Origin of the sequence: Exiguobacterium sp. K1, from assembly GCF_033721435.1 — a bacterium.
Classification (GTDB): domain Bacteria; phylum Bacillota; class Bacilli; order Exiguobacteriales; family Exiguobacteriaceae; genus Exiguobacterium_A; species Exiguobacterium_A artemiae.
In genome coordinates this window covers 1-56,979 of the sequence record NZ_JAOTIT010000003.1, presented here as the reverse complement: position 1 = coordinate 56,979, position 56,979 = coordinate 1, and the positions used below count along the sequence as shown (strand labels likewise).

At 46.0% G+C, this 56,979-nt stretch carries 55 protein-coding genes and 15 tRNA genes (1 of these 70 only partly in view); 23 read left to right on the top strand and 47 right to left on the bottom strand.

The annotated features are described in order from the left end of the window. From N7U64_RS07965 to N7U64_RS07945, 5 genes are all read right to left on the bottom strand, one after another. Positions 1-369, bottom strand: the 5' portion of a protein-coding gene (locus N7U64_RS07965; protein WP_318929237.1) for a DsbA family oxidoreductase. It extends 315 nt beyond the left edge of the window; 369 of the gene's 684 nt are visible here — the first part of the coding sequence; its start codon is at positions 367-369; its stop codon lies off the left edge, out of view. Between the two features lie 354 nt (positions 370-723). Then, a complete protein-coding gene (locus tag N7U64_RS07960) occupies positions 724-2,379 on the bottom strand; it encodes a glycerol-3-phosphate dehydrogenase/oxidase (protein ID WP_318929235.1) in 1,656 nt (551 codons plus the stop codon). A gap of 134 nt (positions 2,380-2,513) precedes the next feature. After that, positions 2,514-4,004, bottom strand: a complete 1,491-nt coding sequence (gene glpK / locus N7U64_RS07955; protein WP_318929234.1) for a glycerol kinase GlpK — start codon at positions 4,002-4,004, stop codon at positions 2,514-2,516. Between the two features lie 34 nt (positions 4,005-4,038). Next, positions 4,039-4,863, bottom strand: coding sequence for an MIP/aquaporin family protein (locus N7U64_RS07950; RefSeq protein ID WP_214765644.1), 825 nt, complete (start codon positions 4,861-4,863; stop codon positions 4,039-4,041). Between the two features lie 190 nt (positions 4,864-5,053). Beyond that, positions 5,054-5,617, bottom strand: a complete 564-nt coding sequence (locus N7U64_RS07945) for a glycerol-3-phosphate responsive antiterminator (RefSeq protein ID WP_214765647.1) — start codon at positions 5,615-5,617, stop codon at positions 5,054-5,056. A 171-nt stretch (positions 5,618-5,788) separates the two neighbouring features. Between N7U64_RS07945 and N7U64_RS07940 the strand changes: the two genes are divergently transcribed. After that, positions 5,789-6,415 (top strand): YczE/YyaS/YitT family protein, encoded by a 627-nt coding sequence (locus tag N7U64_RS07940; protein ID WP_318929666.1) that lies wholly within the window; start codon positions 5,789-5,791, stop codon positions 6,413-6,415. Between the two features lie 260 nt (positions 6,416-6,675). On the opposite strand, the gene N7U64_RS07935 is transcribed toward N7U64_RS07940, so the two are convergent. Further along, the gene (locus N7U64_RS07935) at positions 6,676-7,419 is read right to left on the bottom strand and encodes an ABC transporter permease (protein WP_318929229.1); all 744 of its coding nucleotides are present in this window, start codon (positions 7,417-7,419) and stop codon (positions 6,676-6,678) included. Continuing rightward, complete coding sequence (locus N7U64_RS07930) at positions 7,397-8,314, bottom strand: ABC transporter ATP-binding protein (protein ID WP_318929227.1); 918 nt, start codon at positions 8,312-8,314, stop codon at positions 7,397-7,399. Before N7U64_RS07930 ends, N7U64_RS07935 begins: the two co-directional genes overlap by 23 nt. A 148-nt stretch (positions 8,315-8,462) precedes the next feature. Between N7U64_RS07930 and N7U64_RS07925 the strand changes: the two genes are divergently transcribed. From N7U64_RS07925 to N7U64_RS07915, 3 genes are all read left to right on the top strand, one after another. Further along, positions 8,463-8,948 carry a GNAT family N-acetyltransferase gene (locus N7U64_RS07925; protein ID WP_318929226.1) on the top strand — a complete coding sequence of 162 codons (486 nt, stop codon included), beginning with the start codon at positions 8,463-8,465 and terminating at the stop codon, positions 8,946-8,948. A 46-nt stretch (positions 8,949-8,994) separates the two neighbouring features. Further along, positions 8,995-10,593 carry a diguanylate cyclase domain-containing protein gene (locus N7U64_RS07920; protein ID WP_318929224.1) on the top strand — a complete coding sequence of 533 codons (1,599 nt, stop codon included), beginning with the start codon at positions 8,995-8,997 and terminating at the stop codon, positions 10,591-10,593. Positions 10,594-10,682: 89 nt separating this feature from the next. Further along, positions 10,683-12,143 (top strand): sucrose-6-phosphate hydrolase, encoded by a 1,461-nt coding sequence (locus tag N7U64_RS07915; protein WP_318929223.1) that lies wholly within the window; start codon positions 10,683-10,685, stop codon positions 12,141-12,143. Between the two features lie 58 nt (positions 12,144-12,201). Here N7U64_RS07915 and N7U64_RS07910 read toward each other — a convergent pair whose 3' ends face one another. After that, positions 12,202-12,696 carry a GNAT family N-acetyltransferase gene (locus tag N7U64_RS07910; RefSeq protein ID WP_318929221.1) on the bottom strand — a complete coding sequence of 165 codons (495 nt, stop codon included), beginning with the start codon at positions 12,694-12,696 and terminating at the stop codon, positions 12,202-12,204. A gap of 225 nt (positions 12,697-12,921) precedes the next feature. On the opposite strand from N7U64_RS07910, the gene N7U64_RS07905 reads away from it, so the two are divergent. Beyond that, on the top strand, positions 12,922-15,096 hold the full coding sequence (locus N7U64_RS07905) for an ATP-dependent helicase (protein WP_318929219.1): 2,175 nt from the start codon (positions 12,922-12,924) through the stop codon (positions 15,094-15,096). Positions 15,097-15,153: 57 nt separating this feature from the next. Here the strand turns inward: N7U64_RS07905 and mscL are convergent, their stop codons facing one another. From mscL to N7U64_RS07870, 7 genes are all read right to left on the bottom strand, one after another. Beyond that, positions 15,154-15,543, bottom strand: a complete 390-nt coding sequence (gene mscL / locus N7U64_RS07900; protein WP_012369609.1) for a large-conductance mechanosensitive channel protein MscL — start codon at positions 15,541-15,543, stop codon at positions 15,154-15,156. A gap of 20 nt (positions 15,544-15,563) precedes the next feature. Further along, the gene (locus N7U64_RS07895) at positions 15,564-16,457 is read right to left on the bottom strand and encodes a Cof-type HAD-IIB family hydrolase (protein WP_234944569.1); all 894 of its coding nucleotides are present in this window, start codon (positions 16,455-16,457) and stop codon (positions 15,564-15,566) included. A 73-nt stretch (positions 16,458-16,530) separates the two neighbouring features. Continuing rightward, entirely contained in the window at positions 16,531-17,991 is a 1,461-nt protein-coding gene (gene cls, locus N7U64_RS07890; protein ID WP_318929215.1) for a cardiolipin synthase, read from the bottom strand. A gap of 136 nt (positions 17,992-18,127) precedes the next feature. Further along, the gene (hemG, locus tag N7U64_RS07885; protein ID WP_318929214.1) at positions 18,128-19,552 is read right to left on the bottom strand and encodes a protoporphyrinogen oxidase; all 1,425 of its coding nucleotides are present in this window, start codon (positions 19,550-19,552) and stop codon (positions 18,128-18,130) included. Then, entirely contained in the window at positions 19,542-20,474 is a 933-nt protein-coding gene (hemH, locus tag N7U64_RS07880) for a ferrochelatase (RefSeq protein WP_214765673.1), read from the bottom strand. Before hemH ends, hemG begins: the two co-directional genes overlap by 11 nt. Beyond that, positions 20,471-21,517: a uroporphyrinogen decarboxylase gene (gene hemE / locus N7U64_RS07875; RefSeq protein ID WP_012369604.1), complete on the bottom strand. Its 1,047-nt coding sequence runs from the start codon at positions 21,515-21,517 to the stop codon at positions 20,471-20,473. Before hemE ends, hemH begins: the two co-directional genes overlap by 4 nt. Positions 21,518-21,659: 142 nt before the next feature. Next, positions 21,660-21,962: a MerR family transcriptional regulator gene (locus N7U64_RS07870; protein WP_012369603.1), complete on the bottom strand. Its 303-nt coding sequence runs from the start codon at positions 21,960-21,962 to the stop codon at positions 21,660-21,662. A gap of 117 nt (positions 21,963-22,079) precedes the next feature. Between N7U64_RS07870 and N7U64_RS07865 the strand changes: the two genes are divergently transcribed. After that, on the top strand, positions 22,080-23,375 hold the full coding sequence (locus N7U64_RS07865; RefSeq protein ID WP_214765675.1) for an ammonium transporter: 1,296 nt from the start codon (positions 22,080-22,082) through the stop codon (positions 23,373-23,375). A gap of 63 nt (positions 23,376-23,438) precedes the next feature. On the opposite strand, the gene N7U64_RS07860 is transcribed toward N7U64_RS07865, so the two are convergent. Together N7U64_RS07860 and N7U64_RS07855 are read right to left on the bottom strand one after the other, a co-directional pair. Continuing rightward, on the bottom strand, positions 23,439-24,578 hold the full coding sequence (locus tag N7U64_RS07860; protein ID WP_214765681.1) for an ABC transporter permease: 1,140 nt from the start codon (positions 24,576-24,578) through the stop codon (positions 23,439-23,441). Continuing rightward, complete coding sequence (locus N7U64_RS07855) at positions 24,575-25,315, bottom strand: ABC transporter ATP-binding protein (protein ID WP_318929208.1); 741 nt, start codon at positions 25,313-25,315, stop codon at positions 24,575-24,577. Before N7U64_RS07855 ends, N7U64_RS07860 begins: the two co-directional genes overlap by 4 nt. Before the next feature lie 331 nt (positions 25,316-25,646). Between N7U64_RS07855 and N7U64_RS07850 the strand changes: the two genes are divergently transcribed. From N7U64_RS07850 to N7U64_RS07840, 3 genes are read left to right on the top strand one after another with little or no spacing between them, the layout of a single operon-like run. Then, positions 25,647-25,898, top strand: coding sequence for a GlsB/YeaQ/YmgE family stress response membrane protein (locus N7U64_RS07850; RefSeq protein ID WP_026833749.1), 252 nt, complete (start codon positions 25,647-25,649; stop codon positions 25,896-25,898). A gap of 51 nt (positions 25,899-25,949) precedes the next feature. After that, the gene (locus N7U64_RS07845; protein WP_026833749.1) at positions 25,950-26,201 is read left to right on the top strand and encodes a GlsB/YeaQ/YmgE family stress response membrane protein; all 252 of its coding nucleotides are present in this window, start codon (positions 25,950-25,952) and stop codon (positions 26,199-26,201) included. Positions 26,202-26,234: 33 nt separating this feature from the next. Beyond that, positions 26,235-26,486 carry a GlsB/YeaQ/YmgE family stress response membrane protein gene (locus N7U64_RS07840; protein WP_012369597.1) on the top strand — a complete coding sequence of 84 codons (252 nt, stop codon included), beginning with the start codon at positions 26,235-26,237 and terminating at the stop codon, positions 26,484-26,486. Between the two features lie 69 nt (positions 26,487-26,555). Here N7U64_RS07840 and N7U64_RS07835 read toward each other — a convergent pair whose 3' ends face one another. Next, entirely contained in the window at positions 26,556-27,626 is a 1,071-nt protein-coding gene (locus N7U64_RS07835) for a TcaA second domain-containing protein (RefSeq protein ID WP_318929204.1), read from the bottom strand. 130 nt (positions 27,627-27,756) lie between these two features. Here N7U64_RS07835 and N7U64_RS07830 point away from each other — a divergent pair, with 130 nt between their 5' ends. The 4 genes from N7U64_RS07830 (at position 27,757) to N7U64_RS07815 (ending at position 30,484) form a co-directional block, all read left to right on the top strand. After that, positions 27,757-28,182, top strand: a complete 426-nt coding sequence (locus N7U64_RS07830; RefSeq protein WP_012369595.1) for an HIT family protein — start codon at positions 27,757-27,759, stop codon at positions 28,180-28,182. Positions 28,183-28,303: 121 nt separating this feature from the next. Further along, positions 28,304-28,645, top strand: a complete 342-nt coding sequence (locus N7U64_RS07825) for a hypothetical protein (protein ID WP_290829919.1) — start codon at positions 28,304-28,306, stop codon at positions 28,643-28,645. Positions 28,646-28,729: 84 nt separating this feature from the next. Then, positions 28,730-29,299 carry an HTH-type transcriptional regulator Hpr gene (locus N7U64_RS07820; protein ID WP_012369593.1) on the top strand — a complete coding sequence of 190 codons (570 nt, stop codon included), beginning with the start codon at positions 28,730-28,732 and terminating at the stop codon, positions 29,297-29,299. A 270-nt stretch (positions 29,300-29,569) separates the two neighbouring features. Continuing rightward, a complete protein-coding gene (locus N7U64_RS07815) occupies positions 29,570-30,484 on the top strand; it encodes a peptidylprolyl isomerase (RefSeq protein WP_318929201.1) in 915 nt (304 codons plus the stop codon). Between the two features lie 64 nt (positions 30,485-30,548). Here N7U64_RS07815 and namA read toward each other — a convergent pair whose 3' ends face one another. Both namA and N7U64_RS07805 read right to left on the bottom strand, forming a co-directional pair. Beyond that, on the bottom strand, positions 30,549-31,571 hold the full coding sequence (gene namA, locus N7U64_RS07810; RefSeq protein WP_012369591.1) for an NADPH dehydrogenase NamA: 1,023 nt from the start codon (positions 31,569-31,571) through the stop codon (positions 30,549-30,551). Between the two features lie 56 nt (positions 31,572-31,627). Then, positions 31,628-32,548: an HD domain-containing protein gene (locus tag N7U64_RS07805; protein ID WP_012369590.1), complete on the bottom strand. Its 921-nt coding sequence runs from the start codon at positions 32,546-32,548 to the stop codon at positions 31,628-31,630. Between the two features lie 111 nt (positions 32,549-32,659). Here N7U64_RS07805 and N7U64_RS07800 point away from each other — a divergent pair, with 111 nt between their 5' ends. From N7U64_RS07800 to N7U64_RS07790, 3 genes are all read left to right on the top strand, one after another. Continuing rightward, on the top strand, positions 32,660-33,571 hold the full coding sequence (locus N7U64_RS07800) for a magnesium transporter CorA family protein (protein ID WP_012369589.1): 912 nt from the start codon (positions 32,660-32,662) through the stop codon (positions 33,569-33,571). 66 nt (positions 33,572-33,637) lie between these two features. Beyond that, complete coding sequence (gene dinB / locus N7U64_RS07795) at positions 33,638-34,720, top strand: DNA polymerase IV (RefSeq protein ID WP_318929195.1); 1,083 nt, start codon at positions 33,638-33,640, stop codon at positions 34,718-34,720. Positions 34,721-34,777: 57 nt separating this feature from the next. After that, complete coding sequence (locus N7U64_RS07790) at positions 34,778-34,996, top strand: YhzD family protein (RefSeq protein ID WP_012369587.1); 219 nt, start codon at positions 34,778-34,780, stop codon at positions 34,994-34,996. 48 nt (positions 34,997-35,044) lie between these two features. Here N7U64_RS07790 and N7U64_RS07785 read toward each other — a convergent pair whose 3' ends face one another. Further along, positions 35,045-35,422, bottom strand: a complete 378-nt coding sequence (locus tag N7U64_RS07785; RefSeq protein WP_012369586.1) for a YlbF family regulator — start codon at positions 35,420-35,422, stop codon at positions 35,045-35,047. Between the two features lie 20 nt (positions 35,423-35,442). Continuing rightward, positions 35,443-36,579: a DUF445 domain-containing protein gene (locus tag N7U64_RS07780; protein WP_318929188.1), complete on the bottom strand. Its 1,137-nt coding sequence runs from the start codon at positions 36,577-36,579 to the stop codon at positions 35,443-35,445. A 70-nt stretch (positions 36,580-36,649) separates the two neighbouring features. Between N7U64_RS07780 and N7U64_RS07775 the strand changes: the two genes are divergently transcribed. From N7U64_RS07775 to N7U64_RS07755, 5 genes are all read left to right on the top strand, one after another. Then, positions 36,650-37,483 (top strand): PucR family transcriptional regulator, encoded by an 834-nt coding sequence (locus N7U64_RS07775; RefSeq protein ID WP_318929186.1) that lies wholly within the window; start codon positions 36,650-36,652, stop codon positions 37,481-37,483. Positions 37,484-37,605: 122 nt separating this feature from the next. After that, positions 37,606-38,712, top strand: coding sequence for an ABC transporter ATP-binding protein (locus N7U64_RS07770; RefSeq protein ID WP_290829901.1), 1,107 nt, complete (start codon positions 37,606-37,608; stop codon positions 38,710-38,712). A gap of 163 nt (positions 38,713-38,875) precedes the next feature. After that, the gene (locus tag N7U64_RS07765; protein ID WP_318094264.1) at positions 38,876-39,637 is read left to right on the top strand and encodes a transporter substrate-binding domain-containing protein; all 762 of its coding nucleotides are present in this window, start codon (positions 38,876-38,878) and stop codon (positions 39,635-39,637) included. Beyond that, positions 39,637-40,284 carry an amino acid ABC transporter permease gene (locus tag N7U64_RS07760; RefSeq protein WP_034770010.1) on the top strand — a complete coding sequence of 216 codons (648 nt, stop codon included), beginning with the start codon at positions 39,637-39,639 and terminating at the stop codon, positions 40,282-40,284. The genes N7U64_RS07765 and N7U64_RS07760 overlap by 1 nt, the downstream gene beginning before the upstream one ends. A gap of 141 nt (positions 40,285-40,425) precedes the next feature. Then, a complete protein-coding gene (locus N7U64_RS07755) occupies positions 40,426-40,614 on the top strand; it encodes a hypothetical protein (RefSeq protein ID WP_012369580.1) in 189 nt (62 codons plus the stop codon). 77 nt (positions 40,615-40,691) lie between these two features. On the opposite strand, the gene N7U64_RS07750 is transcribed toward N7U64_RS07755, so the two are convergent. After that, positions 40,692-41,588 carry an aldo/keto reductase gene (locus N7U64_RS07750; RefSeq protein WP_318929665.1) on the bottom strand — a complete coding sequence of 299 codons (897 nt, stop codon included), beginning with the start codon at positions 41,586-41,588 and terminating at the stop codon, positions 40,692-40,694. A gap of 157 nt (positions 41,589-41,745) precedes the next feature. Then, positions 41,746-43,482: a phospho-sugar mutase gene (locus N7U64_RS07745; RefSeq protein WP_318929179.1), complete on the bottom strand. Its 1,737-nt coding sequence runs from the start codon at positions 43,480-43,482 to the stop codon at positions 41,746-41,748. A gap of 99 nt (positions 43,483-43,581) precedes the next feature. Between N7U64_RS07745 and N7U64_RS07740 the strand changes: the two genes are divergently transcribed. Further along, positions 43,582-44,403: a sulfurtransferase gene (locus N7U64_RS07740; protein WP_318929177.1), complete on the top strand. Its 822-nt coding sequence runs from the start codon at positions 43,582-43,584 to the stop codon at positions 44,401-44,403. 34 nt (positions 44,404-44,437) lie between these two features. Here N7U64_RS07740 and N7U64_RS07735 read toward each other — a convergent pair whose 3' ends face one another. The 4 genes from N7U64_RS07735 to N7U64_RS07720 are packed head-to-tail and all read right to left on the bottom strand — an operon-like array spanning position 44,438 to position 50,632. Then, on the bottom strand, positions 44,438-46,864 hold the full coding sequence (locus N7U64_RS07735; RefSeq protein ID WP_318929176.1) for a glycogen/starch/alpha-glucan phosphorylase: 2,427 nt from the start codon (positions 46,862-46,864) through the stop codon (positions 44,438-44,440). Positions 46,865-46,892: 28 nt separating this feature from the next. Next, positions 46,893-48,344: a glycogen synthase GlgA gene (glgA, locus tag N7U64_RS07730; RefSeq protein WP_290829888.1), complete on the bottom strand. Its 1,452-nt coding sequence runs from the start codon at positions 48,342-48,344 to the stop codon at positions 46,893-46,895. A gap of 13 nt (positions 48,345-48,357) precedes the next feature. Beyond that, positions 48,358-49,458 carry a glucose-1-phosphate adenylyltransferase subunit GlgD gene (gene glgD, locus N7U64_RS07725; protein WP_318929173.1) on the bottom strand — a complete coding sequence of 367 codons (1,101 nt, stop codon included), beginning with the start codon at positions 49,456-49,458 and terminating at the stop codon, positions 48,358-48,360. 13 nt (positions 49,459-49,471) lie between these two features. Further along, entirely contained in the window at positions 49,472-50,632 is a 1,161-nt protein-coding gene (locus tag N7U64_RS07720; protein ID WP_012369573.1) for a glucose-1-phosphate adenylyltransferase, read from the bottom strand. Between the two features lie 205 nt (positions 50,633-50,837). Here N7U64_RS07720 and N7U64_RS07715 point away from each other — a divergent pair, with 205 nt between their 5' ends. After that, complete coding sequence (locus N7U64_RS07715; RefSeq protein ID WP_318929172.1) at positions 50,838-52,613, top strand: transglycosylase domain-containing protein; 1,776 nt, start codon at positions 50,838-50,840, stop codon at positions 52,611-52,613. A gap of 1 nt (position 52,614) precedes the next feature. Here N7U64_RS07715 and N7U64_RS07710 read toward each other — a convergent pair whose 3' ends face one another. The 19 genes from N7U64_RS07710 to N7U64_RS07620 all read right to left on the bottom strand — a co-directional run bounded on the left by N7U64_RS07710 (position 52,615) and on the right by N7U64_RS07620 (position 56,976). Beyond that, positions 52,615-53,181, bottom strand: a complete 567-nt coding sequence (locus N7U64_RS07710) for a DUF5366 family protein (RefSeq protein ID WP_012369571.1) — start codon at positions 53,179-53,181, stop codon at positions 52,615-52,617. 243 nt (positions 53,182-53,424) lie between these two features. Continuing rightward, a complete protein-coding gene (gene trmL, locus N7U64_RS07705) occupies positions 53,425-53,898 on the bottom strand; it encodes a tRNA (uridine(34)/cytosine(34)/5-carboxymethylaminomethyluridine(34)-2'-O)-methyltransferase TrmL (protein WP_012369569.1) in 474 nt (157 codons plus the stop codon). Between the two features lies 1 nt (position 53,899). Further along, the gene (locus N7U64_RS07700) at positions 53,900-54,385 is read right to left on the bottom strand and encodes a methylated-DNA--[protein]-cysteine S-methyltransferase (protein ID WP_318929170.1); all 486 of its coding nucleotides are present in this window, start codon (positions 54,383-54,385) and stop codon (positions 53,900-53,902) included. Beyond that, complete coding sequence (gene queG / locus N7U64_RS07695; RefSeq protein ID WP_012369567.1) at positions 54,375-55,520, bottom strand: tRNA epoxyqueuosine(34) reductase QueG; 1,146 nt, start codon at positions 55,518-55,520, stop codon at positions 54,375-54,377. The genes N7U64_RS07700 and queG overlap by 11 nt, the downstream gene beginning before the upstream one ends. 95 nt (positions 55,521-55,615) lie before the next feature. Further along, positions 55,616-55,686 (bottom strand) — tRNA-Gly (locus N7U64_RS07690). Positions 55,687-55,726: 40 nt separating this feature from the next. After that, positions 55,727-55,797, bottom strand: a tRNA-Gly gene (locus N7U64_RS07685). A gap of 4 nt (positions 55,798-55,801) precedes the next feature. After that, positions 55,802-55,882: transfer RNA gene (locus N7U64_RS07680), tRNA-Leu, on the bottom strand. 35 nt (positions 55,883-55,917) lie between these two features. Further along, positions 55,918-55,991, bottom strand: a tRNA-Cys gene (locus tag N7U64_RS07675). 6 nt (positions 55,992-55,997) lie between these two features. Continuing rightward, positions 55,998-56,072: transfer RNA gene (locus tag N7U64_RS07670), tRNA-Gly, on the bottom strand. 8 nt (positions 56,073-56,080) lie between these two features. Further along, positions 56,081-56,152, bottom strand: a tRNA-Gln gene (locus N7U64_RS07665). A gap of 10 nt (positions 56,153-56,162) precedes the next feature. Continuing rightward, positions 56,163-56,235: transfer RNA gene (locus N7U64_RS07660), tRNA-His, on the bottom strand. Between the two features lie 10 nt (positions 56,236-56,245). Then, positions 56,246-56,316: transfer RNA gene (locus N7U64_RS07655), tRNA-Trp, on the bottom strand. 4 nt (positions 56,317-56,320) lie between these two features. Further along, positions 56,321-56,404: transfer RNA gene (locus N7U64_RS07650), tRNA-Tyr, on the bottom strand. A gap of 28 nt (positions 56,405-56,432) precedes the next feature. Further along, positions 56,433-56,508: transfer RNA gene (locus N7U64_RS07645), tRNA-Phe, on the bottom strand. Positions 56,509-56,515: 7 nt separating this feature from the next. Further along, positions 56,516-56,591 (bottom strand) — tRNA-Asp (locus N7U64_RS07640). 11 nt (positions 56,592-56,602) lie between these two features. After that, positions 56,603-56,676: transfer RNA gene (locus N7U64_RS07635), tRNA-Met, on the bottom strand. An 11-nt stretch (positions 56,677-56,687) separates the two neighbouring features. Further along, positions 56,688-56,762 (bottom strand) — tRNA-Glu (locus tag N7U64_RS07630). Between the two features lie 22 nt (positions 56,763-56,784). Then, positions 56,785-56,875 (bottom strand) — tRNA-Ser (locus tag N7U64_RS07625). Positions 56,876-56,901: 26 nt separating this feature from the next. Then, positions 56,902-56,976: transfer RNA gene (locus N7U64_RS07620), tRNA-Asn, on the bottom strand. Positions 56,977-56,979: the final 3 nt, after the last annotated feature.

Sequence of the window (56,979 nt, the reverse complement as noted above, 5' to 3'; positions counted from 1 at the left end):
GGCTTGGAATAATTCTTCTGATACCTCGTCCATTTTATCATGCTTTTTCGCAAGTTGGGTCAGGCGGTGAGCTTTAAATGTGTTGGCAGGAACAACACGGTCCATCTCATAAAACAGACCATCCGTTTTCGCGGCATCCACGACGCCTTGCGACATTGATCGGGCTTGATCGACGGATGTCCCGTACTTGGATGCCAGGATGTCGTACAATCCCATTGTCGGTGTTTCCGGTGCTGACGGATCGAGTTCAAAACTTTTAAATTCCACCTCGACATTTGTCGCTCCATTCTCCTGAATGGCTTTTTCCAAACGTTTTTTACCGATATAACAAAACGGGCAGGCATAATCTGACCAGACTTCAACTTTCATTTCGTTCCATCTCCTTCATACTAGTTATCATGTACATTTAGCATAATCGTCCGGACAGTTGCTTGCAATGAATCTGATTCCAGACGACAGCAAAAAGGGGCTGACTCAAAAAAGAAACACTCATTCTTTTACACCCTTTCCTCAGGCGAGACACAAGCCAGTATTTCTGCCTCGTTCAGGCAAAAACCCGGGTCTTGTTTGTCTCTGACAGCGCAAAATTGCGCTTTTCCCTGTAGGAGTGGCGTGAAAAGAGTGTTTCTTTTTTAACGCAAAAAGGGTGGCAGATTCCAATTCTGCCACCCTTTTCTTTGTAGAATCTGACTTTTTAGTCAGCCCCTTTTGTCGAACCAAGATTTATTCTGTGACGAGTGCGTGCGCCGCATCTTCGATTTCAATCTCGAGTTCTTTTGTATACTCTGCTGTTTGTGCAGCTGTCCAGTTCAAGTGACGAGCCATCTCTTTGATGACGGCTTCTTTGTGCTGACGTGCCCATGCAATATCAAAGAAGACTGCGCCGGTCCGACGGATGAAGAAGTCAATTGGACGGGCTACCATCTCGTGGTTGATACCGTAATGGAGTTGTGCGTAAACATCACGCGGTAATTCTGTTTCCGCCGCATCATACTCTGCCGCATATTCCAAAACAACCGGTACGTTTGAACCGTAGCGTTTCGCAAGGAACAAGACTTCTTCCGATGTTAATCCATTTGCCGGTGCTTGTGATTTCAAGAACTTCGCGTATCCGGATGCTCCTCCGACATGACCGCCTGAAATCGGCATGTTTTTTGTTGCACAACGGGCATACGCGACATTTTCTTCTTTTTTGAGAAGTTTTGCGACGAGATCGACGACATGCTCGCCCATTTTACGGTAGCCGGTCAGTTTTCCGCCGGCGATTGTAATTAAACCGGATTCAGACTGCCAAACTTCGTCTTTCCGTGAAATTTCAGATGGATCTTTGCCTTGTTCGTAAATCAACGGACGAACACCGGCCCAGCTCGATTCTACGTCTTCTGCTGTCACTTTGACATTAGGGAACATGTAATGAATCGCGTCTAAGACATAATCCTGGTCTTCGACTGTAAACTTCGGATGCGATGTATCTTTGTCGAAGAACGTATCCGTTGTTCCGACGTATGCTTTTCCGTCACGCGGAATTGCGAAGATCATCCGACCGTCCGGTGTATCAAAGTAAACAGCTTGTTTTAACGGGAATTTTGACTGATCGATGACGACGTGAACCCCTTTTGTCAAACGGAGTTGCTTTCCGACTTTTGAACCGTCTTTTTCACGCAATTCATCGACCCAAGGACCAGTTGCATTAACGACTTTTTTCGCACGAATTTCATGAACGTCCCCTGTCGCGAGATCCGTCACGCGCATCCCGACGACTTTTCCGTTTTCATACAGAATTTCTTCCGCTTTCGTGTAGTTGATGACACGTGCTCCGTGCGCAACGGCTTCTTTCATGACTTCAATCGTCAAACGGGCATCATCTGTCCGGTACTCGACGTAATAACCGCCGCCTTTTAAACCGTCCTGTTTCACGAGCGGCTCTTTCGCCAATGTTTCTTTTGCCGACAACATCGAACGCCATTCCGAACGTTTGACGCCTGCTAAGAAATCATACACCCGTAATCCGATTGACGTACTGAACGGTCCGAATGTACCGCCTTTGTGCATCGGTAACAACATCCATTCCGGTGTCGTGACGTGTGGTCCGTTCTCATACACGATCGCCCGTTCTTTACCGACTTCAGCGACCATTTGAATTTCAAATTGTTTTAAATAACGTAAACCACCATGCACCAATTTCGTTGAACGGCTTGACGTTCCGGCTGCGAAGTCTTGCATTTCAACGAGTCCAATCTTCATGCCACGTGACGCGGCATCAAGAGCGATTCCTGCTCCCGTGATTCCTCCACCTACGACAAGTAGATCAAGTTCTTCACGCGTTAATCGATTGTAGACCTCTGCACGGTTTTTGCTTGAAAATGGTTGGTTTGCCATGAATAGTTCCTCCTGTTTTGGGTTCGAAAAAAAAGAGACCACAACAAACAGACTGACGGTGTCAACTGTTGCTGTGGTCTCTCCATATTCTCCGACCGGTTTATTAACTTGTCTTGACTATAACATATGTCACATCATTTAAACAACATTGCCGCTTGAACCGCTTTTTTCCATCCAGCGTAAAGATCTTCGCTTTCGGCTTCCGCCATGTTCATCTCAAAACGACGATCCATCTTCCAATGTGCTGCGATCTGCTCTTGATTTTCAAAGAATCCGACGGCAAGACCTGCAAGGTACGCTGCTCCGAGAGCCGTCGTCTCATTAATTTCCGGACGTTCGACCGGTGCCTGGATGATATCACTCTGGAATTGCATAAGGAAATCATTTTTGACAGCACCGCCGTCGACACGTAAAGCAGACATTTCGATTCCGGAATCCTGCTCCATCGCCGTAAGAACGTCACGCGTCTGATAAGCCAGTGATTCAAGTGTCGCCCGGATGAAGTGTTCTTTTTCCGTTCCGCGCGTCAGACCGAAGACTGCACCACGGACATCGCTGTCCCAGTAAGGTGTCCCTAGACCGACGAAAGCAGGCACGACGTAGACGCCGTCTGAAGATGTCACACGTGTCGCATAAGCTTCTGTTTCCTTCGCATCATTAATGAGACGAAGTCCGTCGCGTAACCATTGAATCGCTGAACCGGCGACAAAAATACTGCCTTCGAGCGCATACTGGACTTTCCCGTCGATGCCCCATGCGATGGTCGTCAGAAGACCGTGTTCCGATGTCACGGCTTTATCACTTGTGTTCAGCAACATGAAACATCCCGTTCCGTATGTGTTTTTCGCCATTCCTTTTTCGAAACAAGCTTGACCGAATAAAGCGGCCTGTTGATCTCCGGCAGCTCCAGCAATCGGAACCGATTCACCGAAGAAGTGATAGCCAGCTGTATGCGCATAAACTTCAGAAGACGGACGGACTTCAGGAAGCATCGCTTTCGGAACATCGAGGAGCTGAAGTAATTCGTCATCCCATTTCAGCTCGTGGATGTTGTACATCAACGTCCGGCTGGCATTGGAATAATCCGTGACATGGGCTTTGCCGCCTGACAACTTCCAAATCAGCCATGTGTCAATTGTTCCGAACAACAATTCGCCACGTTCTGCCCGTTCCCGGGAACCTTCAACGTGATCCAAAATCCATTTGACCTTTGTCCCGGAGAAATAGGCATCAATCAATAAACCTGTTTTTGCCCGGAATAATTCGGCATGACCGGCACTCCGCAACTCGTCACAAATCTCAGCTGTTTGTCTCGATTGCCAGACAACTGCATTATGAATCGGCTTTCCTGTCTCTTTTTCCCAGACGACCGCTGTTTCCCGTTGGTTCGTGATGCCGATCCCGGCGATTTGAGTCGCTTTAACGTTAGCTTCTGTTAAACAGGTTGCCACAACGGCAAGGACACTTCCCCAAATTTCATTGGCATTGTGTTCAACCCAACCTGGTTTTGGAAAGTATTGCGTAAACTCACGTTGTGCGGAATGAACGATTTCTCCGGCACGGTTGAACAAAATCGCCCGTGTACTCGTTGTTCCTTGATCTAATGACAAAATGTAGTTCTCCATCTCTTCCCCATCCTTTGTATCTAGTAAGTTAAGCTTAAGCTGACTTCGACTTCACTGACGTTGATTTATTCGGACGAACACCGAATTTATAGCATAAACCTAATATGACGATTGTCACAAGTCCGACAATCACAAATGCCGGTGTATCTTTTCCGGAAAAGACGGATCGGTAAAACAATCCACCGAGACTTCCGCCAAGAACCGGACCAAGAACCGGAATCCAGGCGTAACCCCAGTTGGAAGAACCTTTTCCTGCAATCGGCAGGATAAAGTGTGCAATCCGCGGACCTAAATCACGTGCCGGGTTCATGGCGTAGCCGGTCGTTCCCCCAAATGACATTCCGAGACCGACAATCAAGACACCGACAACCAATGGATTCAGACCGTCTGAAAACGTATTGGCTCCAATTGATAAAATCCCGATGACAAGTAAAAATGTCGCAATCAATTCACTCATGACATTGGCAAATGTATGGGGAATTGCAGGTGATGTCGCGAAAACACCCAGTTTTGCCGCCGGATCTTTTGTTTCTGCCCAGTGTGGCAGGTAATGAACGAAAACAATACTTGCTCCGGCAATTCCGCCTAATATTTGTGCCACGATGTATCCTGGAACGTCCGCCCAGGCAAATGATCCGTCAAAAGCAAGACCAAGTGTGACAGCCGGATTCAAGTGAGCGCCACTAAATTGACCGACTGCATAGGCAGAGAGCGCTACTGCAAATCCCCAGGCTAACGTAATGACAATCCAGCCGGCATCTTTTGCGTAGGATTTCGTTAATGTAACACCTGCTCCGACACCGTTCCCGAATGCGACGAGAAGCGCTGTCCCTAAAAATTCTGCTAGTACCGGTGACATATGATTTCCCCCTTTGTATGTGAAAAAAGCAACAAAAAAAAGAGATTCCCGCCTCGGCTTTTTGTATGTTCTCAAAAAGCGTGAAAGCGTGAATCTCCTGTTTCTCCGTCACTTCGTATCAACTTGTTTTCACTATAACAATCGATGAAAACGCTGTCAAACGATTTACGTGATCTTTGTCATAGCGTTTTCATTTGTTTGGTTCAAAGTATTTCCACAACTCTTTATTCGAGGTCGTAATACTAGAGGCTCCCGCTGCAATCGCCTGTTCCACTTCCTCAACAGTATCAATCAATCCACCGGCGAATACGAGTTTGCCGGTTTTCCGTTTCACCTCTTCGATGTATTTCGGCATCAATCCCGGTAATACTTCGATATAATCAGGCTGCGTCCGCTCCATCAGCTGATAACTTTTTTCGAGAGAGCTTGAGTCCAGCAAGAACATCCGTTGCATCGTTTTTACCTTTTTTTGACGGGCTTTTACGATGACACTGGCTTTCGTCGAAATAACACCATAGGGCTTTAATTCCTGGCAGACGTATTCGGTCGCATATTCATCATTTTTTAACCCTTGGACCAAATCCATGTGCAAAAACATTTTTTTGTCATACCGGTGTGCCAATTCATAGACGGCCTTTAAACGCGAAACATGCATCTCAAGCAGTACACCGTATTCATAAGGACTTTTTAACATTTTTTCAAAGTCTTCTAACTTTCTGACAGACGGCAGAATTTTTTGACCAAAGTATGTCATATCGCGTCCCCATTTCTTTGATTTGTCCTTAGTATGTCGTCTCGGCAATGTTTTTCGCAATCCTCTTTTTATGAAAACAAATGAAAAGAACGATTAAATTAGGGTATAGCTTAACGATACTGATTTGAAATGGAGGTGAGAAGCATAGGGGAAAGTTTCTCTGTGCCTCGCATGAGTCAACAAAAAAGAATCATCATTTATTTATTTTCAATTTTGATTAACGCCCTTGGTAACAGCTTCATGGTCACCGCGGCCATCGGGAGTGCCCCTTGGACATCTGCCAGTGAAGCGTTGGCCCGTATTTCGCCGTTGACCGTCGGACTCGCCATCGTCGTCCTGCATGTTTTTGCGCTCGCCAGTGCTCTGCTGCTTGGGAGCCGGTTCAGTTGGTGGACGATCTTACTTAGCTTTTCCCTCGTCGTTCTGTTCGGAACGGCGATTGATTTCTTTTTGTCAATCCACCAGCTCCTTTATACACCAGTCGCCTTGTGGGCGCGTATTTTGTATATGGTTATCGGGATGCCGTTGATTTCGCTTGGACTGGCGCTTTACTTGCAAATCGGCTTTGTTCTGATGCCGCCCGACTATTTGATGAAATCATTGATCAGCCGGTTCAAAAGTACATCCATTGGTGCAACGGTCAGCCTGGCGATTCCTTTTTTAATTGCCAGCATCTTATCGCTTGTCGAACACGAATTGATCGGGATTGGCGTCGGAACGTTTGTCTTCCTCCTCTTAAACGGTCCCCTGATTGAATTTTTCCAAAAAACATTTCCAATCACCCGTCGTGTTACTTGACGAAAAGGGGCTGACTCAATAGTCACTCTCTACAAAAATCAAGGTGGCAGAATAATCATCTGCCACCCTGATTTCGTAAAAAAAGAATCACTCGCTTCATGCCACTCCTACAGGAAAAAGCGCATTTTGCGCTGTCAGAGACAAACAAGACCCGTTTCCCCGCCTAAATGAGGCAGGGTAACTGGCTTGTGTCTCGCCTGAGGAAAGGGCGTGAAAGAACGAGTGATTCTTTTTTGAGTCAGCCTCTTTCAGATTTTAATTTAAAGATATGATTTTTTTTGAAAAATCAGGATTGATCCGCCGAATAACACCAAGATGTGTGCCAGAACGAAGAGGACGGAAAACGTCAGCGTCGTTCCCATAGGTTCTGCTGTTCCGTACGTCAACGCACCTTTGAAATACATGGACCAGTCCAAATGCATCAACACAATCCATTTTGCGATTTCCGGTTTAAAGGCAAGTAACACTGTTCCGGCAATCGACGTAAAGAACTGAGCCAGCACGGTAAAACCGATGATCATACCGACAGAGCGGAAGACCAGCGAGAAGAATAACGTCATGAAAATCGTAAAGACCGGGGTGACGAGTGAGAAGACGGTATCGCGCCACTGGATACCATCACCGGCTTCAGAAAATGCAAACGATGTGGCGTACGTAATGATAACGATGAAAATGAATTGACCGAGCATGATTAAAATCGAAAACAACAGTTTGGAGAAATAAATCGTCATCCGCGAATACGGACTCATCAGCAAATGTTTCATCGTATCATAACGGACTTCATTTCCGACGGTCTCTGCCGTGAAAACAATTGTGATGATACCAAGCAGATTGAACAGAATAATCGTCATGAGCATATAGTAGTCACTGCGTGTAAGGTCAGCATCATTCATTTTCGCGACAATGACGACTCCGACGGCGATCAGAACGTATAGCGCCAGGACGATTTTCGATTTTTTCATCGTCCACCATTTCATCCATTCATTTTGTATGAGCGAAAGCATGTGAATCCCCCTCTTTTTTCGTCACTTGCAAGAATTGTTCTTCGAGTGTCATTCGTTTCACTGTCAGTTCATGTAAATCAGCAATCGGGACGATTAATCGGGCGATGGCTGGTGTCTCGGTTTCAGGTGCTGTGATGACGATTTTATCGTTCAAGCGTTCGGCCGGATAGTTAGCGATCCGTAATGCTTCAATGACATCAAGTATATTAATTTCAGGAACACGAATCATGATTTTGGCTCCGGTTTCATTCCGGACAGACTCGACCGATTTAATGACACCTTGATCGATGATGGCATAGCGGTCACTGATCTGTTCCATTTCCCCTAACATATGACTGGAAATCAGAATCGCAATATTCTGCTCGCGAGCCATCGTCCGAAGATATTCACGCAGTTCCGCAATTCCTGCCGGATCAAGTCCGTTCGTCGGCTCATCTAAAATCAGCACCCGTGGATTATGTAACAAGGCGCGGGCAATTCCGAGACGCTGTTTCATTCCTAGTGAATATTCTCCGACTTTTTTAGACAGTTTTCCTTCAAGTCCAACGAGTTTCGCCAGTGCCTCATAATCGACCTGAGTCAAACCCGGAATCAGATTCTTTGCATGAACCAGATTTTGTTTGCCTGTCATGTATGTGTAGAAAGCCGGATTCTCAACGATTGCTCCGATTTGTGTCAAAGCTTTTGAGCGTTCATGGACGACGTCGAAGCCATTGACGGTGACCGTTCCCTCATCTTGCTCAAGTAATCCCGTTATGATTCGGATGGTCGTCGTCTTCCCGGCCCCGTTTGGTCCAAGAAATCCAAACACTTCTCCCGGCGCCACTTCAAAGCTGACATCCTTTAAAATCTGCTCTTTGCCTAGACGTTTTGATACGTGTTCGATTTTCAGCATCTTTTTTCCTCCTCTTGCTGTTCTTCTTACTTCAGTGTACGCGATATCAATTAAAAAAGTTCCTATCCTTACAATTATGTAATCCGTTTCCAGTTTAAACTTGTATACTAAAAGAGGTGCAGGACTCTAACTGACAGGAGGAAACCCGATGCCATTGCAGTTTGTTCCGGTGACAAAAAAAGATTTTCCGATCATTCAATCGATTTTTGCTGAAAATTCGCATTATGTGCAACTCGAAGACCGAATCTATCCTTTATCGGATGACGAATTAGAAGAAGAATTTTTAAATGCTGATACGATTAGTCTGCTCTGTATTGACGGTGACGATGTGCTTGCCCTCATTGATTATTTACCGGAACATCCAACCGACCACTCCACCTGGATCGGTTTATTCATCATGCCCGAACGACTTCATCGACAGGGTATCGGTTCGATGATCTATCGTATGTTTCACGAACAGTATCTACAGGATTGTCCTGTAATCCGGCTGGCTGTCCTGCCTGAAAATGTATCAGGACGTCGCTATTGGGAACATCTTGATTTCCGCTTCGAACGACAGGGTGTATCCGACCGCCATCAACCCGTCGAAGTTTTTCTCAAAATAAATTCATCAGATGATCGTATGTTAAAATAATTAGAAGCATTCTACTTATTGCACTAATTGAATTGGAGTTTATTACATGAAGAAATTTTCTATCCGTTTTGATGCCTTACTTGCTTTATTGATTGCCGGTCTTTTTTTCGTCATGACACTTTCTCTGACGTTTTTAATCAGTAATCGTGCAACAGACCGTCTAAAGGATGAGGTAGGAACAACCTTGTCCGCCACAGCTTATCAATTATCCGATAAACTCGATCACTACATGTGGTCCCGTACTGCCGAAGTCAATGTCTTACGGACTTTGCCAACGATTCGGGACGGGAAAAATCCGGCTGAAACACGGAATACGCTGGAGCAGTTGCAACAACAAATCCCTGACTTTTCCTGGATTGGTGTAATGAATCCCGATGGCCAAGTCATTGCTTCAACAGGGAAAATATTAGAGGGCCAATCGATCAAAGCACGTCCCGTCTTTCAGGAAGCTCAAAAAAAGCCATTCATCGGCGATGTACATGACGCTGTTCTACTGGCCAAACTGCTTCCTAACCCGAGCGGCGAACCGTTGCAATTCGTCGACATCAGCACACCGTTGTTCACGAACGGAAAAATGACTGGTGTTCTCGCCACTCACCTCAGCTTTGAGTGGGCCAAGGAAATCGAACAAAGTTTCCAAAGCTCTACGGCGCAGATTAAAGATGTCGAATTCCTCATCGTCAGCAAACAAAACCGGACCGTCCTACTCGGTCCGAAGCAGTGGCGCGGAAAAAATTTGCCGTCTGATTGGCTAGCCGGAAATCAAAAAGGATACCGGATCTCCAACTGGGAAAATGATCAAGAATACTTAATCGGCGTCGCCGAAAGTAAGGGCTACAAAAATTACAACGGACTCGGCTGGACGGTTCTCGTCCGCCAACCGAGCCAAATCGCCTTTTCGGACGCAAGCACTTTGAGAAACTACATCCTGATTGCCGGATTAATTGCTTCTTTGTTGACGGCCATCATCGGTTGGTTCGTAGCCAGACTGTTGACCCGCCCCTTAAAGAAAATCACACTGGCAGCAGAAGCTATGCAACATGATCGGTCCAAGTCGATTCCGGCACATACCGGGATTCGGGAGATCGAAGTCCTTTCCGTCGCCTTGCGTGAACTGACGACAAAATTAACCCATACCGAGCAAGAACGGACAACGTACGAGTCACTCGCCCTTCACGATGCTTTGACCGGTCTGCCGAACCGGAATGGTCTATCGGATTATTTGGATGGGCTGTCGCGTAAAACGCACGACCAGATTTATCTGTATCTTGATTTAGACGGCTTCAAAGCTGTCAATGACCAGTATGGTCATGCCATGGGTGATTTATTGTTAATCGAAGTCGCCGATCGTCTTCAAAAATCCTTACGTTACGAAGGTCTTGTGGCACGGCTCGGTGGCGATGAGTTTTTAATTATCTTGAACGAGCCGATTACGACAGAAGAAATCGACCGATACGGAAAAGACATCATTCATACACTTTCTTATCCTTATCTTTTGAATCAACAAACTATATTGATTGGAGCCAGTATGGGCGTCGCCATCCGTTCGGCGGAAGAATCGATCGAACAGGTGATTCACCGGGCAGATATTGCTTTGTACGATTCAAAACACCAGGGCAAAGGATGCTTGACCTTCCATTACTAAGAGACGTTATTGACAAGATCACCGCTACTCCGTAATGTGAACGCATAGAAGAAGCAATCCCCAACTACTTACAACAAGGAGCTGACAACATGAATCAGTGGACACGCGAAGCACGTTATCGCCCGCTTTCCGATCTTGCACCGGAAGTGTATCAACTCATGAAAGAAGAAGTACGGAACTCACCTTGGCGGTTTTCTTTCCACATCCAACCTCCGACCGGTTTATTGAATGATCCGAACGGATTTGTCTATCACAACGGGACGTACCACCTCTTTTATCAATGGTTCCCGCTCGGACCCGTCCACGGATTGAAGTATTGGTACCATATGACTTCAAAGGATTTAGTGCATTGGTTCGATGAGGGGGCAGCTCTTATTCCAAACGATGATCCTGATTCACATGGTGCTTACTCCGGAAGTGGTTTCGTCAAAAACGATCAGGTTCATGTTATGTATACAGGAAACAAGCGGGACGCCGAATGGAATCGCCATACGAGTCAAATTGTCGGTCACCTTCGTTCGGACGGTCGGATTGAAAAACATCTGCCTCCTGCCATTCCAGAGGTTCCGACCGGTTATACCGAGCATTTCCGAGATCCTAAAGTATTTCAGCATCACGATACATGGTATTGCATCATCGGAGCTCAACGCGATGATTTAAGCGGATGTACGGTCATGTACCAATCGCTGGATGCGGAAAACTGGACATTCATGGGTGAACTCAACACCGGATATGATCAATTCGGTTATATGTGGGAGTGCCCCGATTATTTTGAACTCGACGGAAAAGGATTCTTATTATTCAGTCCGCAAGGGATTTCTCCCGAGAACGACCGATATCAAAACATCTTCCAATCCGGATACTTGATGGGACAGCCGCTCGCCCTGCCGGAACTCACTTTCCAACATGAAGATTTTGTTGAACTGGATTTCGGATTTGATTTTTATGCGCCGCAAACAACACTGGCAGCAGACGGACGCCGGATTCTTGTCGGCTGGATGGGATTACCGGACATCTCGTATCCAAGTGACCGGTTTAACTGGGCACACGGTTTGACATTGCCCCGAGAACTGACACTCGAAAATCAGCAATTGCGCCAAAAACCGGTCCGGGAACTGATATCACTCCGTAAAGAAACGTTGTACGAACAGGAACTGGAATTGGTCGATCAACTCCTGCCTGCACAAGCAGAAATTTTCGAGCTCGAGTTGTCCCAGTTGCAACTTTCTTCTGATCAATTGGAAGTGAAGCTCCGCGTCAGTGACCAGGAACAGACGGTTCTGCGGTACGATCAACAAACGAGACGGTTTACAATGGACCGCGCGTCATCAGGTGCAGAAGTACCGGCACTCGACTACGGAACTACTCGTTCGGTCACGTTGACTGAACCATTGCATACGTTACGTGTGTTCGTCGATCGTTCGTCCGTCGAAGTCTTTCTCAATGACGGAGAAGCCGTGGCTTCCGCCCGGATTTTCCCGAAGACGACGAGCCAAGGCATCGTTCTGACCGGTGACGCGACGGCGCATTTGGCGATTTACAGCCTCTAATTTAGCTCAAGACAGAAAAACACATTCCTCACAGACAATCAACTGAGGAATGTGTTTTTTATTGCGGTGCCGTCTCTTTTTGAAGATCAAAGGCTAATATGTGTTGTTCGCCGATCGGCCCCATGACAGATTGTAAGGTATCCACGTAACCTGTTTTGAAGTACAAGGATTTTGCTGCGATATTCTTTTTATTGACCGCTAACGTAATCGCCGTCACTTCCGGAAAATATTCGTTTACGAAGGCAGGAAGTTGCATCATCGCTTCTTTGGCATATCCTTGCTGTTGGTGTCTGGCATCAATCGAAAAAGCCCGCAACAGGACACTGCGTTCATCCGTCCGGTGGGTTTTCGGAGGATTTAAATGCAGGATGAAAAATCCGACGACTTCCGTTTCTTTTTTAATGACGACCGGAAACTTGTCTGGATTACTTAATGCTTCCGACACGACCTCGGTCGGAAATGTCGTAAATTGGATTTGTTCCTCCGGAAGAATAAACGCATCACATTGTTCATAGTGTTCGTTGGTATACATAAACAGCTTTACTTGAGACATACTTTTTCCGCCTTCCATTAGTCAAGGAGACACAACACTCCCCTTACATCTATTTCCATTTTACATGTTCTAGATGTTTTAGCCAATGCTTCAGGAACGTTCGTGTAAAAGATTTTATCTTTACTTATATTCCACTTCTTGTGTAGACTTAATCAATTGTCCGACTGAAAATGCTAAACTAAGAAAAGAAAATTGAGTTTATAAAGGTAAGAGGTGAATAAACCGATGTCCCCAGACTTTTTCGAGCGGATGGAGATCGAAACCGGAACCAAATTAAATGCGGTCCAGCGCCAAGCGATTGAGCACGATCAAGGTCCGCTCTTATTACTCGCTTCCCCGGGTTCAGGAAAAACGACAACATTAAATTTTAAAATTGCCTATTTGATCCTTGAGAAAAAGGTGAATCCCCGGTCCATCTTGGGATTAACTTTCAGTAAAGCCGCTGCTCATGAGATGGCAGAACGTTTTTATGACTGGTTTCATCATTTAATCGGAACAACGGCTTCTTTCTCGACCATCCACAGTTTTGCTTTCCAAGTCGTCCGTGACTATGCGTCAACACACCGCCTTCAGTATACGATCATCGAAGGCGCCATTGAAAAAACGGCAACACACCGTCCGGAGCAGCCGTTGCATAAACGGATGATTCTTCGCCGGATTTTCCAGGAAATCAACCGGAGTGTCATTACGGAAGATCAGATGGATGAATTGCTGCGTATGATTTCCTTCGTGAAAAACCGCTTACTGGTTACGAAGGACATTGAAACATTAAAGACGACCATTAAACATTTTCCGGAGATTTACTCCGCCTATGAGCAATTTAAGTTGCGGGATTCGCTCCATCCACTGATGGACTTCGATGATATGCTGACATATGCCAATACGATTCTTTCGCAGGATGCGGCACTACTTGCCTCGTATCAACGCCGCTTTGAATATATTTTAACGGACGAAAGTCAGGATACTTCTTTGGTGCAGCATCAACTTGTCGAAAAACTGGCATTGCCTCACAATAACCTTTGTGTCGTCGCCGACGATGATCAAACGCTGTACAGCTGGCGCGGTGCAGATGTATCAAAAATCATCCATTTTAAGGATACGTATCCCGATGCGACTGTATTGTACATGGAACAAAACTATCGTTCCTCTAAAGAGATCGTCGAAACCGCCAATCGGTTCATTCAGCGGAATAAGGTCCGTTACCCGAAGAAGATGTATACGGAAAATCCGTCTTCCCGTGCCATCACCGTTGAAACGTTACCGGCGTACGAAGACCAAACGCGGTATGTCATTCGTCAATTACGCGAGGAAACGAATTTTAAAGAAGTAGCGATTTTATACCGCAACAACTCGTCCTCGATTAATATCATGAATGCCCTTGATCTAGCCGGTATCCCTTTTTATATCAAGGACGTCGATCACAAATTCTTTAGCCATTGGGTTTTAAAGGATGTCTTACATTTTATCGAACTGGCAAACGATCCTTCTGATGTTGAGATTTTAGCGCAAATTCATACGAAATTTGCAGGGTATATCTCAAAAGTTCAATTACAGCGTCTTTATGAACTGCAGAACGGTGAAAACGTCTTTGATCTGCTGCTTCAACACGTCGAGATGAAGTTTTATCAAAAAAAACAGTTGAAAACCATTAAATCCGTCTTCGCTGCCATACAAACCGCCCGTCCGGCTGCCGCTTTGGCAATGATTCGCAATGAACTCGGTTATGAAAAAAATCTTAAAAAAATGAGTGACAGTCTTGGATTCAGCATTGATTTTTTACTTGAAATGCTCAACACGATTGAAAATGTCGCAAGTGATCTTCCGACTTCCCTTGCCTTTAAGGAACGGATTGTTCACCTCGAACAACTCATGCGTCAAGCAAAATCGAACAAACAGCAAAATGCCGTCACGCTGTCTACTTTCCACAGTGCTAAGGGACTCGAGTTCGATCGTGTCTTCATGATTGATCTGATCAACGGTGTTCTTCCGTCGTCTGAAAACATTAAATCGTATAAAGACGGGCAACTCGAAGAAATGGAAGAAGCCGTCCGTCTGTTTTATGTCGGGATGACACGTGCACGTCATGAGCTTCATCTGTTGTCTTACCGCTATAAATCAAAACCGGTCGAAGAATCCTTATTCATCGTAAATATCCGGCAGATTCTCAACCCGGATCAAAAAGCACAAAAAGAAGCCCGCTACGCTTCACGTTTGAATGAAAAACCTGCCGGGCCACTTCTTCAAGTCGAGAAAAATATGCGGATCCGGCATACATCCTTCGGTGAGGGAACGATTGTTCATGTAATGGACGACGTTCTTGAGATTCAATTCGATAAAGGCATCGATAAGCAATTGTCCCTTCAAGTCTGTTCTGAAAATCATCTGTTAACGATTTTATAAAAAAAGGCGCACTTACCATCCGGATCATGTTCCGGAGTAAGTGCGTCTTTTGATTACTCATTTCATTCGTTCATTCTGTTGACGGACCAATGCATCACGGATTTCCGTGAGCAGTTTTTCTTCCGTCGTCGGAGCTGCGACTTCTTCTGTCGTCTCCTCTTTCCGGCGAAAAGCATTGATGCCTTTGACGAATAAAAATAACGCAAACGCAATCAAGATAAACTCGATGCTTGCTTGCAGGAATTGACCGTATAACAAATTAGCATTTCCGACCTCGACGGACAATCCTTTGACATCAATTCCACCGATGATAATACCGATCAATGGCATGAAGATGCTGTCGACCAGCGACTTGATGATACCGCTGAAAGCCGCCCCCAAGATGACCCCTACTGCCAGGTCGATGACATTTCCGCGAAATGCAAACTCTTTAAACGCTTTGAACACTGCCGGTTGCCCCTCTCATTTTACGTCCATGCCCGATCAGCCAACTGACGAATCGCATAGCCAACCCCATTTTCATTATTTGTTTTCGTCACTTGATGGGCAATCGCTTTTGCATCGTCATGACCATTCCCCATCGCAATCGCCATACCGGCCACTTTGAACATCGGAACATCATTCAAGTTGTCCCCGATGACGGCGACTTCTTCGATCGACACTCCAAGGTGCTTTGCCAGTGTTTTGACCGCTGTTCCTTTATCGGCACCAAGTGCCATGACTTCGATATTGTCATGCCCGGATGATGTCACGTATACACCCTCCACTTTTTGTTCGATTTCTTCCCAAATTTTCTTCATCAACTCTTGATCAAATGAGAAAGAAATGAATTTAAAGACTTGTTTGGTCTGGTTGCGGATGAACGAACGGAAACCGTCAATCATTTTGACATCTTCGTTGACATAATACCGGTCATGGAAAAATTCCAGGACATTTTTGGCCCGGTCGCTTTCCTGACTCATTTCTTTCAGCGAATCATAAGCGGCGTCAATCGTCGCTCCTTGCGCTGTGACCAGTCCTTTATCACAAAACATCTCGAAGAAAACTTCATACTGACTGATGATACCGTAAATTTGTTGCGCCTGTTCCGTCGTCAGTGTCGTTGCACTCAGCTCTTCGCCGTCAGCAGTCAACACACGTGCTCCGTTAGAAGCGATGATCGGACACGTAATGCCCGCCTCGTCCGTCAGTTCTTTTGCATTTAAGTAATTTCGTCCTGTCGCAATCGCAAAATCAATGCCTTGTTCTTTTGCAGCTTCAATTGCCGCAATCGTTTCCGGTTCTATTTTCTGTTTGCTGGATAACACCGTACCATCCATGTCTGAGATCAATAATTTGATTGCTTTTGCCAAAACGTTCACTCTCCTTTATCTTTTTCCATTTTACTATACCATTTTCAAGACGATATTCCTGTTCCGACCCTTTTGATGCCGCTCAAAGGATCGGAGACAACAAGCGGGAAATACTTTCTTTAAACTTAACGAACCGGGATCGTTCCGCATATTTTTCAGCGGTCAGTTGCTCACAGACAAGACAATCCGCTTCGAACAAACGGGCTAATTCTTCAGCAACATGCCGGTCGTAGACGATCGAGTTCATCTCAAAATTCAATCGGAAGCTCCGGGCATCGATATTCGTCGTTCCGACGGAGGCGATTTCTCGATCGACAACAATCGTTTTCGCATGGAGAAACCCCGGTTCATACGTATAGATTTTCGCTCCGTAATCAATCAACTCACCGGCCGCTGCCGTCGTCGCCCAGTAAACAAACGGATGATCCGGTTTGTTCGGAATCATGATCCGGATTTCGACACCTGCCAGTAACGCCATTTTGCAGGCGTCCATATAACTCGTATCCGGAATGAAGTAAGGCGACTGAATATAAATCGATTGTTTGGCGGATGAAATCATTTTAATCAGCAGATTTTTGAGATGTTCCGTTTTTGAATCCGGACCCGACGTCACAATCTGCATCGGCAATTCCTGTTCAATCGAGTGGGCGCCATAATAAAAAGTATTTTTAGGCGTATAGCTGTCGCTGGCCTGGTTCCAATCCAAGATGAATCGGTCCAGTTGATCGTGAACAACCTCTCCTTCCAACCGGAAATGCGTGTCGCGCCAGTAGCCGAATTTTTCGTCGATCCCTAAATACTCCGTTCCGACGTTAAAGCCGCCGATATAACCAATCTTCCCATCGACGATACAGGACTTCCGGTGATTCCGGTTGTTGAGACGGAAATTAATCAGACCGATTGTCGGCGGGAAAAAGGCGTACACTTCTCCGTCATGTTTCATTAATTCCTTAAAGTCGGACCGTTTTAAATCGCGGGATCCGACCGCATCATAGAGCAACCGGACTTTGATTCCCTGTTTCGCTTTGTTCGTCAAAGCGGCAATCAAGGCCTGTCCCAGTGAATCCTTTTGAATGATGTAATACTGGATGTTGATTTCGTGTTCCGCGTTTAAAATATCGGTCATCATCCGATTGAATTTTTGTTCACCGTCCGATAAAATCACGACATCATTTTTAAAGCTGAGCAACGCATCATTTGATATCAAATTCATCCGGATCAATTGATCGTACCGGATGATTGCTGGATGACGCTGTTGTGTCTCATGTTTGTCGAGCTCAGCCAGTTGCAAAGCAACACGGCGTGACTGTTCTTGTTGTTCCGTTTGTTCGACGTGATAAAAATTTGTTTTTTTCAAGAGACGTCCAAAAAATAAATAAATCAGAAACCCAATCAACGGAACAAAATATAAAATCAAGACCCACGCCCACGTTGCGCCGACATCCCGCCGCTCTAAAAAAATGACGGTGATGACCGCCAATACATTAACGATAATCAAGCCGTAAGCCAATATGACGAGCATCGTACTCAACACGTCAAGCACTGGATCTCCTCCTTTGTTTTACCTGTCACCTTTTCCCACTGCAATGTATAAGGTATTCCTTATTTTCAAAGTAAATAAAACAAAAAAGTGCAGGAAACTCCTAAAAAAGATGGAGTTTCCTGCACTGGATAAGATTTTATGTTTCATTGACGGATTCATCCGCGTGGGATTGTTCCAATTCAATTGATTCAACCATTGTTTTTGCACTGGCTACACAATCCGGCAATCCGACCCCGTCATAGGCAAGACCGGCGAGATAAATGCCCGGATATTGTGCCAATACTTCTTCCCGGACACGCTGAATCCGGTCGGCATGACCGACGGTGTAAGCAGGAAGACCATCCATCAAACGGCTGATGATGACCTGCTTCGGCTCTAACGTCCGACCACAGATCTTTTCCAAGTCCTGCAGCACGGCCTGTTGCAATACCTCATCTGATTCATGAACCAGATGGTCATTACCCGGTCGTCCGACAAATGCCCGAAGGACCGTGTGATCGGGAGCCGAATGATTCCATTTTTGATCAATCGCCGTACAGGCCGTAATCGAGTACGGTGCCCGTCGATTGACGACAAAACCTGTTCCTTCAATTGGCAGCGACTGCTGTTGATCAAAAATCATCGTTACCGTTGCCGTCGAGTGGGTCGTTAACTGCTCAAGTTCCGGTAAATGAGCATCCGGTAACAGTTGAACGACTTGCGGATGCGGTATCGTCAAGAGGACATAATCGGCGTACTCTGGACCGTGGTCCGTTTTCAGCCGGTATCGTCCATCTTCACGTGAGATCGCCAGTAATGGGGTTTCGAGACGAATTTCCGAGCGTTCGAGCACCTCTTCCAACCGTTCAATCAACGATTCGAGTCCTGTTTCAAGCGATAAGAACTGTCCCGTTGCCTTAATTGTTGTCTGGGGAGTTTGCGGCAATTGATCGAGCGGACGCATCAGACGCATTCCTTCAAACAATGAGCCGGCTTTTTGTTCATTTGCGACGAACTGCGGATAGGTCGCAAACGTACTCATCTGATCGATATTGCCGGCATAAATTCCGGACAGCAACGGTTCAATCAGTTTTTCAACTAATGCATCACCGAGCCGCGGACGCAAATATTCCCCGAGCGGAATGTCCTGTTCCGGAATCCTCAGACTGTCAGACGGATGCAACAGCAAGTCTGCGACTTCCTGTTTCTCCTCTTCTGTCAGTAACGTCGTTTGCCGAAACAAGTCAAGATCCGTCGGAATTCCCATGACAGCGCCTTTCGGAATCGGATGAAGGCCACCCGTATCCAAAATGAACGCTTGGGATGTATTGTTTCGGACCAGTTTTTCACCAAGTCCGATTGCTTCAATCAAATCCGTCAAAATGTGTTTGCGGGCGACGTAAGAATCCGGTCCACGCTCAATCGTAAAACCGTCTTCCCGGTACGTCGCGACCTTCCCGCCAAGACGTTCTCCGGCTTCAAGCAATGTAATGTTCAAATCGGGAAAGGCACGTTCTGCGTAATAGGCAGCGGCAAGACCAGTAATACCACCGCCGACGATGACGAGACGTTTACTTGACATAACTGCCGACCTGTTTTGAAACAGCCTCAGTGACCGCTTTCATGAAGGCAGGATCTGCGTTCGGCATGATCGGACGTGCGTAATGGATGCCCAGTTCGTCACAGACGACTTTACACTCATAATCATTGTCGAACAGGACTTCCAAGTGATCGGCGACGAATCCGACCGGAACGTAGACGAATGCTTCGTATCCTTCTGCTTCATAGACGTCACGCGTCAAGTCTTGTACATCTGGTCCGAGCCAAGGTTCTGGCGTTTGTCCGGCTGACTGCCAGCCTGTGATCATATGCTTGACACCGGCGCGGGCCGCAATCAAATCTGCTGTCTCTTTTAATTGTTCCGGGTATGGGTCACCGTTCGCAATGATTTTTTCCGGTAAACTGTGGGCTGAGACGACAAGGACTGCTTTATCTTCCGGTACCGGTAACGCATCAAATGTTTTCCGGATTTCCGTGCCCCACCAGTCGATGAAAGCTTCTTCTTTGTACCATGACTCAACAGAAGCTAAATGGATGCCGTGTTTGTCTGCTACTTCTTTTGCACGACCGTTGTATGAACGGATGCTGAACGTCGAGTAGTGTGGTGCCAGTACAACCGTGACCGCTTCCGTGATACCGTCTTTCGCCATTTGTTCCACGGCGTCTTCGACGAATGGTTCGATATGCTTCAGACCGAGATACAGTTTGAATTCGATTTCGCCTGCATATTTTTCAGTCAGTTGGCGGTGCAGTTCTTCCGCTTGATCAATCGTGACTTGTGCCAGTGGTGAAACACCACCGATTGCTTCATACCGCTCTGTCAGTTCAGCCAATGCTTCTGGAGACGGTTTCCGCCCACGGCGGATATGTGTGTAATACCGTTCAATGTCTTCCGGTTTGTACGGCGTACCGTACGCCATGACGAGTAATCCTAGTGTTTTCATTTCGCTACCTCCATTTTTTCTTTCGAGTAATCATGGATATATGCAGTGAGACGTTTTAAGACTTCCGGATCCACTTCCGGGAAGATACCGTGCCCTAAGTTAAAGATAAAACCAGGGCGTTTCATGCCCATATCAAGGATTTCTTTTGTTTTGGCTTCAAGAATCTCCCATGGAGCGAGCAGATAAGATGGATCAAGATTTCCCTGCAAGGTTTTTGTCAGTCCGCGTTCACGTGCCGCGTCTACCGACAAACGCCAGTCGAGTCCGACGACATCAAGCGGAAGATCATGCCATTCTTCTGCCAAGTGACTTGCTCCGACACCAAACATGATCATCGGAACGCCTGTTTCTTTTAATTCCGTGAAAATACGTTCCATCGTCGGTTTGATGTAAAGGACATAATCGTTGCGACTCGTCGTACCGACCCACGAATCGAAGATTTGAAACGCCTGGATACCGGCATCAACTTGTGCTTTGATATAATCGATGACCATATCTCCGAGTTTCTCCATTAAAGCATGCCAGACATCAGGGTGACCATACATCAATGCTTTCGTCTTATGATAACCTTTTGACGGTCCGCCTTCGATCATATAGCTTGCTAATGTAAACGGTGCTCCCGAAAAACCGATCAACGGTACTTCAAGACGTTCGCGCAATAATTTAATCGTCTCGAAAATGTAGGGAATATCTTCTTTTTTAAAGGTTTGGAGCGCTTGAACATCATCCATTGTCCGGATTGGATTAGCAATGACAGGACCGATGCCGCTTTTGATTTCGACGTCGACACCCATTGAAGGCAAGGGCGTCATAATATCTTTATAAAGGATTGCTGCGTCGACTCCCAACTGTTTGACCGGCAGTTCTGTCACATAGGCGCACAACTCAGGATCATGTGTAATCTCAAAAAGTGTCCGTGTCTTCTTGATTTCACGATACTCGGCTTGATACCGACCTGCTTGCCGCATATACCAGACCGGTACATGGCTTACTTCTTCGCCACGAATGGCCCGCAAAAATGTATCATTAAAGTTTTTCATCATAACTACCCCTTTTACTCGTTCTAACGCCCCAAAATAACGCACGATAAGTTTGTGAACACAGAAACATTATATCTGAAATTCAGAACGGTGTGCCAATAAATCGTTTACAAAATTACAGTTCTGTTACCCGTTCATCAAATGTTCACCGTTTCTTGTAAAGTCCGAAGGCAGCATTCAACTGTCCACGAATTAAATCCGAACGTTGTTGTTCTGTTACTTTTCGTTCTTTTTCACGGATTTCGTGTGTCCGCCACCCGTCTTCAATCTTTTCTGCGACTTCTACCAGTCGCTCGATATCTGTAAAGGAATACTTTCGGGTTTTTCCGTTCGTCCGCTCCGGAAAAATCAATTTCCGTTCTTCGTAGTAACGAATTTGCCGTTCCGATAAACCGGTCAATTCGCAGACAATCCCAATCGTCATCACCTTCTTCTCCCGGTAGTTCATCTTCGTCACTCCTTTCCTTCAAAATACCATGTCAGATTTTCTGACACAAGACGTTTCTTGGAAGGGATTTCCGTCTAAAGTAAACACATACTTTAAATTGATAAAGGAGGAACGAAGATGAAATTAGAAGAAATGTTAGTTTCGGTCGATACGTTTTATGTCTTATTCGCTACTTTATTAGTCTTTACGATGCAGATTGGATTTTTATTACTCGAAACAGGCATGTTACGGGCGAAGAATGCTGGACACGTTGCGGTTAAACAATTAATCAGTTTTTCCGTTGCCGCTCTTGCCTTTTGGGCAATCGGCTTCGGACTGACGTTCGGAGACGGACCCGGTTTGATTGGAACAGAAGGATTTTTCCTTCATGGCGGATTTTCAAGCCTTGACTGGTCAAATGTAACCATCGATGTCAAATTCCTCTTCCAGTTATCCTTTGTCGCAGTATCCCTTGCGATCGCTTGGGGCGGTTTTGCGGAACGGGCAAAATTGTCCGTTTACCTATTGTTCGGAACATTCTTCGTCGCTGTCATCTATCCGATTATCGCCCGTTCCGTTTGGGCAGGCGGCTTCCTCGGTTCCCTCGGGATGCAGGATTTTGCCGGATCGACAGTCGTCCACTTACAAGGTGGAATCGCTGCTCTCGTCGCTGCTTTAATCTTGAAAAAACGGATTGGAGCAGAAAAAACACCGTTACTTGGTCATAACGTCATCTATTCCGTCGTCGGTGCGTTTATCCTTTGGTTATGTTGGTTTGGATTCAATGCCGGCTCGACGTTAACGATTGCTGACGGATTCTTCAGTTATGTCGCCTTGACGACTTTACTTGCGACCGCTGCCGGTGCGCTTGGTGCACTCGCCATTTCCTTCTGGCACCGTCGGGTCGCAGATATCCCGTCGATCATCAACGGCGTCCTGGCTGCTCTCGTCGCCATCACAGCCGCTTGTGCTTTCGTCGAACCGTGGGGAGCCGTCGTAATCGGTTTCCTGGCCGGAGTCATCACGTACGGAACAAGTATCCTGCTCGCCCGTCGCGTCGATGATCCGTTGTGTGCGTTCTCGGTTCATGGTGTTGCCGGGATTTGGGGCACACTTGCTACCGGATTCTTCGCTTCACCGAGACTCGTTGAAATTACAGGCATCGGACAAGCCGGATTATTTTACGGCGGCGGTTTTACACAACTTGGGGTGCAAGCACTCGGCGTCGTCTTTGCCGTCGTCGTCGTCAGTGTCCTAAGTTATGTCTTCCTCAAGTTACTCGATGTAACAATCGGTCTCCGGATTACACGTGAAGATGAACTCCGTGGACTGGACGTTGCCGAGCATGGACAAGCTTCTTACGACCTCCCTGCACCGGTCAGCAAAGAGTTGCATCCTACGTATGAAGAAGAATCGACTGAAAAAGTCAACTGAATTTCACCGTCAAACACCCCTTCGCCGTGACGGCGAAGGGGTGTTTTGTCTTTGATTCTACGGTTACTTTTTCCTCGCGTAATATTCCGCGATGACGAGTGCTAAAACAGCGCCTGCGATAACAGTCGGAAAACCGCTGATCACATACCCGATTCCCGTTAAAACCATCACTTGTAAAAATGAAGTGGTTCGAAGGACTTTCCGTTTTGATGCCGTTGCGTCTCCAAACGGCAACAGGCGGGTCAACAGATGGGAATCGATGGCCCGGGTGAATGGCGCCAATTGAAAGCTGGTCAATCCACTGAAGGCGGGTACGGCAAGCACCACTAACCATTCATTGTCTTTACCAAGCCACATGAAGACGGCGCCGATCAGTGTCAAACGAACGATTAAACCGATTCCATCCGTACTTCGAATGAATTGTTTCATGTACAGGTAATCAAACGTCCGGTTCCGGTCGAATCCGATTTTTTCGACGAGATGACTCAAAAGTCGTCGCCGTTTGTATGTCGTCGACAGGCGTGGTACATCAACAAACCAGTTTGCAATCCGGTAAAAGCGATCCCGCGATTCCTGTTCCAGCGCAATCCACTCCATCAACGGTAACTGATCCTGTTTCTTCAAATGAAGCGTCAACAACAGAAGACCCGTAACCACGATGCTGAATGAACCCATTCCGAGCATAACAAGAATTCCGGCACCGGTTGCGTATAAGAGGACCAGTCGATGACCGACTCCTTCAAGTTTTGATAAATTAGCAGCCGCACCAATCATGCTTAAGGCGACAAACAGAATGAATAATCCGATGGGTGAAGTTTCTTCTGTCCGCACATATAATACAGCAACCGCGAGAAACGGGATCACTGCCCGGATCATACCAAACAGAGCGTTATATACCCGGATTCGCTTCATATACCCTGCAAGGTGCGGCAGACTCGGAAGCAGGAAGACTTGGTCCGCCTCGGTCAAAAACGTCCGTGTCGAGCGGTAAAACGCCAACAAGATGAACAGGCTGCCCATGACCAGATTTCCCGGAAACGATGGATCGAGCTGATCCAAAAATCGACCGTACACGACAAGACCGTATAAGACGACGAAATAGACCGTAAACAGCAATCCGCCGTTTGCCATATACCGGGTATACTTCGTCATCTCCGCCATGGCAGCCTGGTATCGTGTACGCCATAAAACAGAACTTGTCATCGTTCTGCCTCCTCGATGGCAGCGACGTAAATGTCATCAAGGGAACCGTCCATCAAATCGTAGCGATTTCGAAGATCTTCCGTCGTTCCTTCCGCTGCAATTCGCCCTTCATGCAATAAGATAAAACGATTGCAATGACGTTCTGCCGTCTCTAAAATATGGGTCGACATCAAGATTCCTTTTCCGTCCGCTTTCAATTCACTGAAAATCGTCAACAGTTCCCGAATCGCAAGTGGATCGAGTCCAACAAACGGTTCATCGACGATCAGCAGCTCACTGCCTGTCACCAGGGCGCAGAGGATCATCGCCTTTTGTTTCATCCCTTTGGAAAAGACACTCGGAAACCATTCCAGCTGTTTGGTCATCCGAAGCCGTTCTGCGTAATGATTCATTCGTTCTTGCGCCTGCTTCTCCTCGACGGCATATCCTTGCGCCATCAAACGCAAATGTTCGCGTAAAGTCAATTGTTCATATAACATCGGCTGTTCCGGAATATAAGCGACCTGTTTTCGGTATGTTTGTTCATCCTGTTCCAAACTGACTCCGTTGATCAGAACTTCTCCTGACTTGACCGGTAATAAACCGAGGATATGTTTAATCGTCGTCGATTTACCGGCACCGTTTAAACCGATTAATCCAACAAGTTCTCCTCTATTTACCGATATATTAATGTCATGGAGGACTTTTTTTGCTCCATATCCCCCAGATAAATCATTTATTTTTAACAACATACTCATCGACTCCCTTCATTAACCATCCTAGACAATTCATTCTCACTTTTCTAGTTTGAGTCATTTTTTTATGAAGAAAAGGTTTGAATACATCTTTTTACGGTAATTACTCTAAGTGTAATCGTTACATCAATATATGAAAACGACTTACAAAAATTGAAAGTAGCATTTTAAATACAAGTTTCTTCAAGAGGTAACTGGTATAATCGTCTAGACATTTTAATTTTAACGTTCTTACCTCACTGGTTGAAACGATTATTTAAAGGCTTTCATCTTTCAATGTGTTTACAACTGCCTGAAAACAGGTAAATCTAAAGTAAGAAAAGGAGGGTTCCGAATGGGGTTCTTATGGGCTTTAATCGTCGGTGGATTAATCGGTTGGGTAGCTAGTCTCATCATCGGGAAAGACGTACCAGGCGGTATCATCGGTAACATCGTTGCTGGTTTTGTCGGAGCAATGATCGGTCAAGCAATCTTTGGGACAATGGGTCCTGTTGTCGGTGGATTCGCAATTATTCCAGCTATCTTAGGTGCAATCATCTTAATCTTCATCGTATCACTGATTCTTCGTTCAGTACGTCGAAAATGATTTTTCAAAATAACAACTAGAACGTAAATTTTATTGAAGGAGTGTTTTTAAATGGGATTCTTATGGGCTTTAATTGTTGGTGGATTAATCGGATGGGTAGCTAGTCTCATCATCGGAAAAGACGTACCGGGTGGTATCATCGGTAACATCGTCGCTGGTTTCGTCGGAGCAATGATTGGTCAAGCAATCTTTGGAACAATGGGACCTGTCGTCGGCGGATTCGCAATTATTCCGGCTATCCTCGGTGCTATCATCTTAATCTTCATCGTATCGTTGATTCTTCGTTCAGTACGTCGCAAATAATTTAAACTACTAAAACTAAAAGGAGTGTTTTAAATGGGATTCTTATGGGCTTTAATCGTTGGTGGTATTATTGGTTGGTTAGCAAGTCTTATTCTCGGTAAAGATGTACCAGGTGGCGTTATCGGTAACATCATCGCAGGTTTTGTTGGTTCAATGATCGGACAAGCTCTTTTCGGAAGTTGGGGACCGTCAGTTGCCGGTTTCGCAATCGTGCCAGCTATCCTTGGTGCCATCATCTTAATCTTAATCGTATCGTTCATCCTTCGTGCGGTGAACAAACGATAATCTAATGTACAGCAAAAACCACGGGAGATATAAAATCCCCCGTGGTTTTTTTATATGGGTTGCACTTTTTTAATCACGCAACTCGAGCCACATTTTACCGGATCGTTCAATCACCCGTTTTTCCGACTTGATATTCAGCCATCCGAGCAAGTCGTCAAAAAAGCTTGATGGATATTTCCAGACCGTCCCGATGGTTTCAGTGGATTTAGACTCCGGCTTGCCGGCGACGGCTTCCAGTTCAGATGTTGTTTTATTCAAATCAATTAAGATACTGCTCACTTCCTGATTCTCGTACGCTACTTCAAACCCGTCATAGATCGCCTTATTGGCAATGCGGTTCGTCGGAGGGCCAAATGATTTTTCCACTTCCGATTGACTTTTGCCGATATAAGCCGTCATCTGTTCCACGGTTTTACCGGTTCTTGCCTTCACTTCCGCTTCGAGTAACTTTTCGATATCGACACCATATTGTTCTTTTTGATCCGGAGCAATTTGTTGCGCCAGTTGAAATACTACCGTTGTTTTTTTCTGATCCCCCAACTGAACCGTTTCACTTGCTTGTCCCGTCTTTCCGTTCGCTTCCACGCGCACCGACACATCATATTCGCCCGGAAAACGTTCGATGATTAACGGATTTTGTTGATCCGCCTTCCCCGCCGGTGCATCATCAACTGAGATGGATGCCGTTTCCGTATCCACTTTCACTTCCAATGTCTGTTTGTTTAAATGAAGCGTATACGTATCAAACCAAAATCGTCCGGGCTGTTTTTTGAGCAGGAACAGATCCTGTTGTGCTGTTTTTACGGTTTTTTCCGGATATTTTTTTTGATCCGACTTAATTTCAGCCAACGTTCGTTCCAAACGCTCCGGATCCGCCTTAAACCATGTCATGAGCTGATTCGTTTCTGCCAGCTTTAACGGTTTGTTGTTAAGGTACACGAGCTGCTGAAACGTTTCCTTGTCTTGTTCCTGCAAGGCCTTTTGAAATACTTTGTCGGTCTGTTGCCGTTCGGCGGCCGGTTTGATTTGACTCCAGCCAATCCAAGCAATCAGACAAACGAGTACGATGATCCCTATGATGAGTCCGATCCGCTGATTTCGTTTTTTCTTTTTCTCATATACAGTGATGCGAGACGGCATCTTCGTTTCCCCTACTTTCATGTTTCAGGATTTCCTTTAGTTTAGAAACCCTTCATATCCTTGTCAATCGCCCGCAAGACTGAGTTGGTCGAGTATACTGAAGCTATATCTATCTAAAGGAGTGAGTCTATTGCAAAAAGAAAACTGTATTTTCTGTAAGATTGCCAATCATGAAATCCCGAGTCATAAGGTTTTTGAAAACGAAGAAGTGTTGGCTTTTCTTGATCTCTCACAAGTAACGAAAGGTCATACGCTTGTCATTCCAAAACAACATGCCGATAACATTTACGATTTATCATCAGAAAGTGCACAGGCTGTTTTTGCGACCGTTCCGGAAATCAGTCGGGCTATCCAACAGGAGACCGGTGCTGCCGGAATGAACCTTTTATCAAATACCGGAAAGGTTGCCGGGCAGTCCGTTTCCCATTTCCACCTCCATCTCATCCCGCGCCACGATAAACATGACGGATTTGGTGCCAAATGGGAAGTACACAATGAAGAATATACGGCGGATGAGTTAGCAACGATTGCCGAATCCATCAAAAATCGTCTTTGATACCTCAAAAACAGTCCGATTACTGACTCATTTTAAAAATATTGCCGAAATAGGTTTCTAATATCGAATTTTCGGTAAAATAATATGAAACAAATATTTTAGTATCGAAAGGAGGTAAACTATGTCGAAGCGTCCCCATCGTAACTGGGTCGCTTTTGGTGCTACGCTGTCGCTTGTGACTTTTTACGGTTTGAAGGCGCTTCGCCAAGGTACTAAAAGTGACTCTTCGAATGGTAAACAACGTCGAAATTCTTATTCTACAATCGTAACGAGTATGCAGGATTTAACGCAGGAGGGAAAGAATCTAATAGAGACAGCCAAACTTTCTGGTACGGCTTTTAAAGAGGAAGTTACAAAAGACGTCTCTCAGTACCAATCAGAGGTTCAAGAATCACTCGCTCGTCTTCAAAAGTTTGCTGATGAGGCAAAACAAGACGTCGATCATCTCACTCCCCAACAATAACGGTCCGCTGCTTCGATTTGTTTTTGTATAGTTTGCATTTTGCGCGTTTGAGCCATTGTCACCTTTCGAAAGGATGAGTCAGATATGGAACACGAAAAATTATATCCTGGACAAGAAGCACTGTTATACAGTCATAAAATTGTCCAATTAAGCAAAGCACTATGGAAAACGGTAGAAAAAGATTGGCAAAATTGGATTAAACCATTTGATTTAAATATTAATGAACATCATATTTTGTGGATTTCTCATGCACTGGGTGGTGCTTCGATTTCTGAAATCGCAAAATACGGTGTCATGCACGTCTCGACTGCATTCAACTTCTCTAAAAAATTAGAAGACCGTGGACTTTTGACGTTTTCAAAAAAAGAGACGGATAAACGAAATACCTATGTTCAACTGACACCGGAAGGCGAAAGTCTCCTACTTGAGACGATTCAAGCATTCCGTCCGGAAGAAAACGGAGTTTTCCGTGCTTCCCTACCTCTGCAGGAGCTGTACGGGAAATTCCCAGAGCTGACGGACATCTCAGCCATCGTTCGTCGCCTTTACGGTGACAGCTTTATGGACATCTTTGCCGAGACATCGAAAATGATTACGGAAGAAGCGGACCGCCGTCCGCAAGACCCTGTCATCGATTCCATCAAAAAAGCATGACCTTTGCATGAATTCAGGAAGTTAACGTTCTAAGCCTTGAGGCCTAGGACGTTTTTTCTGTCTTTATGCACATGACGTTCCCTTTACCATTCTGTCTCAAAACGTTGCGGCACCTCACAATTTCCCACAAAAATAGTCCTCTCCTCCTGTACTTGATGTGATAGCATAGTGTAAGAGCAAATCACTTTCGATTTTGCGGAAAGCTGTCAAGATAACGAAGATATGATATGATAGAACGGTTGAAATAAATGGTAAATTAGGGGTGTATGTATGAAAAAGAAACTTTTAAGTGTAGCAGCAGTGGCAAGCGTATTCACATTAGCAGCATGTGGTTCAAATGACGAAGCTGTCATCAACTACAAAGGCGGAGAAGTCAATAAAGCGGACGTCCAAGATGAGGCGTACCAAAAAGCAGGCGCACAAATTGCTTTCCAACAAACGATGAACAAATTGCTTGAAAAAGAATACGGTAAAAAAGTAACGGATAAAGAAGTAGAAGCTGAAGTCAAGAAAACAAAAGATCAGTTCCCGGATAAAGAACAGTTCAATACGACTCTTCAAACAGCCGGTATCAAGAACGAAAAAGAATTTGAAAAAGTTCTTCGGACACAAATGCTCCTAACAGAAGCGAAATCAGCAAAATCAAAAGTAACGGATAAAGAAATCGAAGACCGCTTCAACCAGGAAAAAGTGGAAGTAAAAGCGAGCCACATTCTTGTTGAAAAAGAATCCGAAGCAAAAGCAATCAAGAAACAACTTGATGAAGGCGGCGATTTTGCTAAAATCGCTAAAGCGAAATCAACAGATACGGGTAGCGCAACAAAAGGTGGAGATCTCGGATACTTCACAAAAGGTAAAATGGTCGAGGAATTCGAAAATTATGCGTTCAAGGATGGCGTTGAAGGTAAAATTTCTGACCCGATCAAAACACAGTTCGGATACCACATCATTAAAGTGACAGACCGTAAAGAGAAAAAAGACTTTACGCTCGAAAAAGAATCCGATCGAATCAAAAAAGCCTTAGCTGAAGAAAAATCAGCTCAAGTCAATCCAAACGATATCTACCGTTCATTGATGAAAAAGTATGATGTTAAAGTCGAAAACAAAGACTTCAAAGATGCTTTTGACCTTGATAAACAAGAGCAGCAACAAATGCAACAACAGATGCAACAGCAACAACAATAAGCGTAAAAATCCCTGCTTCCATCATGGAAGGCAGGGATTTTTTTAGCTCTGATTCCTATTCTTTTTACCTAATCGGAGCCCGTTCATATTGCTTTGGTAAACTGACCTCATCCTTAAGTTCCGCTGCCGCATGATAAACCCAATACGGTTGACGCAGAAGTTCACGTGCAAGCAAGATGACGTCCGCCCGTTCGCTGCGGATGATTTCTTCCGCGAGCGTTGCCGTCGTAATCAATCCTACCGCCCCTGTCTTGATGCCGGTTGCCTGTTTGATTTCCGCTGCATACGGTACTTGGTAGCCGGGATAAACTTCCGGAACGGCATTGGCAACAACGGCTCCTGAACTGCAATCCAGCAAGTCGATGTTCCGCTTTAACAATTCCTCGGCCAGCGGGATATAATCCGCCGCCGTCATTCCACCCGGTGCATGGTCTGCTGCCGAAATCCGGACCCATAATGACAGATCTGACTTCTCTTGAATGGCGTCAATGATTTCAAGCAAGAAGCGCATCCGGTTTTCCATCGATCCACCGTACTGATCCTGACGTTTGTTGGATAACGGGGACAAAAAGGTATTGATCAGATAGCCGTGTGCTCCGTGCAATTCGATGAAATCATAGCCCGCCTGTTCAACGCGAAGTGCCGCCTCGACGAATTGTTGTTTGATGACATCGATTTCTTCCACTGTCAGTTCATGCGGATGATCATATGAATCATCGAATCCGATTGCTGATGGTGCGACAGGCGGTTTAGCCGTTGTGCTTTTCCGTCCGGCATGCGCCAGTTGGATTCCCGCTTTTGCACCGGCCGCTTTTACTTGATCGGCAATGCGGCGAAGTCCGTCAATGTGATCATCCGACCAGACGCCTAAATCACCGGCTGAGATTCGACCGTCCGGTGTGACAGCTGTTGCCTCTAAGATGACACCACCGACGCCACCGACTGCACGTGAGGCGTAATGCGTGACGTGCCAATTGGTTACGAGTCCATCTTCTTTTGCACTATACATACACATCGGTGCCATGATGACACGATTCCGGAACTGAAGTCCCCCGATTTGGATTGCTTCGAATAGTTTGGTTTTCATGAATTCCACTCCTCTGGTCAATTTCAAATCCTGTTGAATCTTTTTACGTCATCTTTTTACAGCTTGGGACGATAAAATGAACGATTATCCAATGCGAACGATCGTTCAGAAAATTGGCCGGGTTCCACGTACTCGAGCAAACGATCCATCATCGTCATCCGCGCATCTAGATTATCGATCAGGAATAATACCTCGGCTTCACGCATCTGTGGTGCCACTGCCGATCCCCACTCCGGACGCCCATGGTGGCTTAAGACGAGATGCTGTAAGACCGTCAAAACTTCTGCGTCGATTTGTAACTCTGCCCCGACCTTTTCTAATTCTGCGACCATCAATGAAATATGCCCGACAAGCTTTCCGGGAAGCGTATATTCCGGTGTGACAGGATCGGATAATTCCTTGATTTTGGCGTAATCATGCAATACGACACCTGCAATCAACAAATCACGATTTAATGTAGGATACAGACGGGCAATTTGATCCGCCAGTTTTAACATCGACAGGACATGATAGGATAAACCAGAATAAAACGCATGATGGTTTTTGACCGCTGCCGGATGTGTGAAATACGCGTCGAAATCTTTGATGACAAGATGTTTGACCAGCTTCTTCATCTCGGCATGTTGAATCGATTCGATGAAACCGAGTACTTCCGTTTCAATCTGTTCCCGCGGAAGTGGTGCCGATTGAATGTAATCTTCTACATTCGTTTCGTCCAACACGGTGATTTGCTTCAATTTTAATTGTGTCCGTCCCCGGTAATCCATCACTTCACCAGCTGCATGGACGATGAATTTAGGAGCATATTTTTCAAGATCACTCGTGTCCCACATCTTTGTTTCAATTTCTCCCGTCTTATCTGCTAAAATCAATGTCAGATAAGGTTTTCCGTTTGCGGCGATTCCTTTTAATGCCTGCTTGATCATGACTCGTTGATCGAGCATTTCACCAATCGCCAACTGACCGATACCTTTCATTTCACAACACATCCTTTTTATTTATCTGGACTCATTTTGATTAGAACTGTTTACATATTTCTCTGACTGTCAGACGTCACTCTACCATTCTACTATATAGGAGCTCAAAACATGGAATCCGACTCACTCTTTAGCTGGCATCGTTTTTTAACGCTTGCCGAATTTGAAGAATATTTTCATTCTCAAACACCGACCGATGCTTTTAAACTGGATTGGCTGAATCAACTGTCTACTAAAGATATGAACTTCACACGGGTCGAACTTGATTTACTGTACGGCTCCATCGTGACTTGGCAAAATCCGGCTGATAAAAGTGACCGCCGTTCCATCTGCTATTATCTTTCACCGACGGAACTGATTACAATCGGCTTATCGGAACATGTAGTTTCCTTAATCGAACCTTTTGAAACGACGACCCCTTTCGAAGCTTTTTATGCGCTGTTATCTCTGCAAATGAATACTTACTTCTCGGGAATCGATGCTTTTGAAACCGAACTGTTTTTAAGACAGGATGAGCTTCGGGGAAGTATCGATGAGAATTCTCTCGACAGTATCTTCGGTTTACGGGATACGATCGAAAACTGGTCGGATCTGATTGTCCCGTTCCGTGAACTTGTACTAGCGGGACCTGAAGCTTTTGTTCGCCAAAGTACCTATACGGATGCCTTACCTTACCGGTTGGCCGAAAAGCGGGTCGAACGTCTGTTGATGTTGATTGAACACTATCAAAAAGATATTGAAGTATTGCTTGATCTGTCGACAACCGTCTCGAACTTCCGGGGAAATGAAATCATGAAAGCCTTGACGATTTTCACAGCCGTCGCTACACCGATGATGGCGCTCGGTGCAATTTGGGGAATGAACTTTAAAAATATGCCTGAGCTCGACTGGAAATACGGATATGCCAGTTCCCTGTTTTTGATTTTCCTTACGACCGGTGGAATCTTTTATTGGATGAAACGCCGTGGCTGGTTAGGAGCACTTGTGCGCATGCCAAATAAAAAGTCGCAAGTAAAAAAATAGATGTAAGAACATAAGTTCGTTATACTTAGTGTAACGAATTCACGGATTGAAAGAAAGGAGGAGACGATGGTGGGAAGAAAAATCATTCATGTCGACATGGACGCTTTTTATGCTTCCGTCGAACAACGTGACCGCCCGCATCTAAAAGGTGTCCCCGTCATCGTCGGAGGCCCTCCTCATGCTCGGGGTGTCGTCGCCACCTGTTCGTATGAAGCACGCAAATACGGCATTCACAGTGCCATGCCATCACGACGGGCATTCCAACTGTGTCCGCGGGCCGTTTTCCTGCGCCCGCGTTTTGAAGTGTACCGGGCTGTCAGCGCCCAAATCATGGAGTTGTTTCTTGAGGTCACGCCTCTTGTCGAACCGTTATCTCTTGATGAAGCATATCTGGACGTCACGGAAAATAACCTGCAAATGACGAGCGCGACGCATATCGCCCAGTACATCCTGGCTGAAATTAAACGGCGGACAGGTTTAACTGCTTCCGCCGGCGTATCGAACTCAAAACTGGTCGCTAAAATCGCTTCCGGTCATCAAAAGCCAAACGGATTAACCGTGTTGCCGCCGGATGATGTTTTACCTTTTTTATCCGGATTAAAAATCGGGGATTTACACGGAGTCGGAAAAGTCACGGAGCAAACACTTCAGAAACATGGTTTCCAAACGGTCGCAGATATTCAACAATCGCCGATCGCTGAACTGCGGGGATTACTTGGTCGGGACCGGGGAACGGAGTTGTATACGATGGCACACGGTCAAGACGAGCGAATGGTCCGCCCGCACCGGGAACGAAAATCCATCGGCTCCGAAAGTACATTCGAAGAAGACACAGAAGATATCGATACCATTTTCGAAACGCTGAAACGGGAAGCGCTGTCCGTCGTCAAGACACTGAACCAAAAAGAACTGGTCTGTCGAACTGTTACGATTAAATGGAAGACGGAAGATTTCCAGTCCCGCTCTAAACGGTATACCTTTTTAGAAGAAACCGCTGACGAGGAAACGCTGCTCCGGGTCACGACCAAGCTGTTTAATGAAATTGAATTCTCAGGTCCGATCCGGTTAATCGGTATGAGCGTTAGTCATCTTGAGGCCCCTCCCCTCTCCAAACAATTGACGTGGCAGGATATCGATTCTTACTTGTAAAATGAATGACTATTCATTACACTTAAGTTAGTCATTTCGGACAAGGAGGAATCAGCCATGCTTTATACGATTACCGCATTTTCAGATCGGGGAGAAACATTACTTGATGATACATTTGACGCTTCATCTGATGCGGAGGCACGCCAGGAAGGCATCCGCCGTTTGAAAGAAGCTGATTTGGAACACCGCGGGGCACGTGTGACCCGTTCCGGACAGTTGATTCATTTTGAACGGGCTTACCTTCCCCGTCTTGTTCCAACAGAAAAAACATCATGAAAAAAAGCCTCGGTCCAATAAACTGGCGCCGAGGCTTCATACATGATTTTACTGAACGTCGTCTTGATTTTGTTCCATCATCGGTGCGTACAGCTCTTCTAGCGGTTTCATGATGATTTGTGTCACTTCCGTCAACATCGTGTGCATGCGTTGTTCTTCCTGCATCAGTTGACCAATCAAAGGATTGTTTTGGACTTCCAGCATCTTCGCTTGTGCCGATGCCATATCCTCAGGTGTGATTTCTTCACCCTGCATTTGTTTTTGTTGTAATTCGAGTTGTACGTTGCGGAATGAAGCGAATAATTCGTTTGACATTGGATCCGCATTGACTTGCGCGTATAAATCCTTCAGTGTCGTGTACTCTGACGTTTCGCGAAGTGCACGCTCGAGTGTGTAGGCATGATCGTATAAGTTAGTTTCAGACATGTGTAAACCCTCCAATTTAGTTAAACGATAAGAAGTATCGCTTGTATCATCCCAATTAAACCACCTAATAACCCTCCAAGCCAAGTGATAGCCCGGAATTCCCGTCTTGAAATCGATAAAACGATTTCTTCCAGATAGGCGGTATCAAGTAAATCGACTTCCTCCCGGACAATCGTTTCGAGATCGAGTGTCGCCATGATTTGCTCGCCCTGCTCGATCAGACGATTCACCATTTGTTTAGAAAACATCGGGACCATTTCTTGACTGATCCGGACTTCAAGCGGTTCCAGAAATTCATGTAACGGCGTATCCAGTAATGCCGCCAGTGGAATACGCGTTACGATTTCCGATTTCATCCGTTCGATGATTTGCCGTTCCGTCTCCGGCTCAAGCAGCGATCCCACCGTCCGTTCCAGTAAGGTATGGACTTCTTGTTCGACCATTTCACTGATGAACTGATGTGTCGACTTTCCTTGTATTACCCGTTTGAGTTCCGGTTGAATCATTTCGACGATATTGACATTGGCAAGCAGCATTCCGAACATGCCTCCGCCTAATTTACTTTGAATGAACTGGGCGACCGTTTCTTCGAGTTTCATTTTACCGGCAGAACTGTCAAAATACTGTTCGGTTTGATGAAGTAATGCTTCGACCATTCCGGGAATCGCCGTCTTAATTTTTGTTGTTCCGCCCTCACCGAGGACTTCTGTTAACCGTGCCGTTTTGATCGCAACTGCCATCGATTCCAGTTCCTGATCGATTCGTTGTTCGATTTGTTGTTGTAATTTCCCTTCCGGATTCGCAACAAACCGTTCGGCAATTTCACGAATCGTTTTCGTCGACCGTGTCCATTTCTGTACCTCCTGCTGAATCATCCGCGTAATGGCTTCATAAACAATCGGTTGCTGAAGCCGTTTGCTGATTCCTTCCGGAGTCAATAAATGTTTAACGACCGTTCGTCCGAGATTTGCCGCTAATTCGTCACGCCGTTTGGGAATTAATCCCGGTGTAAACGGAATTCGGTACTTGCCGATATACTTCGCTTCGAGCGGACGAAACAGCATCCGGATTGCGAGATGATTGGTGACTGCCCCAATCAAGGCTCCAATGACAATCATCCCGATCATCTTTATGACTAAATCAACTTCCACTTGCATAGATCCTCGTTCCTTCCGATTTTGGTATTGTGGTAAAGTCTTAGTAGGACTTTTTAGGGAGGCGCCTTGTATGTTACATCAATTAACCGTCTTATTTAAGGATCATCTCTCCACCGATCCTACCGTGTACTGTACCGATAAGTATACCGTATATCAGTTAGCCGATGGACTTCGTTTCGGGATTGAAAATACGATTCTCACCCCCCGCGAACTGGACTTGCTCGACCTGCTTGCCGAACGGGTCGTCACCTCGGAGTCAGATCAGATCGTCACGTGGCGCCGCCGGCTGGAACAACCGTCCAGCGAGGAAGCCCATCCGTTTCGGATGATTCATTTTTTATTTGAACAACTCGATGTACGGACCGGTGAAGATTTACAACAACTGCTGACATCTTTTTTTCATCCGTCGAGTTGGATTATTCCGTTGACGTCCAATCGTCTTGTCGTCATTGAACGGGAAGACTCTGTCTCAGAAAATGATTTACACGATTTTTTCACGGCTCTCCAGTCTGATTTTCTGATGGACGGCAAAGTACTGATCGGACAACAGCGTCAATCCGGAGATTTGGCAGGACAGTTTCGATTGGAACAAGCTGCCTTGCGTGAACTTCCGTTATTACACATCGAACGGTTTCTGCCTGCCTTGATGCGGTTGACGTTACTGTCAAACGAAGTCCGCGACGATTTGATTGAACGGTTCATCACACCGCTCGAACGCGAATCACGCGAAACGATTGATGCCTTTTGCCGTGCCAACTTAAATGTTTCCCTGACGGCTAAGCATCTCTTTTTACATCGAAACAGTCTGCAGTACCGACTCGATCGACTGACGGAACAGACGGAAATTGATATTCGGTCGTTTGAAGGAGCCATGTTCCTTTATATGTTGCTTCTCGTAGCATAGTGACCAAATGATAACGGTTACATTCAGTCATGTTGTCCATATGATTTTCATCCTGTATCTCCTATACTGAATCTTGTAAGCGTTATATTAACCGATTACTTAATTTACAGGAGGATGTACACATGGCAGATATTCGTCTTGAGCATATTGATAAAGTTTATTCAGGAACAGCAAAAGCAGTGGATGATTTTAACCTTCATATTAAAGATAAAGAATTCATCGTCTTCGTCGGACCATCAGGTTGCGGTAAATCGACGACATTACGAATGATCGCCGGTCTTGAAGAAATTTCAGGCGGAGATTTCGTCATCGACGGAAAACGTATGAACGACGTGGCGCCTAAAGATCGTGATATCGCGATGGTCTTCCAAAACTATGCCCTCTATCCACATATGAACGTCTTTGATAACATGGCATTTGGTCTGAAACTTCGGAAGTTCCCGAAAGACGAAATCAAACAGCGTGTCGACAATGCAGCACGTATTCTCGGACTCGAAGAATATTTGGAGCGTAAACCGAAAGCCCTCTCTGGTGGACAACGCCAGCGTGTCGCAATCGGCCGTGCCATCGTTCGTGATGCAAAAGTTTTCTTGATGGATGAGCCGCTCTCAAACTTGGATGCAAAACTCCGTGTTCAAATGCGTAAGGAAATCATCCAGTTGCACAAACGTCTTGAGACGACGACGATCTACGTTACCCACGACCAAACAGAAGCGATGACACTTGCGACTCGAATCGTCATTATGAAAGCCGGTCTGATTCAGCAAGTCGGAACTCCAAAAGAAGTATACGATCACCCGGATAACATGTTCGTTGCCGGTTTCATCGGTTCTCCGTCGATGAACTTCCTGACAGGTAAACTCGCAGACGACGGTCTCTTCCACGTCACGGGCACGGAAGAAAAATTCGAAGTTCCTGAAGGTAAGATGAAAGTTCTCCGCGAACGCGGTTACACAAGTAAAGATCTTGTTCTCGGAATCCGTCCGGAAGATATTCATGCTGAATTGATCTATCAGGATACAAAAACAGCACACCGTTTCCCGGCCCATATCGAAGTATCCGAGCTCATGGGAGCCGAGTCTTACCTCTACTCGAAAGTCGGCAATCAAGCGTTCACAGCACGTGTCGATTCGCGTTCACACGTCGAGATGGGTTCAGATTTAGACCTCTTCTTCGACATGACAAAAGCACATTTCTTCGATGCGGCAACAGAAGCAACAATCCGTTAATTTTTAAACGTTCAGTAACTGCAGTCAGGCTGTCCATTTATGGGCAGTCTTTTTTATTGACAGACGTTCCTGTAACTTTGTATGATACTGCTTGTAGTCTTAAATTAATCCTATTCGAAAACTAGGAATTGAAATCATTTATTCATTTAAAGGAGAGAGCGCTATGAAACACGGACTAAAGCTAGCAGTAGCAGCACTATCAACAGCGGGGGTGTTAGCGGCGTGCGGCGCTTCTAACGAAGAAGCAAACAAAGATGAAAAAGTCGTAACGGTCGGAACAGAAGCAACTTACCCACCATTTACGTATAAAGAAAAAGGTAAACTAACAGGTTATGATATCGATGTCATGAACGAAGTCGCAAAACGTGCCGGCTATAAGGTCGAGTACAAAGCAATGGACTTCAAAGGTTTGATTCCGGCACTCGATTCAAAACGAATTGACGTCATCGCAAACCAGATGGGTATCACAGATGAGCGGAAAGAAAAATATGCGTTCTCTGATGCCTACACAGTTTCCGGTTCAACCATCATCGTCAACAACAAAACAAATGACATCAAGACGCTTGACGACTTAAAAGGAAAAACAGTCGGTTCGACACAAGGCTCGCTCTACGCGAAAACAGCAGAAGAAGCCGGTGCGAAAGTCAAGTACTACAAAGGCGCAAACCAGGTCTTGAAAGATCTTGAAGCAGGTCGTGTCGACGCTGCCATGAACGATCGTCTGTTTGTCCTGACAGAACTTAAAAAAGCAGGATACAAAGTAAAAGCTGTCGGTGAGACGTTTGATAAAAACGAATCAGGTCTGATGATGGCAAAAAACAGTAAGTATGCTGAAGACTTCAACAAAGCACTCGCAGAAATGCAAAAAGACGGTACACTCGCAGATATCGGGAAAAAATACTTTAACGAGGACATCAGTAAGTGATGGAATTGTTTACAATCGTCCGCGATAATGCGGACGTTTACGGAAAGGCGATTGGCACTACACTTCTTGCAAGTGGATTTGCCATCGTCTTTGCGCTTTTTCTCGGTCTGATTCTTGCCGTCATGCGGGATAGCCGTTTTGCCGTCTTAAGCGGTTTCGCACGATTGTATGTTTCTTTTTTCCGGGGAACTCCACTGTTGCTGCAAATTCTGATTTTATATAATGGGTTGGTCGTCCTGCAATTGACTGGTTTCCAAGCGTTGGCATTCGGCCTGTCGCTTCACTTCTCTGCCTATATCTCAGAATCCTTCCGAGCAGCGATTTCGTCTGTCGATCGCGGACAATGGGAAGCAGCGGATTCACTCGGAATCCCGCGCCGGAAGACGTTTAAGGATGTCATCCTTCCACAAGCTCTTTCACGTGCCATTCCTCCCCTGTCGAACTCGGTCATCGATATCATCAAATCGACTTCGCTCGGGACAATCGTTGCCGTTGAAGAACTGACGTATGTGTCCGATCAAATTTCGGCGACGACGTATCTCGTCATGCCGTTACTGCTGTTCTCAGCTGCGATTTATTGGATTATGTCGACCTTGATTCAAGGGGTACAACATCGTCTCGAGGCACGATTCAGTATTCCGGAATAAAATTAAGGACACTTGGAATGATGACACATTCCAAGTGTTTTTTTAATCTTTTTCAGGTTTAATACTAGCCAGCACGGGAATAATCAAGTATACTAATAAAAATCAGAATTATCTGATAACTTTAAAAGGAGCGTGGCCGAGATGAAACAAGTAATTGAAGCTTTCCGTAGACAAGATGCAGAGCAGCGGATTCCAGTGCTACGCCTCGAAATCGATTATGAGCTCAGTACGCTCTTCGATGCTATCCAAGTCCATGATCAAGCAGCTGTCACTGCCAGTAAAGAACGCTTAGATAAATATCGTCAGGAAATGCTTCGTCTCGAAGCATGACCCTATAGATACTCCCATCTCAACTCCCCCTTGAGATGGGACTTTTTTTGTAAAAAAAATAGCCCGAAGGCTATTTTTCAATCGACGTCCCGTCCACGGGAAGCCTTCAATATTTCAAACCACTGTTCACGTGACAGTTCAAGACGCGTCGACCGGACAGCTGATTCGATGCGATCAATTTTTCCGGAACCCACGATCGGCATGATACGCGCCGGATGTTTCAATAACCAGGCATAGGCTACTTCATCGATAGCTTCTGCACCGATATCACGTCCGATTTCCTCGAGCTTTTCACGAAGCGGTGCAAACTGCTCTTCGTTGAATAACCGTCCTCCAGCAAGCGGACTCCATGCCATGAGCGGCATTTCATTTTCGTGGCACAGATCAACAGAACCATCTTCGAAGTGCTTCAGTTCGGCGACTGACAGTTCGAGCTGGTTTGTGACGAGCATGAACGGCAGCCGTGATTGAATCAGACTTTGCTGAGCCGGTGTATGGTTTGACAGACCAAACGTCCGGACTTTACCAGACTCCTTCAGTTCAACGAATGCTTCTGCAATTTCGTTAGGGTCCATCAATGGATCCGGACGATGAATCAATAACGTATCAATGTAGTCGACACCAAGTTCCTTTAATGAACGTGTCGCATGTTCAATGATATGTTCTTTTGTCGTATCGTAAAATGACAGTTTTTGATCAGAGAAATGGTTTCCCTTCATCTTGATGCCTGTCTTCGTAACGATTTCCATCCGTTCGCGCAGCTCCGGTTTTAATGCCAGTGCTTCGCCGAACAATCCTTCATTCGTGTAGTCGCCGTAAATATCAGCATGATCAAACGTCGTAATGCCTAGTGCTAAACATTGCTCAATTAACTCCAGTCGCTCTTCAACCGTCATGTTCCATTCGTTTAGCCGCCACAGACCGTGTATGACTCTTGAAAATGAAAGATCTTCCGTTAAGTGTATGCGTTCCATCATTACTCATCTCCCTATCTCTGTATGGTGCTTCAACGTTCACTTTACATGAATTTGGTAACGGTTGCACGATTTACGTCTTTCTTCCTGACGGGTACTAAAAAAAACGGCAGAGCATCAATCATGCTCTGCCGTTTTCCACTTTCAGTTTTAATGCTTATTGAATTTGTTCGACTTCTTGCATTACTTCATCTTCAATCATCTGACGTTTACGTGTTGTTTCTGTAGCGTCAGGTGATGTCACGCTGAAATAGAATTTGATTTTCGGTTCAGTCCCTGATGGGCGGAGGCAGAACCACGAACCGTCTTCCAACGTGAATTTCAAGACATTAGATTTCGGCAGATTGATCGGTGACGGCTGATGCTTCACCAAATCATGCGAAATGCTTGCATCGTAGTCTTCAAATAAGACGACTTTTTCACCCGCTACTTGTTTTGGCGGATGCTCGCGGAACGTATCCATGATCCGGCCGATTTGCGCGACACCGTCTTTCCCTTTGAGCGTCAACGAACGCAGTGATTCTTCAAAGTAACCGAACTGCTCATAGATGGCTTGTAATGCCTCGTACAGCGTCCGTCCTTCTTTCTTGTGATACGCTGTCATCTCGGCAGCAAGCAGGCAGGCTTGGACGGCATCCTTGTCACGGCAGAAGTCGCCGATCAAGTAACCGTAACTTTCTTCATAACCAAACAGATATTCATATTCACCGGATTCATTATATTGCTTGATTTTTTCACCGATAAATTTAAATCCTGTTAATGTATTTTCAACGTGTAAGTCATAATGTCTTGCAATCAAGGCTCCGAGTTCCGATGTAACAATCGTTTTTGCTACAAAACCGTTTTTCGGCAATGTGCCTTGTGCCGCTTTTTGTGACAAGATGTAGTCGAGCAATAACGCGCCGGTCTGGTTCCCTGTAAGCACGACCCACTCTCCGTCCGCATCACGTGTCGCAACACCGACACGGTCGGCATCCGGATCCGTCGCGAGTAACACATCTGCATCGACACGGTCTCCGTATTCAATGGCTAACTTAAATGCTGCATGTTCTTCCGGATTCGGAGAAGAAACAGTTGGGAACGCGCCATCCGGCTTCGCTTGTTCTTCGACGACCGTCACGTGTTCAAACCCGTAACTCTTCAATCCGACTGTGACCGGTACAAGCCCTGTCCCGTGAAGCGGAGTAAAGACAATTTTCAGCGGTGCCGTTAACTCGTCTTGAATCGTCGGTAAGACACGAATCGTTTTGAGTTGTTCCTGGTATGCGTCATCCAGCTGTTCGCCGACACGTACGATCAATCCATTTGCACGCAAGACTTCTTCTGCTTCCAGTTCAATTGAAAGTTCATCTGCCACTTGATCGACATAAGAGACGAGGTCGTCCGCTTCTTTCGGCGGTAATTGGCCGCCGTCATTCCCATAGACTTTATAGCCGTTATATTCCGGCGGGTTATGACTGGCTGTAATGACGATTCCGCCTGCTGCCCGAAGTTCACGCACGGCAAATGACAGTTCCGGTGTCGGACGAAGTCCATCGAACAAATAAGCTTTGATTCCATTACTGGCAAGCGTCTTCGCTGCTTCTAATGCAAACTCCGGAGAGTAGTGACGGGAGTCATGGGCGATGACAATCCCTTGCGCGACCGCTTCCGCACCTTCCGCCTTGATAAAGTCAGCAAACCCTTGTGAGGCTTTACGTACCGTGTAGACATTCATCCGGTTCGTTCCGACACCGATCTCCCCACGCATACCGCCTGTCCCGAATTCCAACTCTTTGTAAAAGGCTTCCTCGGCTGCTTTATCGTCGTTCGCGAGTGCCGTCAACTCTTCTTTTAGTTCCGTTTCCAGGCCTGCAAACTGATTCCATTTTTGATAGGTCTCTTTCCATGACATATAGTGTCCACTCCTTTAAGTTTGACTGCATGAGATATTTGTTACGACTTGCGATAAAACGGTACCTTTCATATGATTACTTTAGAAAGGGTCAAGGTGATGTTCATGTTTCCAACCATTCAAATGACTGACTTGCAGCAACTTGTCCATACGGATCAGATTCGCTGGTTTGATTGTCGCTATGATTTGCAACATCCCGATTATGGTCGTGAAGCGTTTAAGGAAAGCCATGTCGCGGGCGCACAGTATTTAGATTTATCAACTGATTTATCAGGACCACGTTCCAAGACGGGCGGACGTCATCCACTCCCGTCCAAGGAGCAGTGGGTCGGCACGTTGCAGTCGCTCGGAGTCGAGCGTGATGACTTCATCGTCCTCTATGATGACGGCTTCCCCTACGCCGCCCGTGCCTGGTGGCTCTTTAAATGGGCCGGCCACGAACGTGTCGTTGTCCTTGAAGGTGGACTGTCGTCTTATCTCGCGTTTGACTTCCCTATGAGTACGGAATCAACTGTTTTTGAAAAATCGACCTATCAAGCCGACTTTCAAGATGACATGCTGATTCAGTATGAAGAAGTTAAAAACCGTCCGGCAGAAACGTATCTCGTCGATTCCCGCTCACCTGATCGGTTCCAAGGTCAAAATGAAACGATTGATCCGATCGTCGGCCATATTCCGGGTGCCGTGAACTGTTTCTTCGAAGAAGCGATTTCACCAGACCGCCGCTTGAAAGATGCGGAAGATTTGAAGGAATTGTACGCTGATCTGCTCGAAGCGGAATCTCCAATTCTTTATTGCGGCAGCGGCGTGACCGCTTGCGTCAATGTCCTTGCCTTGCACGCTTTAGGTAAAACCGATGTCCGGCTCTATGCTGGATCTTACAGCGACTGGATCAGCCAAACCGATGAGGTCGCACGATAACGTACACGAAAGTCCGATTCTCATCGGACTTTTTTTAGATTTGAACCGGTTTGATGTTCCAAATCGCATTCGCATACTCTTTAATGGTCCGGTCACTCGAGAAGACACCGGATTTTCCGATATTCATGATGACCATCTTGTACCATTTCTCAGGATCCTGGTAAGCCCGTCCGATTCTTTCCTGTGCTTGTTGGTACGATAAAAAGTCTTTTAAAATCAGATATTCATCGTTGTACGTCAACAGAGAATCATAGATGGCCTGGAACTCTCCTGTCGGGAAAAGCGAGCCGTCAACCAGTCCGTCAATGACGCGGCGCAGTTCAGGCTGTGCACTGTATTGATCGTACGCACTGTATCCGCCGTATTTTTTATAGTTCATGACTTCTTGCGGCGTCAGACCAAAAATGAAGATGTTTGGATCTTCGACTTCATCCCGAATCTCAATGTTGGCACCGTCCAGCGTTCCGACCGTCAATGCCCCGTTCATCATGAATTTCATGTTGCCGGTTCCTGATGCTTCGTAACTTGCTGTCGAAATCTGTTCACTGACATCACTGGCAGGGAAGATTTTTTCTGCAAGCGATACACGGTAGTTCTCAAGGAATACAACCTTCATGTAAGGACTGATATCCGGATCCGAATTGATCAGATTCGCGAGAGCATTGATATAACGGATGACCTCTTTTGCATAATGATAGCCAGGAGCTGCTTTCGCACCGAAAATAAACGTCCGCGGTGTCATCTGGAACGATTGATCTTCTTTTAGACGGTAGTACAAAGAATGAATATGAAGCGCGTTAAGTAATTGTCGTTTATACGCATGAAGCCGTTTGACTTGGACATCGAAAATCGAATGCGTATCAACAACGATTCCCGTTTCGCTCTTAATCAACTCTGCCAATTCCTTTTTACTCGCCAACTTAATCGCCTGGATGTCCTGCTGAAGCGTACGATCCTCTGCGAATTTCGTCAGCTTTTGTAAATCGGACGGATGATTGATCCAGCTGTCTCCGATTGCTTCCGTCACACGGTCGGCAAGTAAAGGATTCGATAACAGGAACCAGCGGCGGTGTGTAATCCCGTTCGTTTTATTATTAAAGCGAAGCGGGAACATCTCGTAAAACAATCGCATTTCGCGTTGCTTGAGAATTTCCGTATGGATTTGAGCTACACCGTTCGTTGAATGGGTACCGACGACAGCCAAATTCGCCATGTTGATCATTCCGTCTGCGATGATGGCGATTTCGCGCATGTTCGCTTCCAGATGCGGATAGTTATCAAGGACATCCTTACAGAATCGACGGTTGATTTCTTCGACGATCAGATAAATACGCGGCAATAGGTTGCGGAACAGATCAACCGGCCAGCGTTCCAATGCTTCCGAAAGCAACGTATGGTTCGTAAAGGACATGACACTTTTCGTGATCCGCCACGATTCTTCCCACGAATACTCTTCTTCATCAATCAATATCCGCATCAATTCAGGAATCGCAACGACCGGATGTGTATCGTTGATATGGATTGCAATTTGATTTCCCAGATGCTTCAGCGACGTATTTCGTTTTTTATGTGACAACAGGATACTCCGCAGTCCTGCCGAGACGAAGAAGTACTGTTGCTTCAGACGTAAGACTTTCCCTTCATACGTCGTATCATCCGGATATAAAAATTCGGAAATCGTCTGGATTGCCTGTTTGTGGCTCAGCAGGTCTTTATAGTTGCCTCGGTGTTGACTTAACAGTTCATCGTCGTCATACGGCGACTCAGCGCTCCACAGACGTAAGTTATTGACGATTCCGTTCTGATACCCGACGATCGGCATGTCATAAGGGACAGCACGAACAATTTCTGCCGGTTCATGATGGACACGGTACTTGCCGCCTTCGACTTCCTCGAGCCAAACGTTTCCGCCAAACGGAATGTCGACCGCTTTGTCCGAACGGCGGATTTCCCACATGTTGCCGTTCTTCAACCAGTTATCCGGAAGCTCGACTTGGTAGCCGTCGATGATTTTTTGTTTGAACAGACCATACTGGTAACGGATACCGTTTCCGTGCCCCGGCAAGCCGAGTGCAGCGAGTGAATCGAGGAAACAGGCTGCTAAACGGCCCAGCCCCCCATTTCCAAGACCCGGTTCCGGCTCTTCTTCCGTCAAATCAGCCAAATCATAGCCGAGTTCTGAAAGACCGCTTCGCACCTCTTCCAACACATCGAGACTCAACAGGTTATTGTAGAGGAATCGACCGAGTAAAAATTCAAGTGAAAAATAATAGACTTGTTTACTTTTTTTATGGATATAGGTTTCTTTCGTCCGCATCCAGTCCGTCGTGACATATTCCCGCACCATGTAGGCTAACGTCTGGTATACATCATTTTCTGTTGCATCATCTAGCGCCTTACCATGCATGGAAATAAATCGCTCATTAAACCTCTTCTTGAACTTCTCTTTGTCTTTAAACATCACAAAACCCCATTTCCCGTAATCCCCTTCAGTCAGCAGACGGTGCGATTAAACGATAGAGCGCCAAATATTCATCAGCCGATCGAATCCAGCTGAAGTCTTCTTGCATCGCTGTCTCAATCAGATGCTTGAATACAGGTTTATCATGATACGTCTCAATCGTCCGTTTAATGGCATCAAGGAACTCCTGCGCATTATAATTCGAGAATGAGAAGCCGTTTCCCTCTAAAGTGAACTGATTAAATGGTTGAACCGTATCCCGTAAGCCGCCCGTTTCCCGAACGATCGGCAATGAACCGTATTTCATCGAGATCAATTGACTGAGACCACACGGTTCGAAACGTGACGGCATCAAGAAAGCGTCACTTCCGGCGTAAATCCGTTGAGCGAGTCCGACATCAAAACCGATGTAGGAAGCTACTTTATCCGGACGAATCGTTGAAGCATGTCGGAACAATCCTTCATACTCCGCCTCTCCCGAACCCAAAATGATGAACTGGGCATCGAGTTCAAACAGATCCGGCAAAATATGGGCGAGTAAATCGATCCCTTTTTGATCGACAAGACGCGAGACAAATCCAAATAGAGGAACGTCCGGATTAACCGGTAAACCGAGTTCCTGTTGCAAGGCTGCCTTATTGGCTGCTTTTCCTTCTTCAACCGTCTTTACATCATAGTTCTCTACCAGATGTTCATCCGTATCCGGACTGAACTGCCGGTAATCAATACCGTTCAAAATCCCGCGGACGTCGACGGCACGGTGTTGCAAGACGGGTTCCAATGTTTCCCCGTAGTATGGATCCATGATTTCATCACGGTAAGACGGACTGACGGTCGTAATTTGGTTGGCATGGACAAGTCCAGCTTTCATGTAGTTAACGAGTCCGTTATGGGCGATACCGTCTGCCGTGAAGTGTTCATGGCTGAGCCCTAGCAGGTCGCCGAGTACTTCTTCCGGGAAGACACCTTGATATTGCAGGTTATGGATTGTAAAGACCGTTTTGATTTCCTGATAACGTGTCAGGTGTTGATAATGAATTCGCAGGAACGCCGGCAGGACACCTGTCTGCCAATCGTGACAGTGAATGACATCCGGGACTTCGTCTGCATCGACACGCTGAATCATTTCAAGGACGGCTCTTGAGAAATAGGCAAAACGCTCCGCGTCGTCATAATGGCCGTAAATGACCCCATCACGCTTGAAGTAATATTCATTGTCAATGAAATAAAACGTGACGCCATCTTGTTTTAAACGCAAGACTGCTCCAAACTGCTGACGCCATCCGACCGGAACGATAAAATCAAATAAAAATTCCATTTCCAGTTTGTATTGTTCTTTAATTTGACCGTAGTTCGGTAAAATGACCGAAACTTCCGCACCCTCTTCAGCAAGCGCTAAAGGGAGCGAGCCGACGACGTCAGCTAGCCCCCCTGTCTTGATGAATGGTGTCGCTTCTGTGGCAGCAAACCATACCTTCATGATGACATCCCCTTTAAACGATTGTTTGTTTTTTAATGACAATCGGTTCTTCCGCAGTTCCGCGGATGACTTGTCCGCGCTTCACTGTTACCTCTTTGTCAAGGATCGCGTATTCAACGACTGCGCCTTCTTCGATGACTGATTTTTGCATGATGATCGAGTTTTTGATCCGCGCATGTTTCCCGACTTTGACGCCACGGAAAAGGATACTGTCCGTTGCTGTTCCTTCTAGCTTACATCCGTTTGCGACAAGCGAATTCTTGATGGTCGATCCCGGTAAATAACGTGTCGGCGGTTCGTGTTTGATTTTCGTATAGACGTGTTGGAAGTCATTGATGGCTCCCCACTGCTCAAGCAACAGCATGCTTTCACGGTAATACGAGCGAAGGGAATGAATCACTTGTGATGTCCCTGTGTATTCATAACCGTGAACATGGAGTCGGTTTAACTGGGAACGGATGATACTTTGCAGCAAATCATATTCTCCGCGGCCGATTGCTTCGTCGACGAGACGGACAAACAAGTTTTTCGACAGGACAACAGTTTCCATGTAGAACGTCTCATCCGATGGTTCATACCCGCGTGAACCGATTGCCGTCACACGATTTTGCTCGCTGAACCGAATCGGACGGCAGTATTTACACGGCAAGTCACGTTTCGTATAAACAACCGTAATATCAGCGTTTGAGGCTTTATGTTCACGCAAGACATCGCGGTAATCGACAGCAGATAAAATGTTTGATCCCGAAATCACGACGTAGTTCTCTTTACTGCGCAAGAAGAAGTCGCGGTGCAAATGGAAGTTTGATAAATCACCACGGAATTCATGGGCATCTTGTGATAAAGCCGGCGGGAAAATATAAAGTCCGCCGTTTGACCGGTCCAAGTCCCACTCTTTGCCGGATCCTAAGTGATCCATCATGGCGCGGTATTTTTCAAGTGTAAAGACACCGATATTCGCAATCTCATTTTGAACCATGTTCGTTAATGTGAAATCGATGAGCCGATATCGACCCGCGAATGGTACGGCAGCTAAGTTGCGGTGTTCCGTCAATTCTTTAAAGAACCCTTCTTCACCGCTCAGATTGATGACTCCTAGTAAATCTGCTTTCATCGGTACTTCCCCCTTATTGGATCGCTTCTTTGACGACTTCATTTTTTGGAATAACACTGTTTGCTTCGATGACGAAGACTTCACCATTCGGTGTTCCGATTGTTGCTCCGTCTTCTACAACGACACCGTCTGCAAGGATTGCCCGGTGAATCGTGACATCTTTACCAATCTTAACGTTCGGGAAGATGACCGAATCTTTTACAAGCGAACCTTCTGCAACATCAACGCCGTAAAAGAGAACCGAATGATTGATTTCGCCTTCAATATGGCATCCTTCGTTGATAATCGAAGTCTCAATGGAAGCATTGTTCCCGATGTATTGCGGTTGTTGGTTCGGGTTGACGGAATGTACTTTCCAAGACGGTTCGTAGAGATCAAACTCCGGATCCGCTTCAAGTAAGTCCATGTTGGCTTCCCAAAGTGATTGGATTGTTCCGACGTCTTTCCAGTATCCTTTGAATTTATAGGCGCGAATATTTAAGTTTTCGTATAACATGTTCGGAATAATGTTTTTCCCGAAGTCAAAGCTTGACTCGGCATCCCCGGCATCTTGAATCAGGTGACGTTTTAAGACATCCCAGTTAAAGACGTAAATCCCCATTGAAGCCAGGTTCGATTTTGGATTTTCCGGTTTTTCTTCAAATTCATTGATTCGAAGATCTTCGTCCGTATTCAAAATTCCGAAGCGCGGTGCTTCTTCCCAAGGAACTTCACGAACAGAAATCGTAACGTCTGCTCCCCCTTGACGATGTTCCTCAATCATTTTTTCGTAATCCATCTTGTAAATGTGATCCCCTGACAAGACAAGCACATAATCTGGATCGTATTGGTTGATGTAACTCATGTTACGGTAGATGGCATTCGCCGTTCCTTCATACCAATTTTTCCCGTTTTGGGCTTGGTAAGGAGGCAGGATCGTTAAGCCACCGTTCCGGCGGTCAAGATCCCAGGCACTTCCGATTCCGAGATAGCGGTTCAGTTCAAGTGGTTCGTATTGCGTTAAGACTCCTACTGTGTCGATTCCTGAGTTCGTACAGTTGGATAACGGGAAATCGATGATGCGATATTTCCCTCCAAACGCGACCGCTGGTTTTGCTGTGTGTTTCGTAAGTGCTCCTAGACGTTTTCCTTCTCCGCCAGCAAGCAACATCGCGACGACATTCTTTTTAGCCATTTCGTCCCCTCCAGTTTGTGCTCTTTTTTTACATCAATCATGTGCTCTAATTTATACAGATACTCTTATATACCCACCTTTTCTCTTTTTAATATAACATTCCTGCAAAATAGGTTTATTAAAATACAAATTTCTTAAATTTTTCTACTGTTTTCTCCAAAAAAGACCGATAATAGGAATGAAATGCCGTTTGAAAGGAGTTTTCATGAGAATCACGACAGGATATGCCCTAGTGTTGGCTTTAGCTTTTAGTTTAGTACTAACACTTTTTTCAGTGCGTAATCAGTTGGATCTTGCACAGGATTTGTTCAGTTGGGCTGATCAAAAAACGACTGAACGCCCTCTTGCTTCCTATCAACCGATTACTGTCACGTATCAAAAAGAGCGCCTCGAACTCTATGACGGACTTCGTCGGAACGATTTAAAAGCAAGTGCTCTGCCGCCAAAGGTAGCACAGGCTTTCATCGCGATTGAAGACCAGCGATTTTATCAGCATGACGGTTATGATATCACCGGTATTTTGCGAGCGTTTACAGAAAATCAGTCCGGTGATAACAAAGGTCAAGGTGGAAGTACGATCACCCAACAATTGGCACGGATGACTTATCTTTCCACCGAGAAAACCTATACTAGAAAAATAAAAGAAATCTTAATTGCAATGGAACTTGAGCAAAAATATTCTAAAAAAGAGCTTTTAACCGCATACGTCAATCAAGCGTATTTCGCGAATAATATTTACGGTATCGAGCTCGCAGCCACATCGTATCTCGGAAAACATGCGGAAGATTTGAGTTGGGCGGAAGTCAGTTATTTGGCTGCGATTCCAAATAATCCGTCTCTTTACAATCCATTGCGGTTTCCAAAAAACACGGGCAAACGTCAACAGCGTATCTTAAAAGCGTTGCAACAGACACAGGACATTCCAAATAAAGTCCGAAAACAGTCCATCAACGTTTCGTTCAATAAGCCGACCATCCGGTATCCTGATTACATCGATGCCAGCGTGTCGGAAGCAATCCGCCAGACAGCTGCTTTAAAAAATTTGAACAGGTCACAAGCTGAGCAGTATTTACATCAACACGGTGCCGTCATCCAGACATATCTTGATCCTGCAGAGCAGACGCGGGCCAAACAAGCGATTCAACGACTCCCTCATCCGATTGAAGGTGCTTATGTTGGAATCGACGGGGACACACGCGGTGTGACAGCACTTGTCGGCAATAAATCTAACGTGCCGGGTCAGCTCAATCGGGCGGTTCAATCTTATCGTCAACCCGGCTCCACATTGAAACCGTTGCTTGTTTATGGTCCTTATCTCGAAAAGACAAAAAAAACGTTAACGAGTCGATTAGACGGAAGCCCTGTTTGTTTTGACGGGTACTGTCCGCAAAACAGCAGCAACCGGGTTCTGGGCAGTGTGACGATTGCCGATGCGATTGCATACTCCTACAATACACCGGCCTTACGCGCCTTTTCTGTTTCATTCAATGAAGGATTAAAGACCATCCGACCGTTTCGATTCAGTCAGTGGACCGAAGAAGATAATTCATACAACAGTGCGCTCGGCGGGCTAAAATACGGTGTCAGTCCACTTGAACTCACCAATGCCTACACCACCCTTGTCAATAATGGACTGTACAGTCCCTCCTCGATGATCCGCACCATCACGACGGATCAGGGAACCCTTTACCGTCATGTGATGTCAACGGACCGGATTTGGTCGAGTCGAACAAACCAGTTACTGCGTAAAGGGCTCCATAACGTCATGACATACGGTACAGGGCGGTTGGGTTACGATCCCGCCCCGGCTTATATCGGAGGCAAGACAGGTACGACGAACGACAATAAGGACATGTGGTTTGTCGGTATGAAAAATCAACATGTCGGCGGAATCTGGATTGGGGCGGACATCCCCCGTGCCTTCCCGAGTGAAGCCAACAGTACGTTACAAGTCAGGACATGGGCTTCGATCGTCCAGTGACTTATTTCGGGAAAAGAACAGCCTGTCCAAGCGAATTAAACAGGCTTAGTCCGACCCATGCCAGTCCGGCAAGTAACATGCCCCATGCCAGGAAAAGAAAGACGACTAATCCGATGGCCCCTGCAGAGGAAGTCATTTTACTGATTTGAAACACGTAAAAGAAAAAATAGATTAAAAAAGAACCGGCCAGTACGAGACAGACTAACGGAAAAGATGTCATGAACGCAAAACTAATGCATCCTCCAACCAACAGGAGAATACTGCCGGGACGTAACATACTCAACGTCGTTCCGACCTGTTCTTTAATGAAAAACGCAAACCCAAGCTGATTAATCGTGTCTGAAATCAGTTTCAAGGAACTGAAAATCATAAAATAAATGATTAAAAAGCCGAGCCATACGAGTAACTTCGTGTTACGTGCACTGAGTATTTGCAGTAACTCGTCGTAGACCCCGACGTTGTTCAGCCATGTCAGTGCAAGCTCTGACGTAGCAATCGCAAGAGACGTACTGAACAGCAGGATGCTGATCAGCGGGGCATAACTCAATAAGTAGACGTTCGTCCGCATTTCGAATCTCCATTCATAGAAATTTCATATGTAGCACACAATTACACTAGCAAGTATACTATAATAGATTATATCGGTTATTGAGACTAAAGGGGGAAGCAAAAATGGCATTTATTTTAATGGTAGGCGTTAGTCTCGCTTTCTTGACAGCGATTTTCACTGCAGGCTACAACAAAAAACCTGAAGGTAACGAATAAAACAAAACCCCCTGCCCGGTCATTCGGGTCAGGGGGTTTTGTTGTTTTACAATAGATTGGCATATCCTTGTTGTCGGAGCGCTTCATACACGATGATTGCGGCCGTGTTCGAAACATTAAGCGAACGTACAAGATTCGATTGCGGAAGACGGATGCATCGTTCCAGATTCTCATCGATGACGTTTAACGGCAATCCTTTTGTTTCCCGTCCGAAAACGAAAAAGTAGTCTTCTTCAACGTTCGACAAATCGACTTGGCTTGGATATTTCTCTCCATACTTCGTAATATAGTAGAACGTCCCATCCGGATGTTTATCCCATAATTCTTCCAACGAATCATGATACCTGACATCAACAAACTCCCAATAATCAAGACCTGCCCGTTTCAACTGTTTATCATCCGTTGAAAATCCAAGCGGTCGGATTAAATGCAAGACGGAATGCGTTGCTGCGCATGTCCGTGAAATGTTACCTGTATTTTGCGGAATTTCTGGTTGATACATAACGACGTGAATAGCCATATTAATTCTTCTCTCCTAACTCATGCGCAAGCAGCGCTTCTTTATGGACAATACCGCTGGCAAACCCCGTCATTTTACCGGATGCCCCAATAATCCGGTGACACGGATAAATCAAAGCAATCGGATTCCGGTTCAAGGCCCCACCGACGGCACGGGCCGCCTTGTCGGAACCAATCATTCGTGCAAGTTGTCCGTAACTGGCTGTCTGTCCGAACGGAATCGATCGTAAAGCCTCCAAAACACGGTGCTGAAAAGCAGTCACTTCCAGGCGACAAGAAATGGTATTCAATGCTTCCGGCTGTCCCTGTTCATAGGCATCCAGTGCGTCGGCCAGAAAATCAGGCAACGATGCCTCATAGTAAGCAGCCGGATCAAGATACTTCTTCAGACGAGCCATATCATGTCCAAAATCAAGATAGACGACTTCCTCTTCTTCCCAACCGATGACCAACTCACCAAACGTATATGACATCTTTTTATATGGCATGTCCGTTCCCCCATTCCTCAAGCAAACGGTTCCCTTCCACTTGAACATCTTCAGCAGAATCCGTCAACAGTCGTTTTTGAATGTAGTCTTCCGCTTCTTGACCGGCAATCCGACCGACAGCCCAAATCGCAAGCGCCCGCATATCTTCGCGCTGATCGGTTTCAGCCATCAACCGTAAAGCATCAAGTGCCGTCCGGTCCTGGTAATGAACGAGCGCACAGACGGCATTCCGTTGAATCGGTTTTTTTCCGCGCCATGCGCCCGACAATGAACCGAACCGTGATTTAAATTCGCGATTACTGAGTGAAAGCAACGGAATCAATAACGGTTTAACCTGTTCCGGATCGGGTTGCAGTTCGCTGTGCTGTGTCGCATTTTTCTTGCGGTTATAGGGACAGACTTGCTGACACGTGTCGCATCCGTATAGACGATTCCCTAAAGCATATCGGAAATGCTCGGGAATGAGTGTCTTCGTTTGTGTAATAAAGGAGATACACCGTTTTGCATCGATGACACCCGGTTCAATCAGTGCATCCGTCGGACAGGCATCAAGACATTTATTACAAGAACCGCACAGTTCTTCCACAGATTCATCCGGCGGCAGATATTGATCTGTAATCAGTTCCCCGAGATACAGATAAGAACCATGCTCCTCACTGATGATGGAACAGTTTTTCCCGCTGAAGCCGATACCGGCCCGTTCTGCGACTGCCCGGTCCACCAGTTCCCCCGTATCGACCATCGAACGGGACCGGGCTCCGGGTGACAGCTCCTGAATTTTTTCTTCGAGCAGCGTCAAACGCTGTTTTAAAGCTTGATGATAGTCAAGCCCCCAGGAAGAGCGTCCGAAGATCCCGCGCCGTTCTCCTTCTTTTCCGCGTGGTGCGTCTTTTAGTTTACTGGGATAAGCAACAGCAATCGCAATGATGGAGACAGCATCTTCAAGCAATAATGCAGGTGTCGTCCGACGTTCGAGATCCGGTTCTTCAAACCCGGAAGCATATCCTTTTTCTTGCTGTTCCATGAGCCGTTGCTTCATGACTAAAAATGGATCGGCTGTCGTCACTCGAAACTCATCAATTCCGATTTCTTTTGCATACGCTTGTAACTCTCTTTTTAACATGTCTCCACGCATCTGATCTCTCCTTTCCCTTATTGCTTTGAATAATATAATGGCTAAACAAAAAGAGCAAAGTGTCAATTAAAACGACACTTTGCTCTTTTCAGGTAAGCGGGTGAAGAGAATCGAACTCTCATCATCAGCTTGGAAGGCTGAGGTTTTACCACTAAACTACACCCGCATAATCAGATAATTCTTGAATGAGATTGTAAAAAGGTAAAAGCGGGTGAAGGGAATCGAACCCTCATCATCAGCTTGGAAGGCTGAGGTTTTACCACTAAACTACACCCGCAAGATACCGGTGGTCGGAATCGAACCGACACTCCAAAGGAACACGATTTTGAGTCGTGCGCGTCTACCAGTTCCGCCACACCGGCACAATCTCTTGCAAAACTATTTAATTAAAAATGATTGGAGGCGCCAGTCAGAATCGAACTGACGATAGAGGAGTTGCAGTCCTCTGCCTTACCACTTGGCTATGGCGCCATTTATTGGAGCGGAAGACGGGATTCGAACCCGCGACCCCGACCTTGGCAAGGTCGTATTCTACCACTGAACTACTTCCGCACAAAAAGCTGGGCTGGAAGGGATCGAACCTTCGCATGCTGGAATCAAAATCCAGTGCCTTACCACTTGGCCACAGCCCAATAATAAAAGGGCGACTGATGGGAATTGAACCCACGAATGCCGGAATCACAATCCGGTGCGTTAACCACTTCGCCACAATCGCCGTAATAAAACAGGGGCAGCAGGAATCGAACCCGCGCTGACGGTTTTGGAGACCGTAGTTCTACCGCTAAACTATGCCCCTAAAGTGGTGGGGGGGGGCGGATTCGAACCGCCGAACCCGAGGGAGCGGATTTACAGTCCGCCGCGTTTAGCCACTTCGCTACCCCCCCACAAATGGGAAAACATTTAAAAATCATATGGTGGCTTTGGACGGAATCGAACCGCCGACACGAGGATTTTCAGTCCTCTGCTCTACCGACTGAGCTACAAAGCCTTAACAATGGCGGTCCTGACGGGATTCGAACCCGCGATCTCCTGCGTGACAGGCAGGCATGTTAACCGCTACACCACAGGACCGTATGTAATAATTGCGGGGGCCGGATTTGAACCGACGACCTTTGGGTTATGAGCCCAACGAGCTACCAGACTGCTCCACCCCGCGATGATAAAAAATGGTGACCCGTACGGGAATCGAACCCGTGTTACCGCCGTGAAAGGGCGGTGTCTTAACCGCTTGACCAACGGGCCATCTTAATAACTAAAAATGATATGGCGGAGAGCAAGGGATTCGAACCCTTGAGACGCTTATGACGCCTACACGATTTCCAATCGTGCTCCTTCGGCCACTCGGACAGCTCTCCATTGCATGTGGTGAAGAAGTAATTAATGGCTCCGCAAGTAGGATTTGAACCTACGACCTACCGGTTAACAGCCGGTTGCTCTACCACTGAGCTATTGCGGAACG

Bases quoted from the DNA above. Each gene is read 5' to 3' on its own strand.
- N7U64_RS07960 (WP_318929235.1), bottom strand. From the start codon at position 2,379: ATGGCAAACCAACCATTTTCAAGCAAAAACCGTGCAGAGGTCTACAAT.
- glpK (WP_318929234.1), bottom strand. From the start codon at position 4,004: ATGGAGAACTACATTTTGTCATTAGATCAAGGAACAACGAGTACACGG.
- N7U64_RS07950 (WP_214765644.1), bottom strand. From the start codon at position 4,863: ATGTCACCGGTACTAGCAGAATTTTTAGGGACAGCGCTTCTCGTCGCA.
- N7U64_RS07945 (WP_214765647.1), bottom strand. From the start codon at position 5,617: ATGACATACTTTGGTCAAAAAATTCTGCCGTCTGTCAGAAAGTTAGAA.
- N7U64_RS07940 (WP_318929666.1), top strand. From the start codon at position 5,789: ATGAGTCAACAAAAAAGAATCATCATTTATTTATTTTCAATTTTGATT.
- N7U64_RS07935 (WP_318929229.1), bottom strand. From the start codon at position 7,419: ATGCTTTCGCTCATACAAAATGAATGGATGAAATGGTGGACGATGAAA.
- N7U64_RS07930 (WP_318929227.1), bottom strand. From the start codon at position 8,314: ATGCTGAAAATCGAACACGTATCAAAACGTCTAGGCAAAGAGCAGATT.
- N7U64_RS07925 (WP_318929226.1), top strand. From the start codon at position 8,463: ATGCCATTGCAGTTTGTTCCGGTGACAAAAAAAGATTTTCCGATCATT.
- N7U64_RS07920 (WP_318929224.1), top strand. From the start codon at position 8,995: ATGAAGAAATTTTCTATCCGTTTTGATGCCTTACTTGCTTTATTGATT.
- N7U64_RS07915 (WP_318929223.1), top strand. From the start codon at position 10,683: ATGAATCAGTGGACACGCGAAGCACGTTATCGCCCGCTTTCCGATCTT.
- N7U64_RS07910 (WP_318929221.1), bottom strand. From the start codon at position 12,696: ATGTCTCAAGTAAAGCTGTTTATGTATACCAACGAACACTATGAACAA.
- N7U64_RS07905 (WP_318929219.1), top strand. From the start codon at position 12,922: ATGTCCCCAGACTTTTTCGAGCGGATGGAGATCGAAACCGGAACCAAA.
- hemG (WP_318929214.1), bottom strand. From the start codon at position 19,552: ATGTCAAGTAAACGTCTCGTCATCGTCGGCGGTGGTATTACTGGTCTT.
- hemH (WP_214765673.1), bottom strand. From the start codon at position 20,474: ATGAAAACACTAGGATTACTCGTCATGGCGTACGGTACGCCGTACAAA.
- hemE (WP_012369604.1), bottom strand. From the start codon at position 21,517: ATGATGAAAAACTTTAATGATACATTTTTGCGGGCCATTCGTGGCGAA.
- N7U64_RS07870 (WP_012369603.1), bottom strand. From the start codon at position 21,962: ATGAACTACCGGGAGAAGAAGGTGATGACGATTGGGATTGTCTGCGAA.
- N7U64_RS07865 (WP_214765675.1), top strand. From the start codon at position 22,080: ATGAAATTAGAAGAAATGTTAGTTTCGGTCGATACGTTTTATGTCTTA.
- N7U64_RS07860 (WP_214765681.1), bottom strand. From the start codon at position 24,578: ATGACAAGTTCTGTTTTATGGCGTACACGATACCAGGCTGCCATGGCG.
- N7U64_RS07855 (WP_318929208.1), bottom strand. From the start codon at position 25,315: ATGAGTATGTTGTTAAAAATAAATGATTTATCTGGGGGATATGGAGCA.
- N7U64_RS07850 (WP_026833749.1), top strand. From the start codon at position 25,647: ATGGGGTTCTTATGGGCTTTAATCGTCGGTGGATTAATCGGTTGGGTA.
- N7U64_RS07845 (WP_026833749.1), top strand. From the start codon at position 25,950: ATGGGATTCTTATGGGCTTTAATTGTTGGTGGATTAATCGGATGGGTA.
- N7U64_RS07840 (WP_012369597.1), top strand. From the start codon at position 26,235: ATGGGATTCTTATGGGCTTTAATCGTTGGTGGTATTATTGGTTGGTTA.
- N7U64_RS07835 (WP_318929204.1), bottom strand. From the start codon at position 27,626: ATGCCGTCTCGCATCACTGTATATGAGAAAAAGAAAAAACGAAATCAG.
- N7U64_RS07825 (WP_290829919.1), top strand. From the start codon at position 28,304: ATGTCGAAGCGTCCCCATCGTAACTGGGTCGCTTTTGGTGCTACGCTG.
- N7U64_RS07820 (WP_012369593.1), top strand. From the start codon at position 28,730: ATGGAACACGAAAAATTATATCCTGGACAAGAAGCACTGTTATACAGT.
- N7U64_RS07815 (WP_318929201.1), top strand. From the start codon at position 29,570: ATGAAAAAGAAACTTTTAAGTGTAGCAGCAGTGGCAAGCGTATTCACA.
- namA (WP_012369591.1), bottom strand. From the start codon at position 31,571: ATGAAAACCAAACTATTCGAAGCAATCCAAATCGGGGGACTTCAGTTC.
- N7U64_RS07805 (WP_012369590.1), bottom strand. From the start codon at position 32,548: ATGAAAGGTATCGGTCAGTTGGCGATTGGTGAAATGCTCGATCAACGA.
- N7U64_RS07800 (WP_012369589.1), top strand. From the start codon at position 32,660: ATGGAATCCGACTCACTCTTTAGCTGGCATCGTTTTTTAACGCTTGCC.
- dinB (WP_318929195.1), top strand. From the start codon at position 33,638: ATGGTGGGAAGAAAAATCATTCATGTCGACATGGACGCTTTTTATGCT.
- N7U64_RS07790 (WP_012369587.1), top strand. From the start codon at position 34,778: ATGCTTTATACGATTACCGCATTTTCAGATCGGGGAGAAACATTACTT.
- N7U64_RS07785 (WP_012369586.1), bottom strand. From the start codon at position 35,422: ATGTCTGAAACTAACTTATACGATCATGCCTACACACTCGAGCGTGCA.
- N7U64_RS07780 (WP_318929188.1), bottom strand. From the start codon at position 36,579: ATGCAAGTGGAAGTTGATTTAGTCATAAAGATGATCGGGATGATTGTC.
- N7U64_RS07775 (WP_318929186.1), top strand. From the start codon at position 36,650: ATGTTACATCAATTAACCGTCTTATTTAAGGATCATCTCTCCACCGAT.
- N7U64_RS07770 (WP_290829901.1), top strand. From the start codon at position 37,606: ATGGCAGATATTCGTCTTGAGCATATTGATAAAGTTTATTCAGGAACA.
- N7U64_RS07765 (WP_318094264.1), top strand. From the start codon at position 38,876: ATGAAACACGGACTAAAGCTAGCAGTAGCAGCACTATCAACAGCGGGG.
- N7U64_RS07760 (WP_034770010.1), top strand. From the start codon at position 39,637: ATGGAATTGTTTACAATCGTCCGCGATAATGCGGACGTTTACGGAAAG.
- N7U64_RS07755 (WP_012369580.1), top strand. From the start codon at position 40,426: ATGAAACAAGTAATTGAAGCTTTCCGTAGACAAGATGCAGAGCAGCGG.
- N7U64_RS07750 (WP_318929665.1), bottom strand. From the start codon at position 41,588: ATGGAACGCATACACTTAACGGAAGATCTTTCATTTTCAAGAGTCATA.
- N7U64_RS07745 (WP_318929179.1), bottom strand. From the start codon at position 43,482: ATGTCATGGAAAGAGACCTATCAAAAATGGAATCAGTTTGCAGGCCTG.
- N7U64_RS07740 (WP_318929177.1), top strand. From the start codon at position 43,582: ATGTTCATGTTTCCAACCATTCAAATGACTGACTTGCAGCAACTTGTC.
- N7U64_RS07735 (WP_318929176.1), bottom strand. From the start codon at position 46,864: ATGTTTAAAGACAAAGAGAAGTTCAAGAAGAGGTTTAATGAGCGATTT.
- glgA (WP_290829888.1), bottom strand. From the start codon at position 48,344: ATGAAGGTATGGTTTGCTGCCACAGAAGCGACACCATTCATCAAGACA.
- glgD (WP_318929173.1), bottom strand. From the start codon at position 49,458: ATGAAAGCAGATTTACTAGGAGTCATCAATCTGAGCGGTGAAGAAGGG.
- N7U64_RS07720 (WP_012369573.1), bottom strand. From the start codon at position 50,632: ATGGCTAAAAAGAATGTCGTCGCGATGTTGCTTGCTGGCGGAGAAGGA.
- N7U64_RS07715 (WP_318929172.1), top strand. From the start codon at position 50,838: ATGAGAATCACGACAGGATATGCCCTAGTGTTGGCTTTAGCTTTTAGT.
- N7U64_RS07710 (WP_012369571.1), bottom strand. From the start codon at position 53,181: ATGCGGACGAACGTCTACTTATTGAGTTATGCCCCGCTGATCAGCATC.
- trmL (WP_012369569.1), bottom strand. From the start codon at position 53,898: ATGGCTATTCACGTCGTTATGTATCAACCAGAAATTCCGCAAAATACA.
- N7U64_RS07700 (WP_318929170.1), bottom strand. From the start codon at position 54,385: ATGCCATATAAAAAGATGTCATATACGTTTGGTGAGTTGGTCATCGGT.
- queG (WP_012369567.1), bottom strand. From the start codon at position 55,520: ATGCGTGGAGACATGTTAAAAAGAGAGTTACAAGCGTATGCAAAAGAA.